At 69.9% G+C, this 41,639-nt stretch carries 38 protein-coding genes and 1 pseudogene; 27 read left to right on the forward strand and 12 right to left on the reverse strand.

Annotated elements, in window-relative coordinates:
* Positions 1-40: 40 nt before the first annotated feature.
* The 3 genes from ACFWM7_RS08790 to ACFWM7_RS08800 are packed head-to-tail and all read right to left on the reverse strand — an operon-like array spanning position 41 to position 1,349.
* Positions 41-259 (reverse strand): DUF397 domain-containing protein, encoded by a 219-nt coding sequence (locus ACFWM7_RS08790; protein WP_383256863.1) that lies wholly within the window; start codon positions 257-259, stop codon positions 41-43.
* 47 nt (positions 260-306) lie between these two features.
* A complete protein-coding gene (locus ACFWM7_RS08795; protein ID WP_383256866.1) occupies positions 307-513 on the reverse strand; it encodes a DUF397 domain-containing protein in 207 nt (68 codons plus the stop codon).
* Positions 510-1,349 (reverse strand): DUF5753 domain-containing protein, encoded by an 840-nt coding sequence (locus ACFWM7_RS08800; protein ID WP_383256869.1) that lies wholly within the window; start codon positions 1,347-1,349, stop codon positions 510-512. The genes ACFWM7_RS08795 and ACFWM7_RS08800 overlap by 4 nt, the downstream gene beginning before the upstream one ends.
* A gap of 93 nt (positions 1,350-1,442) precedes the next feature.
* Between ACFWM7_RS08800 and ACFWM7_RS08805 the strand changes: the two genes are divergently transcribed.
* From ACFWM7_RS08805 to ACFWM7_RS08845, 9 genes are all read left to right on the forward strand, one after another.
* The gene (locus tag ACFWM7_RS08805) at positions 1,443-1,703 is read left to right on the forward strand and encodes a hypothetical protein (RefSeq protein WP_319599824.1); all 261 of its coding nucleotides are present in this window, start codon (positions 1,443-1,445) and stop codon (positions 1,701-1,703) included.
* 40 nt (positions 1,704-1,743) lie between these two features.
* Positions 1,744-2,172 carry a hypothetical protein gene (locus tag ACFWM7_RS08810; protein ID WP_383256873.1) on the forward strand — a complete coding sequence of 143 codons (429 nt, stop codon included), beginning with the start codon at positions 1,744-1,746 and terminating at the stop codon, positions 2,170-2,172.
* Positions 2,173-2,176: 4 nt separating this feature from the next.
* Positions 2,177-2,671 carry a hypothetical protein gene (locus ACFWM7_RS08815; protein WP_383256875.1) on the forward strand — a complete coding sequence of 165 codons (495 nt, stop codon included), beginning with the start codon at positions 2,177-2,179 and terminating at the stop codon, positions 2,669-2,671.
* 24 nt (positions 2,672-2,695) lie between these two features.
* Positions 2,696-3,073, forward strand: coding sequence for a hypothetical protein (locus tag ACFWM7_RS08820; RefSeq protein ID WP_383256877.1), 378 nt, complete (start codon positions 2,696-2,698; stop codon positions 3,071-3,073).
* A gap of 180 nt (positions 3,074-3,253) precedes the next feature.
* On the forward strand, positions 3,254-3,535 hold the full coding sequence (locus tag ACFWM7_RS08825) for a hypothetical protein (RefSeq protein WP_383256879.1): 282 nt from the start codon (positions 3,254-3,256) through the stop codon (positions 3,533-3,535).
* Positions 3,492-4,034: a DUF6879 family protein gene (locus ACFWM7_RS08830; protein WP_383256882.1), complete on the forward strand. Its 543-nt coding sequence runs from the start codon at positions 3,492-3,494 to the stop codon at positions 4,032-4,034. The genes ACFWM7_RS08825 and ACFWM7_RS08830 overlap by 44 nt, the downstream gene beginning before the upstream one ends.
* 12 nt (positions 4,035-4,046) lie before the next feature.
* Positions 4,047-4,895 carry a helix-turn-helix domain-containing protein gene (locus ACFWM7_RS08835; RefSeq protein ID WP_383256884.1) on the forward strand — a complete coding sequence of 283 codons (849 nt, stop codon included), beginning with the start codon at positions 4,047-4,049 and terminating at the stop codon, positions 4,893-4,895.
* Between the two features lie 237 nt (positions 4,896-5,132).
* A complete protein-coding gene (locus tag ACFWM7_RS08840) occupies positions 5,133-6,326 on the forward strand; it encodes a methyltransferase domain-containing protein (protein WP_383256887.1) in 1,194 nt (397 codons plus the stop codon).
* 229 nt (positions 6,327-6,555) lie between these two features.
* On the forward strand, positions 6,556-7,773 hold the full coding sequence (locus tag ACFWM7_RS08845; protein WP_383256890.1) for a low temperature requirement protein A: 1,218 nt from the start codon (positions 6,556-6,558) through the stop codon (positions 7,771-7,773).
* Between the two features lie 7 nt (positions 7,774-7,780).
* On the opposite strand, the gene ACFWM7_RS08850 is transcribed toward ACFWM7_RS08845, so the two are convergent.
* From ACFWM7_RS08850 to ACFWM7_RS08875, 6 genes are all read right to left on the reverse strand, one after another.
* Positions 7,781-8,116: a hypothetical protein gene (locus ACFWM7_RS08850; protein WP_383256892.1), complete on the reverse strand. Its 336-nt coding sequence runs from the start codon at positions 8,114-8,116 to the stop codon at positions 7,781-7,783.
* Positions 8,117-8,172: 56 nt separating this feature from the next.
* On the reverse strand, positions 8,173-9,633 hold the full coding sequence (locus ACFWM7_RS08855; RefSeq protein ID WP_383256894.1) for a glucoamylase family protein: 1,461 nt from the start codon (positions 9,631-9,633) through the stop codon (positions 8,173-8,175).
* A gap of 230 nt (positions 9,634-9,863) precedes the next feature.
* On the reverse strand, positions 9,864-11,099 hold the full coding sequence (locus ACFWM7_RS08860; RefSeq protein WP_383256896.1) for a glycoside hydrolase family 1 protein: 1,236 nt from the start codon (positions 11,097-11,099) through the stop codon (positions 9,864-9,866).
* A 99-nt stretch (positions 11,100-11,198) separates the two neighbouring features.
* Entirely contained in the window at positions 11,199-12,077 is an 879-nt protein-coding gene (locus ACFWM7_RS08865; RefSeq protein WP_383256899.1) for a carbohydrate ABC transporter permease, read from the reverse strand.
* Positions 12,074-13,054 carry a carbohydrate ABC transporter permease gene (locus tag ACFWM7_RS08870; protein WP_383256903.1) on the reverse strand — a complete coding sequence of 327 codons (981 nt, stop codon included), beginning with the start codon at positions 13,052-13,054 and terminating at the stop codon, positions 12,074-12,076. Before ACFWM7_RS08870 ends, ACFWM7_RS08865 begins: the two co-directional genes overlap by 4 nt.
* 2 nt (positions 13,055-13,056) lie before the next feature.
* Entirely contained in the window at positions 13,057-14,301 is a 1,245-nt protein-coding gene (locus ACFWM7_RS08875) for a sugar ABC transporter substrate-binding protein (RefSeq protein WP_383256906.1), read from the reverse strand.
* A 319-nt stretch (positions 14,302-14,620) separates the two neighbouring features.
* On the opposite strand from ACFWM7_RS08875, the gene ACFWM7_RS08880 reads away from it, so the two are divergent.
* Complete coding sequence (locus ACFWM7_RS08880) at positions 14,621-15,634, forward strand: acetylxylan esterase (protein ID WP_383256909.1); 1,014 nt, start codon at positions 14,621-14,623, stop codon at positions 15,632-15,634.
* A gap of 29 nt (positions 15,635-15,663) precedes the next feature.
* Here ACFWM7_RS08880 and ACFWM7_RS08885 read toward each other — a convergent pair whose 3' ends face one another.
* Both ACFWM7_RS08885 and ACFWM7_RS08890 read right to left on the reverse strand, forming a co-directional pair.
* A complete protein-coding gene (locus ACFWM7_RS08885) occupies positions 15,664-16,857 on the reverse strand; it encodes a PP2C family protein-serine/threonine phosphatase (protein WP_383256912.1) in 1,194 nt (397 codons plus the stop codon).
* 105 nt (positions 16,858-16,962) lie between these two features.
* Entirely contained in the window at positions 16,963-18,033 is a 1,071-nt protein-coding gene (locus tag ACFWM7_RS08890; protein ID WP_383256915.1) for a LacI family DNA-binding transcriptional regulator, read from the reverse strand.
* A gap of 381 nt (positions 18,034-18,414) precedes the next feature.
* On the opposite strand from ACFWM7_RS08890, the gene ACFWM7_RS08895 reads away from it, so the two are divergent.
* From ACFWM7_RS08895 to ACFWM7_RS08955, 13 genes are all read left to right on the forward strand, one after another.
* On the forward strand, positions 18,415-20,868 hold the full coding sequence (locus ACFWM7_RS08895) for an ABC transporter substrate-binding protein (RefSeq protein ID WP_383256918.1): 2,454 nt from the start codon (positions 18,415-18,417) through the stop codon (positions 20,866-20,868).
* Positions 20,869-21,263: 395 nt separating this feature from the next.
* A complete protein-coding gene (typA, locus tag ACFWM7_RS08900; protein WP_383256921.1) occupies positions 21,264-23,138 on the forward strand; it encodes a translational GTPase TypA in 1,875 nt (624 codons plus the stop codon).
* 565 nt (positions 23,139-23,703) lie between these two features.
* Positions 23,704-25,320 (forward strand): ABC transporter substrate-binding protein, encoded by a 1,617-nt coding sequence (locus ACFWM7_RS08905; RefSeq protein ID WP_383256925.1) that lies wholly within the window; start codon positions 23,704-23,706, stop codon positions 25,318-25,320.
* Positions 25,321-25,448: 128 nt separating this feature from the next.
* Complete coding sequence (locus tag ACFWM7_RS08910) at positions 25,449-26,378, forward strand: ABC transporter permease (RefSeq protein WP_383256927.1); 930 nt, start codon at positions 25,449-25,451, stop codon at positions 26,376-26,378.
* Positions 26,371-27,327: an ABC transporter permease gene (locus tag ACFWM7_RS08915; RefSeq protein ID WP_383256930.1), complete on the forward strand. Its 957-nt coding sequence runs from the start codon at positions 26,371-26,373 to the stop codon at positions 27,325-27,327. The genes ACFWM7_RS08910 and ACFWM7_RS08915 overlap by 8 nt, the downstream gene beginning before the upstream one ends.
* A gap of 11 nt (positions 27,328-27,338) precedes the next feature.
* Positions 27,339-28,397: an ABC transporter ATP-binding protein gene (locus ACFWM7_RS08920; protein WP_383256932.1), complete on the forward strand. Its 1,059-nt coding sequence runs from the start codon at positions 27,339-27,341 to the stop codon at positions 28,395-28,397.
* Positions 28,390-29,532, forward strand: a complete 1,143-nt coding sequence (locus tag ACFWM7_RS08925; RefSeq protein WP_383256935.1) for an ABC transporter ATP-binding protein — start codon at positions 28,390-28,392, stop codon at positions 29,530-29,532. The genes ACFWM7_RS08920 and ACFWM7_RS08925 overlap by 8 nt, the downstream gene beginning before the upstream one ends.
* Positions 29,533-29,697: 165 nt before the next feature.
* Positions 29,698-31,332 carry an ABC transporter substrate-binding protein gene (locus ACFWM7_RS08930; protein WP_383256937.1) on the forward strand — a complete coding sequence of 545 codons (1,635 nt, stop codon included), beginning with the start codon at positions 29,698-29,700 and terminating at the stop codon, positions 31,330-31,332.
* A gap of 117 nt (positions 31,333-31,449) precedes the next feature.
* Positions 31,450-32,373 (forward strand): ABC transporter permease, encoded by a 924-nt coding sequence (locus tag ACFWM7_RS08935; RefSeq protein WP_047178619.1) that lies wholly within the window; start codon positions 31,450-31,452, stop codon positions 32,371-32,373.
* Positions 32,366-33,361, forward strand: a complete 996-nt coding sequence (locus ACFWM7_RS08940; protein ID WP_383256939.1) for an ABC transporter permease — start codon at positions 32,366-32,368, stop codon at positions 33,359-33,361. The genes ACFWM7_RS08935 and ACFWM7_RS08940 overlap by 8 nt, the downstream gene beginning before the upstream one ends.
* Positions 33,362-33,374: 13 nt before the next feature.
* Positions 33,375-34,352, forward strand: coding sequence for an ABC transporter ATP-binding protein (locus ACFWM7_RS08945; RefSeq protein WP_383256942.1), 978 nt, complete (start codon positions 33,375-33,377; stop codon positions 34,350-34,352).
* The gene (locus tag ACFWM7_RS08950) at positions 34,342-35,559 is read left to right on the forward strand and encodes an ABC transporter ATP-binding protein (protein ID WP_383256945.1); all 1,218 of its coding nucleotides are present in this window, start codon (positions 34,342-34,344) and stop codon (positions 35,557-35,559) included. The genes ACFWM7_RS08945 and ACFWM7_RS08950 overlap by 11 nt, the downstream gene beginning before the upstream one ends.
* Positions 35,560-35,762: 203 nt before the next feature.
* Positions 35,763-36,848, forward strand: a complete 1,086-nt coding sequence (locus ACFWM7_RS08955) for a hypothetical protein (protein ID WP_383256948.1) — start codon at positions 35,763-35,765, stop codon at positions 36,846-36,848.
* A gap of 30 nt (positions 36,849-36,878) precedes the next feature.
* Here the strand turns inward: ACFWM7_RS08955 and ACFWM7_RS08960 are convergent, their stop codons facing one another.
* Positions 36,879-39,005 carry a prolyl oligopeptidase family serine peptidase gene (locus tag ACFWM7_RS08960; protein WP_383256950.1) on the reverse strand — a complete coding sequence of 709 codons (2,127 nt, stop codon included), beginning with the start codon at positions 39,003-39,005 and terminating at the stop codon, positions 36,879-36,881.
* A gap of 182 nt (positions 39,006-39,187) precedes the next feature.
* On the opposite strand from ACFWM7_RS08960, the gene ACFWM7_RS08965 reads away from it, so the two are divergent.
* The 4 genes and pseudogenes from ACFWM7_RS08965 to ACFWM7_RS08980 all read left to right on the forward strand — a co-directional run.
* Complete coding sequence (locus tag ACFWM7_RS08965; RefSeq protein WP_010063247.1) at positions 39,188-39,382, forward strand: hypothetical protein; 195 nt, start codon at positions 39,188-39,190, stop codon at positions 39,380-39,382.
* A 93-nt stretch (positions 39,383-39,475) separates the two neighbouring features.
* Entirely contained in the window at positions 39,476-40,378 is a 903-nt protein-coding gene (gene mshB / locus ACFWM7_RS08970) for an N-acetyl-1-D-myo-inositol-2-amino-2-deoxy-alpha-D-glucopyranoside deacetylase (RefSeq protein ID WP_383256954.1), read from the forward strand.
* On the forward strand, positions 40,375-40,932 hold the full coding sequence (locus tag ACFWM7_RS08975) for a DUF6113 family protein (RefSeq protein WP_383256957.1): 558 nt from the start codon (positions 40,375-40,377) through the stop codon (positions 40,930-40,932). The genes mshB and ACFWM7_RS08975 overlap by 4 nt, the downstream gene beginning before the upstream one ends.
* Before the next feature lie 175 nt (positions 40,933-41,107).
* Positions 41,108-41,639 (forward strand): annotated as a pseudogene (locus ACFWM7_RS08980) (hypothetical protein); the annotation flags it as partial.

Consider the following 41,639-nt stretch of genomic DNA (forward strand, 5'->3'; position numbering starts at 1 on the left):
CGGTGGGGCGTAACCGGAGCGGTGGCGGCAGCGGTGCAGGTCAGGCGGTCGCGCCGAAGCCCCCGGCCTTGACGCCCGCCACGAAGGAGGTGAATGCGGCGGCGCGGACGGTGAGGGCCGGGCCGCCGGGGTTCTTGGAGTCGCGTACGGGGACGATGCCGGTGGTGGACGCGGTGCGCGGGGCCCACTCGACGCAGGTGCCGCCGTTGTCGCTGTAGGAGGACTTGACCCACTGCTGGGTCGTGGAACAGGTCGTCATCGATGGGCCGCCCCTTCGTCGCTGTTCGGTCGTGGCTGCGGTCGGTGCTACAGCTCGCCTGAGGTGATACCCGCGACGAACGTCCTGAATACGGTGGCGCGGACGGTGAGGACCGGGCCGCCGGGGTTCTTCGAGTCACGTACGGGGACGATGCCGGTGGTGGACGCGGTGCGCGGGGCCCACTCGACGCACGAACCGCCGTTGTCGCTGTAGGAGGACTTGACCCACTGCTGGGTCGTGGTTTCGGTCGTCACGGGGTGCCCTTTCGATGCTGGTGGATCATGTCCACGGTATCTGTCTGGGACAGAGACACGGCCTGCAACTGATGGTAGGCCCTCACCATCGGGATGACAGAGCTGAGTTCACGGTCCAGATGCCCTTGGGTCTCGGACTCGACGTAGGAGACCGCGGACCGGTCCTGGAGCGTCAGCAGGTTCACCAGCCGATTGAAGGGCCGCTGCTCACCGACGCTGAACGGGGCGATCTGCAGCATGGTGTGGGACTGCGTGGCGAAGTCGACCAGATACTGCAACTGCGCGTCCATCACGGCAGGGCTGCCGATCGGTCGGCGGATGCAGCTCTCGTCCAGCTCCGCGATCAGCATCGGCGGCACGGTGCGTAACAGCGCGCCCTGCCGTTCCATGAGTAACGAGACGCGTTGATCGGCCTGTTCGGTGGTGATGACGCCCCGGTCGACCGCCCCGCGCGCCAGCGCCTCCGCGTACTCCCGGGTCTGCAACAGCCCTGGGATGACACCCACCTCGAACAGCCGGATCTCCGCCGCCCGGCCCTCCAGCGCCACGTACTCCGGGAAGCCCTGCAACAGCACCCCGTGCTTGATCTTGCGCCACTCGCGCTCGAACGAATCAGCGGTTCCCGTAAAGCTCATCGCCACGTCAACGGCGATCGAGAACTTGCGAGTTGGGGACTTGTGGCACAATTCCACGCCGGAAACGTGCCGCCCCGTGTAGCCGATGCGCGCGCCGAGGTCGTCCTGTTTCCAGCCCCGTGCTTCGCGCTCCCTACGCAGACGTGCTCCGTAGGCAGCCTCCGGGCCCCCGTCAGGGTTCACTTCTTTGCGGTTGACCAACGTATCCCCCAGGTCCGAAACGTTGAAGACATCTCCACGCTAGGCCACGCTGAGTCGCCCCGGTAGTCGTTCGGCTACAGAGAGGAGCGAACGGTGTACGGCGAGAACGCCAGCCCGAATACGGAGTCGCCCCCGCATGTCCCGGACCCCGGGGCCCTCCTCGCGGACACCAGTCGCGGTGACCGTGTGGGGGAGTTCCAGGGCGTCGCCGGTCCGTACTGGTCCCTCCGGCCCGTCGGCGGCGGGCGCGAGTGGGAGGTCGAACCCCGTTACGTACGGCCCGCGTTGCTCATGGAGCAGCTTCGGGCCCGTACCGCACGGCTCAACGCCCGCAGCCGGGGAGAAGTGCTGTGAGGGCGGCCGCGCCGGTCGACGGCGGGCAGGGGTGCGCCGCGTGAGGAATCAGGATTACGTCGCGGCCGTCACGGCCAAGGCCGGTGGCCGGGCCCTCCGGCTCGGCGGGGTCGCTTTGCTGAACCGCCGGCTCGTTCTCCGCTGGCTCCGGCGGCAGGCGCTGCGGCTGGCGGACGGGCACGGGCGGTATCTGCCCCCGGCCGCCCCGTGGCTCGGGGCGCGGGACGTCCGGCCGGTCGCCTTCCACGGTTCCGACGCCCCCGAAGCGCTCCGGGCGTGGGCGGGCGACCACGGCAGCCAGGACCACGCCATGAGCGCGCTGGAATCCGGCCGGCCCGCCCTGCTCACCGTCGTCGACCCCTTCGTGGGGCTGCGCGTCACCCTCGGCGCGTGGCCCGTGGACCTGTGCGGGTGGGCGGCGGAAGCCTCGGCGAACCATGCGGTCCCGCCCCGTACGGAAGGGGAATGACCGGATGCTGCAATGCACCGCCGTCACCCAAGTCCCGTATCCGGAAACGCTGCTGGCGCTCGCCACCATGGAGGGCGGGCCCGCGCACCCGGCCGACATCGTGGAGCCGGAGGACTTCGTCCTGTGCGAGCTGGGCGACCACGACGAGTCGGCCGAGCACGCCGCGCACCTGTGGACGGCGGACACCCCGGGCGACCGGGACCTGTGGTTCCTCTGGTCGGGGACCGGAGCCCACCGCGTCCACCGACTCGACACGCTGCCCCTGTGCCCCGCGGTGCTCCGCGTGCTGGCGACCCGAGCGGTCACCACGTGTGCGTACTTCGACCACCACCCCGGGCCGCACTCCTTCTCCGTGACCGACCCGCTCGGCGACCTGATCGCCGAGCACGTGCACAGCGAGGTCCGGCGACTGGTCTCCGAGGACGAGGCTCCTGGCGGCACGCCCGACGCCCCTGACATGCCCGACGTACCTGACGTACCCGACACCGACGCGCCCTGACGGCGACCGGAGGATTCCCACCCCATGGACCAGTGCACCGCCGTAACCCTCCTGCCGCCCCCGGAGTTCGTGATCCGGCTCGCCGCCCCCGGTGAGCGTCGCCCGGAGGCCGGACACCTCCTCTGCGAGCTGGCCACCGAGCACGACGGCGACCACGCGATGGCGTTATGGGACAACGACGCGAACCGCACCGCCGTCTGGGCCCGTTGGAGAGGTGAGCGGGCGACCCTGGCGGAGCTGAGCTGGTGCGCCGCGATCGACCCCCGGGGCGAGGACGCGTGTGGGCTGTACGTCGACCACCCCTCCGCCCACGACTGGGACATCGTCGATCCGACGCTCGCGGCGGTGGACGCGGTACTCGCGCGGGAGCACCCGCATCTCGCACCGCGTGACGGTGCGTGACAGTGCTGACGGGAGCGCCAGGGGCGACGATCTCATGGGCGGCCGGACGACGGTCTCGGCCCGCGCGCCCCCGAGCCGACCGCTTTCCCTCCCTGCGCCCCCTCGGAGCCCTTGACGGCCGCCGCGCCTCGGAGGAACGCTCGTGCAAAGTGATGCAACCCTCAACAGCGGGAGCAGGCCATGGCTTTACGGTTCCTCGGCATCGACCCCGAATCTCCCACCGACGAGTCGCCGACGATCTGGCTTCACGAGGAAACGGGAGATCTCCTGATCCAGTCGTACCGAGCGACTGAGGCCGAAGTGAATGACTGCAAGGAAGTCGGCTCCCTTCCCGGCCACTCCACCGACGTCCCGGACAACGAGACGATCATCCGGCTCCCGGCGGCTATGCTGGACTACCTTCCCGCTCGTCGGGGAGATGACGGCGGTGGAGAGGCGGGACGTGCAGCCCCCGGCGCGTAATGCTCTGGCGCGATCTCAACGATCGGCAGTCCACCTTGAGTTGCGTGACTCGTACATGCTCGACGACCCCGGGTACATCGCATGGCAGCGAGGCGAGCGGCTGGACCGTGCCGAGCGGACGGCCTGGTGGGGCGGCTGGCACGATGCGGTGCACGAGGCCGTCGGCCGTGGCGTGGCGGTCCGGCGTGCCCGAGTGGTCTCCGAGCCGATCAGCGACTATGTGCGGTACGAGTACGACAGCACGTTCACGAACATCGCGGCCGGTGAAGTCGTCCGTTGGCTGCCCAGGCGGCGGGCGACCGGTCTCGCCCTGCCCAGCACGGACTTCTGGGTGTTCGACGGTGGGCAGGTTCTTTTCCACCACTTCACCGGCAACGGGCAGTTGGACGAGGACGGACGGGAGTACACGGACGATCCGGTGCTGGTGAAGCTGTGCGCGGACGCCTTCGACGCCGTATGGGAACGTGCTGCGCCGCATGAGCAATTCCGGCCCCGCTGATCCCGTCCCACCATGGCTGAATCTCCTTCCTCAAGTGCTCAGCAGGCCCGGCGGATTCTCGCGGATCGGCTTGCCGGCCTCTGCCGGGACGCCGGGCTGACCGGGCGCGAGATCGCCGTCCGCTGCGGCTGGCACCCATCGAAGTCGTCGCGGATCATGAATGCCCGCACGCCCCCGTCCGCCGCTGACATCCGGGCCTGGAGCCGGGCGTGCGGGGCGGAGGACCAGACCGCCGACCTCCTCGCGTCGCTCCGGAACGCCGAAGGAATGTGGATCGGCTGGAAGCGGATGGAGCAGGCCGGGCTCAAACAGGCGCAGCAAGCGCGGCTACCGCTGTTCGAGCGCAGCCGTCGCTTCCGGTCCTACTCGTCATGGTTCGTGCCGGGGCTGATCCAGACACGCGGGTACACGGAGGCGGTCCTGCGAGCCGTGCAGCGACGACGCGTCGAGGTCGACGACGTGGCCGAGGCGGTGGCCGCACGAGTGGAGCGGCAGCGCGTGCTGTACGAGGGCGGTCGCCGATTCGCGTTCCTCATCGAGGAATCGGTGCTGCGGAACGGCATCGGCGGAACAGACGTCCTCGTCGGGCAGCTCGGTCATCTGCTCACCGTGGGTTCTCTGCCCAACGTCAGTCTGGGTGTGGTCCCGCTGGGTGCGGACCGTTCCAGGATGCCCGTGGAGGGGTTCTGGATCTTCGATGCCGTACAGGTCAATGTCGAGCTGGTCTCCGGGTATCTCACGATCACACAGCCCAGCGAGGTCGCGATGTATGCCGAAACCTTCGTTGAACTGGCGGAGATGGCTGTTCACGGCGCGAACGCGCGTGCATTGATCACGGCTGCTCTGGACTCTCTCCGGTGAATCGGTGCAACCGCGTGCAACAACGTAGCTCCCCTGCCCGTCCCTTCCTTACGGTCACGTCATCGAGACGGCCGACGGAGAGGAACGGACAGCCATGGGCTGGGGAACAGGCAAAGGCGGCGGCGGTGGCGACGGAAAGCACGCGGGCGGTAAGGATCCGGGCACCGCGAAGCCGTCATCGGACACCGCCAAGCCCGCGCCGGAGCCGAAGCACAAGGGGAAGTAGGCGCAGCGCAGATGGAGCTGAACGCAGTGGACGAGCGGGCCGGCGTCGTGTCCGCCATGAGCGCCGGGCTGCTGAGCTCGGTGAACGAGAGCCTCGGTGCTCCCATGGCTCCGGTCTGGGAAGCCGCCTTCCGGGGCGTACCCCGGCACGCGTTCCTGCCCGGGACCGTGTGGGTGGGGGACGGCCTGGTGCGGTGCGACCGGGAGACGGCCCCGGCGGAGTGGCTGCTCCACGCCTACGCCGACACCGCCGTCGTCACCCAGGTCAATGACGGGGAGACCGCCGCACCGGGGGAGCGCTGGGCCTCGTGCTCGGCCTCCGCCCCGTCCATCGTCTTCCGGATGCTCGACCTGCTGGACGTACGGCCGGGCCACCGCGTCCTGGAGATCGGCACCGGTACCGGGTGGAACGCGGCGCTCCTCGCGCACCGCCTCGGGCCGGGCCGGGTGACCACCATCGAGGTGGACCCGGAGCTGGCGGCGACCGCGGCGGGCCGGCTTGAGGACGCGGGACTGGATGTACGGGCGGTCCAGGGCGACGGGGCCCGGGGACGGGAGGCCGGCGAACCCTACGACCGGGTGATCGCGACCTGTTCCGTACGGGCCGTTCCTCCGGCGTGGATCGCGCAGACCCGGCCGGGCGGCGTGGTCCTGGTGCCGTGGGAGTCGCCCTGGTTCTGCTACGGGCTGCTCAGACTCACCGTGGACGGCTACGGCGGTGCCTCGGGCTTCTTCTCGCCGCACGCGGCCTTCATGCTGATGCGCGGGCAGCGGACGGACCTGCGGATCTTTCGCGATGTGGTGCGTGACAGCCACGTACCGCGGGAGTCTTCGACCCGGCTGCCGCCCGGGGCCATCACCGGTGAGGACTGGGCCGCCCAGTTCGCGATCGGCCTCCGGCTCCGTGACGTATGGCGGACCTGGCACGAGAACCCCGATGTGGAGGGTGTCGACTTCCGACTCTGGCTGGCCACCACCGACGCGACCTCCTGGGCGGCCGTGGACGTGGACGGGCGGATCGCCGACCGCTTCACCGTGTGGGAGCACGGGCCTCGCCGGCTGTGGGAGGCGGTCGAGGCGGCGTACGGCTGGTGGTGCGATGCCGGGCGCCCGGGGCCGGAGCGGTTCGGGCTGACCGTCGCTCCTGACGGCACACATGTGCCGTGGCTGGACACTCCGGACAGCCCGGTGCCGGTCCTCCTCTGACGGGCGCCCCGTCCACGACTGGAACGTCACCGATCCGACTCTCGCGGCGGTGGACGCCGTACTCGCGGGGGAGTACCCGCATCTCGCCCCGGTGACGGCGTGTGATTCCCCCTCGCGGCGGCTCCGCGTCGGAATGATGGCGCACATGTCAGAACACCCCGAAAGCGGTATCAGCGACAAGAGCCATAAACCGGATGGATCCGGCCGGTCGCGGCGCCGGCTCATCCCGATGACCGGTCGTGACCCCGAGGAGAACGGCCGGTTCTCCTCACCGCTGGAGCTGCTGTTCGACCTGACCTTCGTCGTCGCGGTCGGTACGGCGTCGTCCCAGTTCGCGGAGCTCCTCGCCGAGGGGCACATGGGGCACGCGGTCATCGCGTTCGTCATGGCGATGTTCGCGATCAGCGTCGCCTGGATCAGCTTCAGCTGGTTCGCCTCGGCCTTCGCCACCGACGACTGGCTCTACCGGATCCTGACGATGGTCCAGATGATCGGGGTCGTCGTCTTCTCGCTCGGCCTCCCGGCGATGTTCCACTCCGTCGACGAGGGCGGCCACCTGGAACTGCGGGCGATGGTCGCGGGGTACGTCGTGATGCGGATCGCGATGGTGTTCCAGTGGGCGCGTGCCGCACGGGAGGCGCCCGAGTACCGGGGCGTGTGTCTGGCCAACATCCGCTGGACGGTGATCGCCCAGGCCGGGTGGGTCGTCCTGGCCTTCGTCGGACTACCGGTCTACGCCGTGTTCGCGGCGTTCGTCGTCCTCGGCGCACTGGAACTGGCCCTGCCGGTCTTCGCCCAGGGCGCCGCGGGCGGCACGCCGTGGCACCCGCACCACATGGCCGAGCGGTACAGCCTCTTCGCGATCATCGTGCTCGGGGAGAGCGTGGTCGGCACGGTCGCCTCATCGGGCGAACTGCTCGGCGGGGCCGACGGCACGGCCTGGACCGGGAACGCGATCGCCGTCGTGGTCGCGGGGGTCGGCCTGACCTTCGGTATGTGGTGGGTCTACTTCACGACCCCGTTCGGCGAGGTCCTGGAGCGCCGCCGCAACCGTGGCTACCTCTTCGGCTACGGCCACATCCCGCTGTTCATCGGCATGGCCGGAGCCGGGGCCGGACTGCACGTGGCGGGCCTCTACCTGGAACACCACACGGAGATCCCCGAAACGACGGTCGTCCTCGCCCTGGCCCTCCCGGTGGCCCTCTACCTCCTGGTGGTCTACCTGCTGCACACCCTGCTGCTCTCGGCGGCCGACCGCTTCCACCTGCTCCTGATCGCACTGACCCTGGCGGTCCTGCTGGCCGGCTGCCTGCTGGCCGTGACGGGAGCGCCGTTGGCGGTATGCCTGATCGTCGTGATGCTCGCGCCCTTCGTGACCGTGATCGGTTACGAGACCCTCGGGCGCGAGCATCAGCGGCGCATGCTGGAGGGGATCGGGGTGGGGTAGAGCCCGCTCAGGCGTCCGACGGCCCGCCGGCCGGGTCGCTCAGCAGCAGGGTGATGCCACACAGGCCGCCCAACAGCCAGGCGACCAGCATCCACGTCCCCGAGCCGAGGGCGAGCAGCGCGGTGAAGGCGACGGTCGACGCCGTGACACCGGCGACCGCCGCACGCCGCGGACCGCTGCCGGCGTCCCACTGGCGGCGCAGGAAGCCGGACCGTCGCCAGGTGCTCCAGAGGGCGACACCGACGATCACGGTTTCCACCGCGACGAACCCGGCGGGAACCGGCGGCAGGCTGACCGCTTCCGCCTCGCCGCGCCACAGGGCCAGGAGTCCGGCCCGCCGCATGCCGCAGGTCGCATGCCGTACCGGGAGGGGCCGCCCCCTGGTGGCAGTCGCTGTCCTCAGATCGAGAACCGCTCCTTCGCCAGCAGTGGGCGCACCCGGGTCCGGAAGCCGCCGGTGCGGAAGGGGCGCTGGAGCAGGCCCGGGCGCAGTTCCTGGGCGAGGGCGGCGGCGATCATGCCCTGGTCCAGGGCGAGCATGAAGTCGCTGACCCGGCCCGTCGACACGTTCACCGAGTCCCGGAAGCCGAGCCCGTCCTCGTACGCGCCGAAGTCCCGTTCCAGGGAACGGAGGTTGGCCACCGCCTCCCGGCCGGCGTACGGCAGGGCCAGGAACGAGGCGTGCGGGGTGACCACGCCGTTGGTGAACGCCGAGGGGGGCGGGAGCGGTTCGCCGTCCTCGGTGTGCGTGCGGTCCGTGTTGGAGGCGTAGCCGTCGACGGCCATGCCGAGCGCGTCCACCCCGTACTCCTGGTAGCCGTCCTCGGGGACGTTGGCGGGGGAGAAGCCCCAGTAGCCGTACTCCGCCTCCCGCAGGCCGTGGTCGATCTGGCCGCGTACGTAACGCTGGTGGGTCACGCCCCACGCGCGCGGCGACCACTCCGGCTCCGGCACGAACAGCGGCACCATCAGCGCCTCGAACATCGAGCCGCCCCAGGTGGGGAGCACCTTCCGGCCGCGGTGCGTGTAGTGGCCGTTCCATACGCGTACGCCGTCGACCGTGACGTAACCGCCGCCCGGCTGCTGCTCCTGCTCGTGCTCCGGCAGCATCGTGCGCAGCAGATGCCAGTAGTGGCCGCCGGGGAGCGAGCCGTCGGCAATCCCCAGGTAACTCGCCATGCGCGGCTCGGTGTTGAGCGCGCCGTAGTGGTGCGGGGTCGGCTCCTCCGTGTCCGTCCAGACGCCGCCGCGCAGTTGGCCGGGGCCCGCCACCGGGTCCGCCGGGTCGAACGGCGTGTAGAAGTACGACCAGTCGGCCGTGGCCAGGATGCGGTTGATGCGGGGGCGTAGCGTCGGTGCCGCGTCGGCGGCGATCCGCAGGCCCGTCACCAGCCACGCGTTGTCCACCGAGGAGAGGAACGGGCGGACCGGGTCGCCGGTCCCGGGCCACTCGGTCAGAACCGAACCGTCGTGCGCGTCGTACCAGTTGAGCCAGAAGCCGTGGTGGCGATCCAGCTTCTCGACCGCCGTGACCGTACGGGTCAGGGCCCGGAGCATCGCCCCCTCGCCGATCACGCCCAGCCCTGCCGCCGCCACCGTCGACCACAGGCCGCAGCCGATGTTGGTCGGGGAGGTCTGGGGCGACTGGGCGGGGGCTCCGGGGGCGCTGAGGTCGATCTTGTCGGTGACCAGGCCGAAGTCGGTCGTCATCGCCTCGATCGAGCGGTACGTGTCGGCGAACCAGTGCTTGAGAAGGCGGGGGTCGGCCGGGGCCGCCGCGGTCGTGGGGGCGGTTACGGCTCCGAGCGACAGGGCCGCGGCCCCGGTCCCTGCGGCGGTGAGAAACGTGCGACGGTCCATCGGTCCGGCTCCTGGTGGCAGAAGGGGCAGAGGGGAACGGTGCTCGTGCGGGCGGCTCGGGGGCCGGCGGTCGTCAGGTTCCGCCGGCTCCCGGGCCGGAGGGAGCCGTCAGGTGGCTCCCCGTGCGAGGGGCGTCCCCCGGGTGCCGGTAGACGCCGGAATGACAACGCCCCCGGGGTTCGGTAGACGCCGGAACCACGGCGTCCCCCAAGGTTCGGGAGACACCGGAATTACGCTGCCGTGCGCGGGAGTTCGCGCGTGCGGCCCAGCGAGCCCAGCCACTTCGCCGAGTCGCGCGGGGTGCGCTCGAAGGTCTCCCAGTCGATCGCGATCAGGCCGAACGTGGCCTTGTACGTGCCCCACTCGTAGTTGTCGAGCGCGCTCCACGCCAGGTAGCCCCGGATGTCGAGGCCGTCCTCCAGCGCCGAGGCGACCTCGCTCAGAGCGCCCGTGTAGTAGTCGATCCGGCGGCTGTCGTCGGCGGTCGCGATGCCGTTCTCCGTGACGATCAGCGGGACGTCCCCGACGACCTCGGCCGTGTGGCGCAGCGCCTCACCGACCGCGCCCGGGTAGTACTCCCACGTCGTCAGCGTCCGCTCGACGTCGTCGGCCGCCGGGATCGGGCCGTCCGGGCCGATCCGCGTACGGGTGTAGGACTGCACGCCGATCCAGTCGTCGCCGCGCGCCGCCTCGATGAAGACGTCCTCGCGGGGGTGGCGGTAGGCGGCGGTGACGTCCTCCGCGCCGGGGAGGGCCTGGTAGACCTGGTTGGCGATGGTCCAGCCGACCTGGATGCCCGCGTCCAGGGCCCGGACCTCCTTCACCGCCGCGTGGTGGGCGGCGATGACGGCCTCGGTCGTCTCGTCGTCGGGGGTGGGCAGGCCGGCGGGCGGGAAGCTGTTGTCGCCGCGCTTGGCCTGGCCCGCCATCACGGCGATCATGTTCGGCTCGTTGATCGTGCAGACGTGGGAGACCCCCTCGGAGATCACCGGGGCGCAGGCCGCCACGTACCGGGCGAACAGCTCCACCGCACCCTCGGCCGTCCAGCCGCCGCGCGCCTCGAACCACTGCGGGACCGTGAAGTGGTGCAGGGTCACCATCGGGCGCAGGCCGCGCTCGATCGCGCCCTCCACCATCCGCCGGTAGTGGGCCAGTTGGGCGCGGGAGAAGCGGCCCTCGACCGGCTCGATGCGGGCCCACTCGACGGAGAACCGGTAGTCGGTGAAGCCGAGGGAGGCCAGCAGGTCCATGTCCTCGGGCCAGCGGTGGTAGCTGTCGCAGGCGTCCAGGCTCGGCTCCGCGATGTGGGTGCCGGCGGCGTGCTCCTTGACCCACCAGTCGCAGTCGGTGTTGTTGCCCTCGATCTGGTGGGCGGCCGTGGACGCGCCCCAGAGGAAGCCCTCGGGGAACGGGACGGACGTCGTCGACGGGGCCGGGTTCGGGTTCGGGGCAGGGGTGTTCGTCATCGCGACATGTCTTTCTGGTGGTGGTGTGGGGTGTGGCCGCGCCGCGTCGTTACGGGGTGGGGCGCGGTCTCTGTTACGTGAAGTGCCTCGGCGTAAGCGCTACTTCATGCCCGCCGTGGCGATGCCCTGCGTGAAGTGCCGTTGCAGCGCGATGAAGACGACCAGCACCGGCAGCACGATCAGGAAGGCCCCGGCCATCAGCATCCCGTTGGAGCCGCCCGCCTTGTTGGGGTCGGTGGCGAAAGTCGCCAGGGCGACCGGGAGCGTGTACTTCTCGGGGTCGTTGGTCGCGATCAGCGGCCAGACGAAGTTGTTCCAGGAGCCCAGGAACGTGAAGATCGACAGCGTCGCGAGCGCGGGCTTCACCAGCGGCATCACGATCCGCCAGAAGATGTACCACTCGCTCGCGCCGTCCATCCGGGCCGCCTCCAGCAGCTCGTCCGGGATCGACTGCATGAACTGCCGCATCAGGAAGACCCCGAAGGCCCCGGCGGCGAACGGCAGCACCAGACCGGCGTAACTGTCGATCAGCTGGAGCTTGCTCATCAGCACGAACAGCGGCAGCAGCATCAGGTTGCCGGGCACCATCAACGCACCGAGCACCAGGCCGAAGACCTTGTTGCGGCCGACGAAGTTCAGCTTCGCGAGGGCGTACCCGAGCATCGAGCAGAAGACCAGGTTCGAGACGGTCACCAGGACCGCCACGATCACCGAGTTCATGAAGTACAGCGGCAGGTCCAGCTTGTCGAGCAGCTGCCGGAAGTTGGTCAGCGTCCACTCGGTGGGGATCCACACCGGCGGGCTCGCCGACAGCTCGCTCTGCGTCTTGAAGGCGGAGATCCCCATCCAGAGGAAGGGCGCCGACATGACCAGCAGGCCGAGCGAGAGCAGGACGTAGGTCAAGGGGCGGGCGATGCTCCGCTTTCCGCGAGGCCCCTTGTCCAGGTGCTTGGCAGGGGCGCTGCTGGTGGCGCTCATTTCGTGTTGTCCTTCAGCAGTCGGAGCTGGAGCACCGTGATGCCCATGATCACCACGAAGAGGACGTACGCCATGGCGCTCGCGTAGCCCATGTGGAAGAAGTTGAACCCTTCGCGGTACATGTTCAGCGAGACCGTCAGGGTCGAGTCGGACGGGCCGCCCTGGGTCATCACGAACGGCTCCTCGAACACGTTGAGGTAGCCGATCGTCGTGATCACCGTGGCGTACAGGACCGTCGGGCGCAGCAGCGGAATCGTGATGGAGCGGAACTCGTGCCAGACGCTCGCACCGTCCAGCTTCGCCGCCTCCCGCACCTCGGTGGGGATCGCCTGGAGGCCCGCGATGAACAGCACCATCACCGTGCCGACGTTCCGCCAGACCGCCATGACGATCAGCGACGGCATCGCCAGCGTCTCGGAGCCGAGGAAGTCCGGTGCGGTCCAGCCCACTTCGGAGAAGAGGCCGGCGATCAGCCCGTCGCTCGGGTCGAGCACGAACCGCCAGACGACCGCCACCGCGACGATGGTCGTGACCACCGGGGCGTAGAAACCGACCCGGAAGAAGGTCCGCGCCCGGTCGATGCCGTTGTTCAGCAGAACGGCGACGACCAGCCCGATCCCGATCGTCAGCGGTACGCCGACGACCACGAAGTACCCCGTGTTGAAGAGGGACGTGAGGAACTTCTCGTCGCCGAAGAGCTCGACGTAGTTCTCGAATCCGATGAACTCCGCCTCCCACGGGCGCGTCACATTGCGCAGCCCGAAGTCGGTGAAGCTCATCGCCAGCGTGGCGAGGATCGGGAACGCCATGAAGACGGCGAACAGGACGAGGAACGGGGTGGAGAACAGCCAGCCCGCCGCGTTCTGCATGCCCAGCGTCCGCTTGCCGCGGCTGCCGCCTGCGGGGGCGGGGGACGGTTGGCCCCCTGCCTTCGCGGGCCGCGCGGCCTTCTCGGTCGTGGTGGTCGAGGTGCTCATGGCTACTGCTTCACGAGGTCTTCGATCTCGGACTGCGCGGTCTTCAGCGCGTCCTCGGCGGAAGCCTTGCCCTGCGTCACCTTGGCGATGGCCTGGTCCACCTTGTCGGTGATCTCGGTCCAGTTGGCCAGGGAGGGCGAGGACTTGGCGGTGTCCATCTGCTTCTTGAAGGTCTGAAGGTCGGCGTCGTCGGCGAGCGCGCCGGACTCCCACGCGGAGGTGTTGGCGGGCAGGTCCTTCGTCCGCTCGTACCAGTCGGCCTGACCCTTCGTGTCGGTCAGGTACTGGATGAACTCGCCGGCCGCCGCCTTGTGTTCGCTGTCCTTGGAGACGACGAGCGAGGATCCGCCGGCCATGGAGGTGGAGGAGGCGTCCGCCGGAACGGGCGCGATGGCCCACTTGCCCTTGATCTGCGGCTGGCCCTCGTTGAGCAGCGTCACGTGCCAGGGGCCGCCGAAGAACATCGGTACCCGGCCGTTGCCGAAGTCCTTCACCACGTCGTAGCCGGGCTGCACGGACTTGTTGGCGAGGCCCTTGTCGAAGTAACTGCCGTACTCCTTGAGCGCCTTGACGGCCTCGGGGCTGTCGATGACCGCCTCGCCGTCGGCGTTCACGATCTCGCCGCCCGCCGAGTACAGGAAGGAGGAGAAGTTCTGCACGGTGTCCAGGCCGCTGGGCTGGATGGACAGGCCCCACTTCGTCCCGGCCTTCTTCTGGTACGCCCCCGCCAGGTCCTGGAGCTCCTTCCAGTTCGCCGGAGCCTTGCTCACGCCCGCCTTCTCGGCGAGGTCCGTGCGGTAGTAGAGGACACGGGTGTCGACGTACCACGGCACGCCGTACGCGGTGCCGTCCACCTCGCCCTGCTCCCAGCCCGCCGGGAAGAAGTCCTTCTTGTCGAAGACCTTGGTGTCCACCGGCTCCAGCACGCCGAGTTCGGCGAACTCGCCCATATAGCTCCCGCCCATCTGCGCCACGTCGGGCAGGGCGCCCGCCGCCGCGGCCGAGACGAGCTTCTGGTGGGCGACGTCCCAGCCGATCGGGGTCACCTTCACCGTGATGTTCGGATTGGCCTTCTCGTAGACCTCGGCCACGTCCGCGAGCTTCTCGCCCTCGGCCCCCATGGCCCACACGGTGAGAGTCTGCTTCTCGTCCGCCGCGACGTCGCCGCCGGAGGAGCCGCAGGCGGAGAGGGTCACGGCGAGCGCGAGCGCTATGCCGGCGGGAGCGGTTCTGGCGATGCGGGACATGGGAGGGCTCCTCCTTGAGCAATCCGGATGCTGCGCTATGCGCTATGTATGCGCTGCCTGTAAGCGCATACATCACTCTGCGCCAGACGTTCGGGAATCCGCAAGAGGGTGGCGGGTCACACTCGTGCAACGCGCTCGGCATCTCGGCGTCTTGCCACCCGACTTCTCGGCGGCCTGTCCTTGTGCCGATGCCTGTTCTTGATGCCGATGCTTGTCGTTGAACCGTAAACGCGCTGTTTGTGGAACAACAGGCGATGTGACCGATTCGTCGTCCCGGGGGTCGGCGTCCCGCCGACGAGTCGGCGTCTACCCTCGCCGCATGGCCTCATCCGTCGCGCTCTCCCACGGCTTCCCGTTCGACCCGGCCTACGGGTACGACGCGCCGGACGCCCTCCTCGCCATCCCCGCACCGCCCGCCCCCGACGACTTCGACGCGTTCTGGCGGGGGCGGTACGCGCGAGCCCGCGCGGTCGACACCCGCCCGGTCCTCGGGCCGGCCGAGGAGGAGCGGGGCGGCGTACGGATCCACGGGGTCGCCTTCACCTCCGTGGGCGGGGTCAGGCTCGGCGGCTGGGTCGCCCTGCCCGCCTCGGGCCCTGTGCGGTACGGATTCGTCGTCGGGCACGGGTACGGCGGCCGTCAGCGGCCCGGCCGGGACCTCCCGGCCCCGCTTCCCGGGGCCGCCGCGATCCTGCCCTGCGTACGGGGCATGGGGGAGCGGAGCCGGGTGCCGGGCATCCCGGACGTGGCCGACGCGCACGTCCTGCACGGCATCGGCTCCCGCGAGACGTACGTCATCGGCGACTGCGCGGCCGACCTGTGGTGCGCCGCCTCCGCCCTGACGGAACTGGTGCCCGAGCTGGCCCGGGCCGGCCTCCCGGGCGGGCCCCGCCTCGGCTACCTCGGCGAGAGCTTCGGCGGCGGGCTCGGGGCCCTCGCGCTACCCTGGGACGACCGCTTCGGCGCGGCCCAGCTCACGGTCCCCACGTTCGGCAACCACCCGCTGCGGCTGACCCTGCCCTGCGCGGGCAGCGGTGAGGCGGTCCGGGCGCACCACCGCGAGGACCCCGAGGTCACCGGCGTACTCCGCTACTTCGACGCGGCGACGGCGGCTACCCGGCTGACGCTGCCCACGCTGGTCGCGGCCGCGCTGTTCGACCCGTCCGTGCCGCCGCCGGGGCAGTTCGCCGTGCACAACGCGCTGGCCGGTGAGCGCGAGCTCCAGGTGCTGACGGCGGGGCACTTCGCGTACCGGGGGATGGTGGCCCAGGCGGCGGAACTCGACGCCAACCGGACGCGGTTCTTCGGGGAGCGGCTGGGGCCGGCGGTCTGACGGGCCCGGCGGCGTCCCGGGCCCGGGGTTCAGGCGTCGGGTCGGCGGGCCCCGCCGCGGGCTCCGTACCAGTCCAGGCAGAGGACGGTGGCGTCGTCCTTGGGCGGGTGGCCGCCGTAGGCGTCGGCGACCGCGGTGACCATGGTGCGGACGACCTCGCGCGGGTGCTCGGCGGAGGTCCGCAGCAGGAGCCCGGGCAGGTCGACCACTGCCGCTTCGCGTTCCTGCACGCCGTCGGTGAACAGCACGATGCGGTCGCCGGGGCGCAGGTCGAGGTCCTGTACATGGTAGGAACCCTGCGGCGGGAAGCCGAAGGGCATGTCGATCCGCAGGGCGATCTCCTCGACCGAGCCGTCGCGCAGCCGGAGCGGCCCGGGGTGGCCGGCGTTGACGAGCTGGGCGCGGCTGCCGTCCAGAGCGATGCGGAGCAACTGGCCGGTGGCGAAGGTGTTGTTCCCGTGGTCGAGGAGGGCCTGATGCATCTGGCGGGCCTGTTCGGCGAGATCCGCTCCCGCACGGCGGGCGCCGCGCGAGGCGTTCACGACGAGGGTGGCGATGAGAGAGGCGTTGACGTCGTGGCCCATGGCGTCGGTGACGGACAGGTGGAGGGCGTTGCTGTCGATGCTGTAGTCGTAGGTGTCCCCGGCGATGTCCGAGGCCGGCACCAGAGCTCCGGCGAGGGCGAACTCGACCGCGTCGCAGGACGGGGCGGAAGGAAGGAGCTGGCGCTGGATCTCCGCCGCCAGGCTGACCGGCGTGGTGCGGTTGCCCCAGTGGTAGAGGTCGGTGAAGCGGCGGTCGGCGACGATGAGGTACGCCAGCGCGTGCGCGGCCTCCTCGACCTGTGCCAGCACGTCCTCGGTGACGGCGTCGAGGAACAGCTCCAGCACGCCGATGGCGTCACCGCGGTTGGTCACGGGGGCGAGGACGCGCTGCCCCTGCCCGTCCTGCTCCACCTGCACTGGCTTCTGGGAACGCAGCACCTTGTCGTAGATGCCGCTGACGGCGAGGGGAACCCGCTCGGCCCGGGCCTCGTCGGAGGCGCCGGTCATGTCGTTGACCCGCAGCAGGCGGCTGCCGACCACGTCCACGAAAAGGAAAGACACGTACCGCGCGCCGAACCGGGTGCGCAGATCGCGCGCCACGACATCGAGCGAATTCACCGGCGCCGCATCCCTGGCGGCCGCCAGCACCGCGGCCAGTCCCGTCCTGTCGCTCACCACAGCCTCCTCGGGTAGGAAGTGCTTGTGCCCTCCCAGCCCCGAATCAGCACCCCGTGTGAGGAACGCGGCTTATGTGTGCGTACAAAAGCACGCAAAATACCCGAATCAGCAGCAGCCGCAGCTCGCTCGCCGCGTCACCGAGACCGGCAGCTCCAGCGAGACCGGGGCGCGGCCCGGGTCCGCCAGGCGTTGCACCAGCAGCTCCACCGCCTCCTCGCCCAGCCGCCGGATCGGCTGCCGGACGGTCGTCAGGGGCGGGCGGACCAGGCGGCTCAGCGGGATCCCGTCGAACCCGGTCACCGCGATGTCCTCGGGCACCCGCACCCCGCGCCGCTCCAGCGCCTGGAGCGCCCCGACCGCCATCTGGTCGTTGGCGAACAGCATCGCCTCCGGCCGCGCCACCCCCGTACCCTCCGACCGGTCCAGCAGGGCGTCCGCCGCCAGCGCGCCCTCGGCCTGCGTCATCATCCCGGCGCGCACCTCCGGCCGGGAGGGCACCGGAAGGCCCGCGTCCCGGCACGCCTCCTGGAAACCCCGGAACCGGGCCTGGGAGTCCGGTGAGTCCTCCTCGCCGCCGATGAACGCCAGCCGGCGCAGCCCGTGGTCCTCGATCAGATGGCGGGTCAGCTCGCGCTCGCCCTCGGCGTTGGCCACCACGATGTGGTCCAGGTGGTCGATCTCGCGCGGTCCGGCGAGCATCACCACGGGCAGCCGGCGCGATATCACCTCCAGGTCCGCGGTCGGCACGGTCCGCGCCAGTACGGCGAACCCGTCGACCCGTCCCGCGACCTTCGCCACCAGGCTCTCCGGCCCGCCGTCCAGCGAGGCGGCGATCAGCAGGGCGTAGCCGTGCCGCCGGGCCGCCCGTTCCATGCCCCGGATGATCTGGTCGGAGTAGAGCATCACGGCCTGGTCGTCGTCCGCGTCGCTCGCCGCCGCCGCGGACTCGGCGTCCGGGTCCGCGTAATCCGGGAAGCACAGCCCGAGCACCCCCGTGGTCCGGCTGGCCAGGCCCCGGGCGCTGCCGCTCGGCACGTACCCCAGCTCGCGGGCCGCCTCCATGACCTTCTCGCGGGTCTGGGCGCGTACGGAATCGGGGTTCCGGTAGACCCGGGAGACCGTGGCAATGGAGACGCCCGACCGCTCGGCGACGTCGTACACCGTGGGGGCGCTCACTCGACCCACCGTCCGTCCGCTTCTTCTTCCGCAGCTCCGCGTCCGGCGGCGCGGGTGCTGGTACCGGGCCGGCGGTCTGCGCGCCGGGCGAGGCGATCACGAGGCTCGTGAAAGCGCATTCACCCTAGATCCTGGGCCGTACGAGGAGCAAGGTCGCCCGGGGTCGCCCGGGTCGGCGCCGAGCCGCCGGTGTTGAGCGAAACGTTCCTCCGGGCGGGTGAGCTTGCGGCTCCCGCCCGCCGTGTCGGCGCCTCCTCGCGCGAGGAGGAGTTTTCAGTGGGCGGAAGGAATCAGTGTGATCAACTGCAAATGCCACCACATACGCACTATCCGGTCCATTCCGGTACGGGGTGGTCCGGCCCGGCCCCGGAGGTATCAGCCATGTCCCACGTCGGCGTCCCGCGCGGGACGGTTCGAAAGCGCCGATCGCTCGCGCTCCTCACGACGGGGGTGCTCACGATCCCGGTGCTGGCCGGGTGCAGCTCCGGCAGCGAGGAGACCTCGCGGGGCGTGCCCCAGGACATCGCGCCCGCCGCCCGCGAGGCGGTCGCCGACGGTTCGACGGTGACCTGGGCGGTCGACGCGCTGCCCGCCACCTTCAACGCCTTCCAGGCGGACGCGGACAGCGCCACCACCCGGATCACCGGAGCCCTGCTCCCGACGCTCTTCCCGATGGACAAGTCCGGGCAGCCGAAGCTCAACCCGGACTACCTGGAGTCCGCGAAGGTCATCGAGCGCGAGCCCAAGCAGGTGGTGCTCTACAAGCTCAACCAGCAGGCGGTGTGGAGCGACGGGCGGGAGATCGGGGCCCCCGACTTCGTCGCCCAGTGGCGGGCGCTGCGGGGCAAGGACTCCGCGTTCTGGACCGCCCGCAACTCCGGTTACGAGCGGATCGAGAAGATCGAACGCGGCGCTGACGACCTCCAGGTGCGGGTCACGTTCGCCAAGCCGTACGCCGACTGGCGCTCGCTGTTCTCGCCGCTCTACCCGAAGGAGATCACCGGCTCGCCGGACGCCTTCAACGACGGCGCCCGCACCGCCCTGAAGACCACCGCCGGGCCCTTCGTCCTGAAGAGCACGAGCAAGTCCAAGGGCACCGTCACGCTGGCCCGCAACCCGCGCTGGTGGGGCGACAAGGCCAAGCTGGACACCCTCGTCTTCCGGGCGGTCGCCGCGAAGGACCGTACCCAGGCCCTCGCCGACGGCACGGTGGACGTCGCCGACATCGACGCGGGCACCGCCGACCGCATCACGCTCGCCCGCCGCGACCGGGGCGGCAACGGCCAGCCCCTCGCCCACGGCCCGGGTTCCGAGATCACGCCCGCCCAGGCCCTGCGCTCCTGGGCCCAGGCGCACGGCTCCGACGAGGACGCGGCGGAGATCGCCCAGGCCGCCCGGGAGAAGAACCGCAAGGCCGTCGTCGCGTACGCCACGGAACAGAAGGCCCTGCGCGACTTCGCCGTCCGCAAGTCCCTGGAGCCCGCCTACACCCAGCTCGCGCTCAACGGCGAGTCCGGCCCGCTCGCCGACGACCGGGTCCGCCGGGCGGTGGCCCGCGCCCTGGACCGCCAGGAGCTGGCCCAGACCGTGCTCGGGCCGCTGGGCCTTCCGGCGAAGCCGCTCGGCAGCCACCTCGCCCTCGCCGGACAGCCCGGCTACAAGGACGGCAGCGGGGCGCTCGGCGAGCAGAACACCAAGGAGGCCCAGGCCCTGCTGGCCGACGCCGGCTGGACCCGCGGTGGCGCGGCCCAGCCGCCGAAGGACACCAAGGCGGGCAGCGAGGCGGAGAAGAAGGGCGACAAGGACGACGCCGACGCGGAGAAGAAGACCGCAGGGGACACGAAGGAGGACCAGGAGGCCGAGGACAAGGACGCGACGAGCGAGAAGGCCGAGGAGAAGGACGAGGAGGCGGAGGGCGAGGACGAGAAGGCCGAGGACTCCGCCGCCGAGCGCAAGAAGGCCGACCAGGCCTCCGCCGACCGTGACTCCGAGGACAGCGCCGCCTCCCGCGAGGAGGGCCTCTACATCGTCGGCGAGGACAACAAGCCCGGCGCCCCCGCTCCCGCCACCGTGGGCAGCGCCTCCGCCGTCCACGTCCTGGCCCCCGCCCGGACCGCCTCCGCCCAGGGCACCGCCCTGCTCCGCCAGGCCGGAGCCCTCGGTGAGGACGGCGCCGTGGCCGCCACGGACAAGCAGCCCGGGGGGGCCGCCGGAGCGTACGCCCCCGTCGGCACCGCCGCCCCGGCGCCCGCCGCGGCCAAGGGGCAGCTCGGCAAGGACGGCAAGACACTGACCCTGCGCTTCGTGCTCCCCTCCGGACCCGGCTCCCAGTCGCTGCGCAGCGTCGGCGACAAGATCGCCGTGATGCTGGAGAAGATCGGCATCGGCACGGAGATCACCAAGGTCCCGGACGAGAGCTACTTCAAGGACCACGTCGCCTCCGGCGCGTACGACCTGGCGCTCTACTCCTGGCCCGCCACCGCCTACCCGGCCACCGACGGTCGCCCGATCTACGCCAAGCCGGAGCCCGCCACCGACGGATCGCTCCTCGTCGAGCAGAACTACACCCGGGTCGGCACCGACCACATCGACCAGCTCTTCGACAAGGCCGCCGCCGAGCTGGACGAGAAGGCCGCCCGCGAGCTGATGAAGCAGGCGGACGCCCGGATCTGGGCCGCCGCCGGATCGATTCCGCTCTTCCAGCGCCCGCAGCTCGTCGCGGTCGACAAGAAGCTCGCGAACGTCGGGGCGTTCGGGTTCGCGTCCCCCCGGTATCAGGACATCGGGTTCAAGAACCGGCAAGCGGCAGGTTCCCCCGCAGACCGCAAGAAGTAGCGGGCAAATACCACACCCTCCCGCCGCCAAGCTCAGATGCACCTCAAAACCCTTGCCCGCCGGTTCGCCCGGCGGGCAGTGTGGTTTCTGCCCTGACCCGGGCCGTTCGTCGCTTCACCTCTCCTCACCCCCCACAGCTCCACCGGCTCCACCGCGGTCCCACCGCAGCTTTGCCCGCATTCCGGCCACTCGATGGCCCGGCAGCTCCTTGACACCGGCTGAATATCGCCTGAATCACACGGGAAGACCGCCTCTGCGGATCGGCCCGGGAAGCCCGGCGGGCCCAGGGCCCGTACGATGGGACGAGCCGTGGCGTGCCGCCCGGCGGGCGTACGAGGACTCGAAGACCGACTGAGACGCCTGATCCCACGATCCGAGAGAAGCGCAAGCCACCCATGCCCACGCGCCACGACATCCGTAACGTAGCCATCGTCGCCCACGTCGACCACGGCAAGACCACGCTGGTCGACGCCATGCTCAAGCAGGCCGGCTCCTTCGCCGCGCACGCTGCCGAGTCGCTCGACGACCGCATGATGGACTCGAACGACCTGGAGCGTGAGAAGGGCATCACGATCCTCGCCAAGAACACGGCGGTGAAGTATCACCCCAAGGACGGCGGGGATCCGATCACGATCAACATCATCGACACCCCCGGTCACGCCGACTTCGGTGGCGAGGTCGAGCGTGGTCTGTCGATGGTGGACGCCGTCGTGCTGCTCGTCGACGCCTCCGAGGGCCCGCTGCCCCAGACCCGCTTCGTGCTGCGCAAGGCGCTGGCCGCGCGGATGCCGGTCATCCTCTGCATCAACAAGACGGACCGCCCCGACTCCCGGATCGCCGAGGTCGTCGACGAGACGTACGACCTGTTCCTGGACCTGGACGCGGACGAGGACCAGATCGAGTTCCCGATCGTCTACGCCTGCGCCCGTGACGGCGTCGCCTCGCTGACGAAGCCCGAGGACGGCACCGTCCCGCAGGACAGCGAGAACCTGGAGCCGTTCTTCAACACGATCCTGTCGCACGTCCCGGCCCCCGAGTTCGACGCGGACGCGCCGCTCCAGGCCCACGTCACCAACCTGGACGCCGACAACTTCCTCGGCCGTATCGCGCTCTGCCGCGTCGAGCAGGGCGAGCTGCGCAAGGGCCAGACCGTCACCTGGATCAAGCGTGACGGCACCATGTCCAACGTCCGCATCACCGAGCTGATGATGACCGAGGCGCTCACCCGCAAGCCGGCCGAGGTGGCGGGCCCGGGCGACATCTGCGCCGTCGCCGGATTCCCGGACATCATGATCGGCGAGACCCTGGCCGACCCCGAGAACCCGATCGCGCTCCCGCTGATCACGGTCGACGAGCCGGCGATCTCGATGACCATCGGCACCAACACCTCGCCGCTCGTCGGCAAGGGCGGCAAGGGCCACAAGGTCACCGCCCGTCAGGTGAAGGACCGCCTCGACCGCGAGCTGATCGGTAACGTCTCGCTCCGCGTCCTGGACACCGAGCGCCCCGACGCCTGGGAGGTCCAGGGCCGTGGTGAGCTGGCGCTCGCCATCCTGGTCGAGCAGATGCGCCGCGAGGGCTTCGAGCTGACCGTCGGCAAGCCCGAGGTCGTCACCAAGCAGATCGACGGCAAGACCCACGAGCCGATCGAGCGCATGACGATCGACTCGCCCGAGGAGCACCTCGGCGCCATCACGCAGCTCATGGCGACCCGCAAGGGCCGTATGGAGACCATGACGAACCACGGCTCCGGCTGGGTGCGCATGGAGTGGATCGTGCCGTCCCGCGGCCTCATCGGCTTCCGTACGGAGTTCCTGACGCAGACCCGCGGCACCGGCATCGCGCACTCCATCTTCGAGGGCCACGAGCCGTGGTTCGGCGAGCTGCGCACCCGTCACAACGGCTCGCTGGTGGCCGACCGTTCGGGCTCCGTCACGCCGTTCGCGATGGTCAACCTCCAGGAGCGCGGTGTCATCTTCACCGAGGCCGGCACCGAGGTCTACGAGGGCATGATCGTCGGCGAGAACTCCCGCGCCGACGACATGGACGTGAACATCACCAAGGAGAAGAAGCTCACCAACATGCGTGCGGCCTCCGCGGACACCACGGAGAACGTGGTCCCGGCCCGCAAGCTGTCGCTGGAGCAGTCCCTGGAGTTCTGCCGCGAGGACGAGTGCATCGAGGTGACCCCGGAGACCGTGCGTATCCGCAAGGTCGTCCTGGACGCCAAGCAGCGCGGCCGCACGGCCTCGCGCGCCAAGCACGGCTGATAGCGCCCCCACCAGGCCCAGGCCCAGGCCCAGGCCCTGAAGGACCGCCCGGACGCCCCTGTGGGCTTCCGGGCGGTCCCGCGTACGGCTCCAGGAAACCCGGAGCCGTACGCTCCGTATGCGGAGACCTCCACGCACCCCCCGGACCGCGTCGGACGGACCGTCAGCACAGGCATTGACAGAAGGCCCGGCCCACCACGGACACTGTGGTGGGCCGGGCCTTCGTCAATCCCTTTTCCTGACCGGGGTGTCCGGATATCGGGGGTCGCTCTCCGGAACATGTGTTAACAGTCCGTTTCGGGCGTGTCTGTCTGGGATCACTTTGTCCGGATTTCGGGCACACGGGCAGGTCTGATGTTGTCAAACCGAGACCCTTTAAGTGTGGTTTACAGCTCGGCCGTACTCAATAGTTGGCTCCATTGAGCTCGGGTCAATGGGTCACGCACTGTGGGGAGTGCCGACTCACGAGCACACTCGGGGCACTGAACGATCACCGTCAGGGGTGTCGGTGAATCTCTCCAGTGCCCTTCTTGTAGTCAAAAGTGGACTCATGAGGAGGAAACCCATGCGCGGTGCCAAGAGCGCCAAGTGGGTCGCGGGAGCGGCAATCATCGCCCTGGCCGCGACTGCCTGTGGCGGCGACAGCGGTGACGAAGGCAAGAAGAACACGTCGGGTCAGCCCGCCGGGTACGTCTCGATCGACGTCGGTGAGCCCCAGAAGCCTCTGATGCCGGCCGACACGAACGAGAGCAACGGCTCCTACGTCATCCAGTCGCTGTTCACCCAGCTGCTGGACTTCGACGACAAGGGCGAGATCGTTCTCACGAACGCCGAGTCCGTCGAGACCGAGGACTCCCAGACGTGGACCGTCAAGCTCAAGTCCGGCTGGAAGTTCCACAACGGTGAGGCCGTGACCGCGCAGTCGTACATCGACGCGTGGAACTGGTACGCCAACGTCGACAACAAGCAGCAGAACGCGTTCTGGTTCTCCGACATCAAGGGCTACGAGGACGTCCACCCCGAGAAGGGTGCGCCCAAGGCCAAGGAGATGTCCGGCCTGAAGGCCGTGGACGACACCACGTTCACGATCGAGCTGAGCAACAAGGTCCCGTACTTCAACTACAAGCTCGGCTACGCGACGTTCGCGCCGCTGCCCAAGGTCTTCTACGACGACCCGAAGGCGTTCGGCCAGAAGCCGATCGGCAACGGCCCGTACACGTTCGAGAAGTGGACCCACAAGAAGCTCATCCAGGTCAAGGCCTGGGACGAGTACCAGGGCCCGAACAAGGCTGCCAACAAGGGCATCCAGTTCAAGAACTACTCGACCGTCGAGGCCGCGTACTCCGACGTCATCTCCGGCAACCTGGACATGATCCGCCAGGTCGGCCCGCGTGACCTCCCGAAGTACAAGACGGACCTCGGTGACGGCGCGATCGACCAGCCGTACGCGGCGATCCAGTCGCTGAACCCGGCGTTCTACTCGAAGACGTTCAAGGACATCGACCCCAAGGTCCTCCAGGGTCTGTCCATGGCGATCGACCGTGACACCATCACGAAGACCGTCCTGAACGGCACGCGCATCCCGGCGACGAGCTTCACGCCTCCGCAGGTCAAGGGCAACCAGACCCTCGACTCGGACATCCTGAAGTTCAACCCGGCCAAGGCCAAGGAGCTCATCAAGGCCGGCGGCGGTGTCCCGGAGAACAAGATCGCCATCCAGTACAACGCCGACGGTGGGCACAAGGAGTGGGTGACCGCTGTCTGCGAGTCCATCCGCAACGCCACCGGGGTCGACTGCGTGGGCGACGCCAAGCCGGACTTCCCGACCGACCTCGAAGCGCGTGACAACAACGAGGTCAAGAGCTTCTACCGCGGTGGCTGGGTGGCCGACTACCCCGTCAACGTGAACTTCCTCAAGGAGCTCTACCACTCCAAGGCGGAGTCGAACAACGGTCGGTTCGCCGACAAGGAGATCGACGAGCTGATGGCGAAGGGCGACAAGGCCGACTCCCTGGAGGAGTCCGTCGCCGCCTACCAGGAGGTCGAGAAGGCCCTGGTGGACAAGATGCCCGCCATCCCGCTCTGGTACTACGCCATCAACGGCGGCCACGGCAAGAACGTCGACAACGTCAAGGTCGACTTCCACGGTGACCTCGAACTGACCGGCGTCACCACCAAGTAACGCCTGCGGGTCATTCCCCAACTGGCCGTCATCCGCCCGCGCCGGCCATCGGCGCGGCCGGAGGCACGGGGGTCGTCTCTGCCAAGAGGCGGCCCCCGCGCCGCAGTTATCCCCACACGGAGGCACCCATGGGGCGCTATGTCGCACGACGACTGCTCCAGATGATCCCGGTCTTCATCGGGTCGACCCTGCTGGTCTTCCTGATGATGTACGCACTGCCCGGCGACCCCGTCAGAGCTCTTGCCGGTGAACAGCACGTAGACGCTACCCAGATCGCCGCCCTGAAGGCGGATCTGGGCTTGGACCAGCCGATCTGGCAGCAGTATTTGAACTACCTGGGCAATCTGTTCCAGGGCGACCTCGGCAACCAGATCGGAACGCAGCGCCCGGTCGCCGAAGTCATCGCCGACGCTTACCCGATCACCGTCAGACTGGCGATCTTCGCCTTCGTCTTCACGGTCGTCGCCGGGATCTCGCTCGGCATCGTCGCCGGCCTGAAGGCCGAGTCCATCCGGGACCGCAGCCTGCTCGGCCTGACGCTGGTGCTGATCTCCATGCCGTCCTTCGTGCTGGGCTTCCTCGTCCAGTACTTCTTCGCGTTCCAGCTCGGCATCGCCAAGCCCAACGTGAGTCTCGAACCGACGAACACCGAGTTGATCATGCCGGCCATCGTGCTGGCGTCGCTCTCACTCGCGTACGTGGCCCGGCTCACCCGTACCTCGGTCGCCGAGAACATCCGCGCCGACTACATGCGTACGGCTGTCGCCAAGGGGCTGCCCCGCCGCCGTGTCATCGGCGTGCACCTGATGCGCAACTCGCTCATCCCGGTCGTCACCTTCCTCGGCACCGACATCGGCGCCCTGATGGGCGGCGCGATCGTGACCGAGGGCATCTTCAACATCAAGGGCGTCGGATCGCTCGTCTTCGAGGCCCTGTCCAAGCGTGAAGGCGCGACCGTCGTCGGCGTCGTGACGCTGCTCGTCATCGTCTATCTCGTCTGCAGCCTGCTCGTCGACCTGCTCTACGCGGTCCTGGACCCGAGGATCCGGTATGCCTGACACCACCGCACTCACCAAGAGCACCGACGTTCCGGCCGCCGTCGACCAGACGCCCGCCGCGACGGACGCCGGCCCCGCGCCCGGCAAGCCGCGCAGCCTCTGGTCGGACGCCTGGCACGACCTGCGCCGCAACCCGCTCTTCCTCATCTCGATGGTGCTGATCCTGCTGCTCGCCATCATGGCGATCTTCCCGGGGCTGTTCACCAGCGCCTCGCCGCGGGACGCCAACCTGGCCGAGCACTACCTCCAGCACCCGAACTGGGGCCACTTCTTCGCCCCCGACTGGCTCGGATACGACGTCCAGGGACGCTCGATCTACGCGCGTGTCGTCTACGGGGCCCGCGCCTCGATCACCGTCGGCGTGGTCGTGACCATCGCGGTCACCATCACCGGCCTGGTCATCGGCATGATCGCCGGTTACTTCGGCGGCTGGATCGACACGATCCTGTCCCGCATCACCGACGTCTTCTTCGGCGTCCCCTTCATCGTCGGCGCCATGGTCATCCTGACCACCTTCGAGGAGCGCTCCGTCTGGGTCGTCATCCTGTCGATGGCCTTCCTCGGCTGGACGTCGATCGCGCGTGTCGCCCGTGGCTCGGTCATCACGATCAAGCAGGCCGACTACGTGGTCGCCGCCAAGGCGCTCGGCGCCTCCACCACCCGGATCCTGACGCGGCACATCCTGCCGAACGCCATCGCTCCGGTGATCGTGGTCGCCACCATCGCGCTCGGCGGTTACATCGCCGCCGAGGCCACCCTGTCGTTCCTCGGCATCGGCCTCGCCGAGCCGACGGTCTCGTGGGGCATCGATGTGTCCGCTGCGAAGGACCAGCTCCGCAACGCGCCGTACGTCCTGGTCATCCCCTCGGTGATGGTCTCGATCACGGTGCTGTCCTTCCTGATGTTCGGCGATGCGGTCCGCAACGCCCTCGACCCCAAGATGCGCTGAGGGAGGCGTTCGTGACCACCATCGACAAGACGGCTCACGTCCCCGCACCGCGGGAGTCCGTGAGTGGCGACGGTCCACTGCTCGACGTCCGTGACCTGCACGTGGAGTTCCACACCCGCGACGGCGTGGCCAAGGCGGTCAACGGTGTGAACTACACCGTCAGCGCCGGCGAGACCCTCGCGGTGCTCGGCGAGTCCGGCTCCGGCAAGTCCGTGACCGCGCAGACCATCATGGGCATTCTCGACATGCCGCCCGGGAAGATCACGCAGGGCGAGATCCTCTTCCGCGGCCAGGACATGCTGAAAATGTCCGCCGAGGAGCGCCGGAAGATCCGCGGCCGCAAGATCGCGATGATCTTCCAGGACGCGCTGTCCTCGCTGAACCCGGTCCTCTCCGTGGGTTATCAGCTCGGCGAGATGTTCCGCGTGCACCAGGGCCTGTCCAAGAAGGAGGCCAAGGCCAAGGCCATCGAGCTGATGGACCAGGTCAAGATCCCGGCGGCGGCGGCCCGTATCTCGGACTACCCGCACCAGTTCTCCGGCGGTATGCGCCAGCGCATCATGATCGCCATGGCGCTGGCCCTGGAGCCCGACCTGATCATCGCGGACGAGCCGACCACCGCGCTCGACGTGACGGTGCAGGCCCAGGTCATGGACCTGCTGGCCGAGCTCCAGCGCGAGTACAACATGGGTCTGATCCTGATCACCCACGACCTCGGCGTCGTCGCCGACGTCGCGGACAAGATCGCCGTGATGTACGCGGGCCGGATCGTGGAGACGGCCCCGGTCGGTGAGCTGTACAGCCGCCCGGCGCACCCGTACACCAAGGGTCTGCTGGACTCGATCCCGCGCCTGGACCAGAAGGGCCAGGAGCTCTACGCGATCAAGGGTCTGCCGCCCAACCTCACGCGCATCCCCTCCGGGTGTGCCTTCAATCCGCGCTGTCCCAAGGCGCAGGACATCTGCCGTACGGACACCCCGCCCCTGTACCCGGTGACCGAGCAGGACGGCCTCGAGCTGGTCGGCCGCGGCAGCGCGTGCCACTTCTGGAAGGAGACGATCCATGGCTGAGCTCAAGAAGGAGCCCGTGGACGCCACGCCGAACGTCTCCGACGTGGAGACCGTGGACGCCGCGACCGAGGCGGAGGCCGTAGCCGCCCTCGACGCGCGCGCCGTCCAGGGCGAGCCGATCCTCCAGGTGCGGAACCTCGTCAAGCACTTCCCGCTGACGCAGGGCATCCTCTTCAAGAAGCAGATCGGCGCGGTCAAGGCCGTCGACGGGATCTCCTTCGACCTGTACGCCGGTGAGACCCTGGGCATCGTGGGCGAGTCCGGCTGTGGCAAGTCCACGGTCGCCAAGCTCCTGATGACCCTGGAGCGGGCGACGGCCGGCGAGGTCTTCTACAAGGGCCAGGACATCACCAAGCTGTCCGGGCGCGCGCTGAAGGCGGTCCGCCGCAACATCCAGATGGTGTTCCAGGACCCGTACACCTCGCTGAACCCGCGTATGACGGTCGGCGACATCATCGGGGAGACCTTCGAGATCCACCCCGAGGTGGCCCCGAAGGGCGACCGGCGCCGCCGGGTCCAGGAGCTCCTGGACGTCGTGGGTCTGAACCCGGAGTACATCAACCGGTACCCGCACCAGTTCTCCGGCGGCCAGCGCCAGCGCATCGGGATCGCCCGCGGCCTCGCGCTCAACCCGGAGATCATCATCTGCGACGAGCCGGTCTCCGCGCTCGACGTGTCGGTGCAGGCGCAGGTCATCAACCTGATGGAGAAGCTCCAGGACGAGTTCAACCTGTCCTACCTCTTCATCGCGCACGACCTGTCCATCGTCCGGCACATCTCCGACCGGGTCGGCGTGATGTACCTCGGCAAGATGGCCGAGATCGGCACGGACACGCAGATCTACGACCACCCGACGCACCCCTACACCCAGGCGCTGCTGTCGGCAGTCCCGGTTCCGGACCCGTCGGCCCGCGAGGGACGCGACCGGATCATCCTGACCGGAGACGTCCCGTCACCGGCGAACCCGCCCTCGGGCTGCCGCTTCCGCACCCGCTGCTGGAAGGCGGAGGAGCGCTGCGCGACGGAGGAGCCCCTGCTGGCGATCCCCGAGCGCTTCGTCTCGGCGGCCACCCCGGCCGCGCACGAGTCGGCGTGCCACTTCGCCGAGGAGAAGGACGTCGTGCACGCGGCGTAACCGCTCCCGCAGGTTGAACGACCCAGGCCCGGCCCCTTCCGAGGGGGCCGGGTCTTCGTCGTGTCCGCCGCCCTCCTGCCCGTACGGGGCAACCCCGCATGCGCTACGTCACGTAATGCGGTGATATGAGGAATTGAGCTACTCGATGACTCTAGGAGGCACTTCATGCGCGGAGCCACACAGGTCAGGTGGGCCGCATGTGCGGTGGCCGTCGCCCTGGCAGCGACGGCCTGCGGCGGCGGTGGTGACGGCGGCAGCGGTGGCGGCGGCGCCGACGGCATCGTCAGCTCCTCCTGGGGAGACCCGCAGAACCCGCTGGAGCCCGCCAACACCAACGAGGTCCAGGGCGGCAAGGTCCTCGACATGGTCTTCCGCGGGCTGATCCGCTACGACCCGAAGACCGGCGAGGCCCAGAACATGGTCGCCGAGTCCATCGACTCGACGGACTCCCAGAACTTCACGGTAAAGCTCAAGGACGGCTGGACGTTCTCCAACGGCGAGAAGGTCACCGCCAACTCCTTCGTCGACGCCTGGAACTACGGCGCGGCCCTGAAGAACAACCAGAAGAACGCCTACTTCTTCCAGTACATCGAGGGCTACGACAAGGTCCACCCCGAGTCCGGCTCCGCCTCCGCCGAGACCCTGTCAGGGCTGAAGGTCGTCGACGACCTGACCTTCACCGCCAAGCTCACCCAGAAGTTCTCCCTGTGGCCCGACACCCTCGGCTACTCCGCCTTCGTCCCGCTGCCCAAGGCGTTCTACGACGACCACGACGCCTGGCTCTCCAAGCCCGTCGGGAACGGCCCGTACACCATCGAGTCGTACGCCAAGGGCTCCTCGATGAACCTGCGCAGGTGGGACGACTACCCGGGCGACGACAAGGCGAAGAACGGCGGCGTCGACCTCAAGGTCTTCACCGACAACAACACCGCCTACACCGACCTGACGGCGGGCAACCTCGACCTCGTCGACGACGTGCCGGCCTCCCAGCTCCGCAACGTCGAGGCGGACCTCGGCGACCGGTACATCAACACCCCCGCCGGCATCATCCAAACCATCTCCTTCCCGTTCTACGAGGCGGAATGGGACACCGACGACGCGCGCAAGGTCCGCCAGGGCCTGTCGATGGCGATCAACCGGCCGCAGATCACCGACCAGATCTTCCAGAAGACCCGCACGCCCGCCTCCGACTGGACCTCCCCGGTCCTCGGCGCGGACGGCGGCTTCAAGGAAGGGCTCTGCGGCAAGGAGTGCACGTACAACAAGGCCGAGGCCAAGAAGCTGATCGACGAGGGCGGCGGCATCCCCGGCGGCCAGCTGAAGATCTCGTACAACGCGGACACCGGCTCCCACAAGGAGTGGGTCGACGCCGTCTGCAACAGCATCAACAACGTCATGGGCAACAACAAGGCGTGCGTCGGCGGGCCCGTCGGCACCTTCGCCGACTTCCGCGCCCAGGTCTCCACCCAGAAGCTGACCAGTGCCTGGCGCGCGGGCTGGCAGATGGACTACCCGCTCATCCAGAACTTCCTCCAGCCGCTCTACTACACCAACGCCCCGTCCAACGACGGCAAGTGGAGCAACGAGGAGTTCGACGACCTGGTCGACAAGGCCAACGCCGAGAGCGACAAGGCGAAGGCCGTCACCACCTTCCAGGACGCGGAGAAGATCCTCGTCACGGAGATGCCGGTCATCCCCCTCTGGTACCAGAACGGCAGCGCGGGCTACTCGGACCGGGTCGACAACGTCGCGCTGAACCCGTTCAGCGTCCCGGTCTACGAAGAGATCACCGTCAAGTGACGCGCTGAGCGACGCGCACGGCCGGGACGCCCGACACGCGCCCCGGCCGTCCGTGCTCCCCGCTCCGTCCGCGCACCCACCGTCCGGCACCGCTCGCCCCGACCCCCGGAGCCCCTCATGGGACGTTATGTGATCCGGCGGCTGCTGCAGATGATCCCCGTCTTCTTCGGCACCACGCTGTTGATCTTCCTCATGGTGAACGTGATGGGCGACCCCATCGCGGGCCTCTGCGGCGACCGCCAGTGCGACCCGGCCACCGCCGCCCAGCTGCGCTCCGAGTTCGGCCTCGACAAGCCGGTCTGGCAGCAATACCTCACCTACATGGGCAACGTGTTCACCGGCGACTTCGGCACCGCGTTCAACGGGCAGAAGGTCACCGAGCTGATGGCCACCGCCTTCCCCATCACGATCCGGCTCACCATCGTCGCGGTCGTCTTCGAGGTCGTCATCGGCATCAGCCTCGGCGTCGTCACCGGCCTGCGGCGCGGCCGCCCCGTCGACACCACCGTCCTCATCCTGACGCTGGTCGTCATCGCCATCCCGACCTTCGTCACCGGCCTGCTGCTCCAGCTCCTCCTGGGCGTCAAGTGGGGCATCATCAAGCCCTCGGTCTCCGCCGACCCCACCTTCGACGAACTCCTCGTCCCCGGGCTGGTCCTCGCCTCGGTCTCGCTCGCCTACGTCACCCGGCTCACCCGGACCTCGATCGCCGAGAACGCCCGCGCCGACTACGTACGCACCGCCGTCGCCAAGGGCCTGCCCCGCCGCCGGGTCGTCGTACGGCACCTGCTGCGCAACTCGCTCATCCCCGTCGTCACCTTCATCGGCACCGACGTGGGCGCGCTGATGGGCGGGGCCATCGTCACCGAGCGGATCTTCAACATCCACGGCGTCGGCTACCAGCTCTACCAGGGCATCCTGCGGCAGAACTCCCAGACCGTCGTCGGCTTCGTCACGATCCTCGTCCTCGTCTTCCTGGCCGCCAACCTGATCGTCGACCTCCTGTACGCCGTACTCGACCCGAGGATCCGCTATGCCTGAGCCGCAGTCATCGGAGCCGTCGCAGTCACCGGACGAAGCGATCTCCCCGGCGGGCGCCGGCGGCGCGACGGACCTCGCCCTGGAAGAGGGCGCCAGCCTGGAGAAGAACCCGGACGGTGCCGACGGCGCCGGGCCGGCCGGAAAGCCGCGCAGCCTCTGGTCGGATGCCTGGCGCGACCTGCGGCGCAACCCCGTCTTCATCATCTCCTCGCTGGTCATCCTCTTCCTGGTGATCATCTCGATCTGGCCCTCGCTCATCGCGAGCGGCGACCCCCTCCAGGCCAACCTGGACGACGCCCAGAAGGGCTCCGAGCCCGGCCATCCCTTCGGCTTCGACCCGCAGGGCCGCGACGTCTACACCCGCGTCGTCTACGGCACCCGGACCTCGGTGACCGTGGGCGTCTGCGCCACGCTCGGCGTCGCGATCCTCGGCAGTCTCTTCGGCGGACTCGCGGGCTTCTTCGGCGGCTGGTGGGACTCGATCCTCTCCCGCCTCACCGACGTCTTCTTCGGCATCCCCGTCGTCCTCGGCGGCCTGGTCTTCCTCTCCGTCGTCACCAGCTCCACCGTCTGGCCCGTCGTCGGCTTCATCGTCCTGCTCGGCTGGCCCCAGATCGCCCGCATCGCCCGCGGCTCGGTCATCACCGCCAAACAGAACGACTACGTCCAGGCGGCCCGCGCGCTCGGCGCCTCCAACTCCCGCATGATGCTGCGCCACATCACCCCGAACGCCATCGCGCCCGTCATCGTCGTGGCGACCATCGCGCTCGGCACGTACATCTCGCTGGAGGCGACCCTCTCGTTCCTCGGCGTCGGCCTGAAGGACCCGGCCGTCTCCTGGGGCATCGACATCTCCGCCGCCGCCAACTACATCCGCAACGCCCCGCACATGCTGCTCTGGCCCGCCGGAGCGCTGGCGGTCACCGTGCTCGCGTTCATCATGCTCGGCGACGCGGTGCGCGACGCCCTCGACCCCAAGCTGCGCTGAGGAGCCGGTTGTCATGTTGCTCGAAGTGCGCGATCTGTACGTGGAGTTCCACACCCGCGAAGGCGTCGCCAAGGCCGTCAACGGGGTCAACTACTCGGTGGCCGAGGGCGAGACGCTCGCCGTCCTCGGCGAGTCCGGCTCCGGCAAGTCCGTCACCGCCCAGGCGATCATGGGCATCCTCGACATGCCGCCCGGGAAGATCGCCGGCGGGGAGATCCTCTTCAAGGACCAGGACCTGCTGAAGCTCAAGCCGGACGAGCGGCGCAAGATCCGCGGCCAGGAGATGGCCATGATCTTCCAGGACGCCCTCTCCTCGCTGAACCCGGTCCTCACCGTCGGCCAGCAGCTCGGCGAGATGTTCGTCGTGCACCGCGGCATGTCCCGCAAGGACGCCAAGGCCAGGGCGGTCGAGCTGATGGACCGGGTCCGCATCCCCGCCGCCAAGGACCGGGTCAACAGCTATCCGCACCAGTTCTCCGGCGGGATGCGCCAGCGCATCATGATCGCCATGGCGATGGCCCTGGAACCGTCCCTGATCATCGCCGACGAGCCGACCACCGCCCTCGACGTCACCGTCCAGGCCCAGGTCATGGACCTCCTCGCCGAACTCCAGCGCGAGCTGAACATGGGCCTCATCCTGATCACCCACGACCTCGGCGTCGTCGCCGACGTCGCCGACAAGATCGCCGTGATGTACGCGGGCCGCATCGTCGAGACCGCCCCCGTCCACGAGATCTACAAGGCACCCGCCCACCCGTACACCAAGGGCCTCCTGAAATCGATCCCGCGCCTGGACCAGAAGGGCCAGGAGCTGTACGCGATCAAGGGCCTGCCGCCCAACCTCACCCGCATCCCGCCCGGCTGCGCCTTCAACCCCCGCTGCCCGCAGGCCCGGGACATGTGCCGCAGCGATGTGCCGCCGCTCTACGAGGTCGACGAACAGCGCCGGAGCGCCTGCCACTTCTGGAAGGAGACGCTCGATGCACGCTGACCGCGACGGGAGTGCGGGGACCGGTGCGGGCGCGGCCGGCTCCACCCTCCTCTCCGAGGCGAGCGAGGACGCCACCGCCCCGTACGTCGAGGGCGACCCGATCCTCCAGGTGCGCGGCCTCGCCAAGCACTACCCGCTCACCCAGGGCATCCTCTTCAAGCGGCAGATCGGCGCGGTCCGGGCCGTCGACGGCGTCGACTTCGACCTGTACGCGGGCGAGACGCTGGGCATCGTGGGGGAGTCGGGCTGCGGCAAGTCGACCGTCGCCAAGATGCTCGTCCACCTGGAACGCCCCACCGCCGGGGCGATCCGCTACAAGGGCGAGGACATCTCCAAGCTGTCGGGGCGGGCGCTGAAGGCGGTCCGCCGCAACATCCAGATGGTGTTCCAGGACCCGTACACCTCGCTGAACCCGCGGATGACGGTCGGCGACATCATCGGGGAGCCGTACGAGATCCACCCCGAGGTCGCCCCGAAGGGCAGCCGGCGGCAGAAGGTCCAGGACCTGCTGGACGTGGTCGGGCTCAACCCGGAGTACATCAACCGCTATCCGCACCAGTTCTCCGGCGGCCAGCGCCAGCGCATCGGCATCGCCCGCGGCCTCGCACTCAACCCGGAGATCATCGTCGCCGACGAGCCGGTCTCCGCGCTCGACGTCTCCGTACAGGCCCAGGTGGTCAACCTGCTGGACCGGCTCCAGGCGGAGTTCAGCCTCAGCTTCGTCTTCATCGCGCACGACCTCTCGATCGTCCGGCACATCTCCGACCGGGTCGGCGTGATGTACCTCGGCCGGATCGTGGAGATCGGCTCCGACGCGGAGATCTACGACCACCCCACCCACCCGTACACCCAGGCGCTGCTGTCCGCCGTCCCCGTACCGGACCCGACCGCCCGCGAGCACCGGGAACGGATCATCCTGCACGGCGACGTCCCCTCGCCCGCCAACATCCCCTCCGGCTGCCGCTTCCGCACCCGCTGCTGGAAGGCGCAGGAGCGGTGCGCGCTGGAGGTCCCGCTGCTGGCGGTCCCCGCGGAGTTCCGGCTCGTGGACACCCCGGCCCGGCACGACTCGGCGTGCCACTTCGCGGAGGAGAAGCGCGTGGTGCCGCCGGAGGGCGAGCTGGAGGTCCCGGGGCCGGCGGATGACCCGGGGGCGGCGGAGCCGAAGGAACAGCCGGGGCGGCCCGGGGAGGACGAAACATCATGAACCGGCGTCAGCATCGTTAACAAGTAAGCAACTCTGCCGTCGCCGCTCCGATATACGAACGCCCCATGCTGAACAGCGTACGGCCGTGCGGGTGCCGTGGTCCGGCCGGAGCGTCGTCCTGGCGCTCCGGCCGGTCGCCCGCCGAAGCCGCCCCGCCCCCTGAACGCCTTGTTCATCCGTTCGGGGCCATGGAGTATCAGCGGGTGACACTTACACGGGGAGCAGGAATCACCGGCGCCGTTCTGTGCGCGGTGCAGGCATTGATGGCCATCGCCTGGCTGGTGCGGGACTTCAAGGTGGTCGACGGACCGGAGATGCTCTGGGACATCTGGGCGGGAGCCGCGAACCCCTGGGGCATGCCGTCGCTCACCACGACCGCCACCACCCTCATCCTGCTGGTCGTCCATGCCGCCGCCGCTGTTACGGTGCTCCGGTCCGCCCAGGCGTCGCCGGTGCTGATCACCACCGGAATCGTCACGTTCGCCGTGCGGCTGCCCGGCGTCTGGACCATCGCCGACTCCCCGTTCCCGGAGGAACTGCGCGACCGGGCGCTGCTCACCACGTACGCGGCCCTGCTGGCCGGACTCGCCATGGTCGTCGTCGGGGTGGCGGGCCGCCGGCCGGTGGCGGACGGCGAGGAGCGGCCCGCGGGACCGGCCCGGGGAGCCGGGGTGGCCGCGTTCCTGCTCCTCGGGTTCCAGGCGGTGGTCTTCGCGGGCTGGGAGATCCGGCAGGGTTTCATCTACCCGGATTACCTGTATCCCGCGTGGTTCACGGGCGGGAGGCCCATGGTCGTCCCGCTGACCGAGGCGCCGCCCGGTTGGATCAACGTGGTGCTCATCCTGATGTTCCTGGTGGCAGCCGTCGGCGCGGTCGCAGGAGCGGCCTACGCGCGCCCGCTCGGCCTGATCGCGGGCGGGTTCATGCTCTCGTCCGGTGTGCTGGGCGTGGTGCGGGGCATCCGCTTCGAGTTGTACGAGCGGTTCACCTCCCAGGACATCGAGACGCAGCTGAACACGCTGAGCTCCGTCATCTCGCTCATCGCCGGGGTCGCCGTGCTCGTCCTCCTCGCCCGCAAGGGCGTCGAGCGGATCCCCGTAGGCGGCCCCCCGGGCCCGTGGGGCGGGGCCGGCCCCTGGGGCGTCCAGCCCCCGGGCTACCCGCCGGCCGGGATCCCCGGTCAGCCGGCCGGGGCTCCCGGGCAGTCGTCCGCCCCGGCCCCCGGCTTCGGGCCCCCGCCGGGCGGCTTCGGGCCCCCGCCCTCCTCCTCCCCGCCGCCCCGCTGGTGAGCCGGGGGCGGACGGGGAGGGCCGGGCCGCTCAGGCTCCGGGCAGCCCCAGCGACCGCTTGAGGAAGTCCACCTGGAGCAGGAGCAGGTTCTCCGCGACCTGCTCCTGCGGCGTCATGTGCGTCACCCCGCTCAGCGGCAGCACCTCGTGCGGGCGGCCTGCCGCCAGCAGCGCCGAGGAGAGCCGCAGGGCGTGGGCGACCACCACGTTGTCGTCGGCCAGACCGTGCACGATCATCATCGGCCGCACCTCGGAGGCGGGCTCGGACAGCCCGTCGTCGGTGAGCAGCGAGTTGTACGCGTACACCTCGGGCTGCTGCGCCGGGTCGCCGAGATAGCGCTCGGTGTAGTGGGTGTCGTACAGCCGCTGGTCCGTCACCGGCGCGCCCACGACCGCCGCGTGGAAGACGTCGGGCCGCCGCAGCACCGCGAGCCCCGCCAGATACCCGCCGAAGGACCAGCCGCGGATCGCCACCCGGGACAGATCGAGCGGGAAGCGGTCCGCGAGCCCGTGCAACGCCTCGACCTGGTCCTCCATGGTCAGCACGAGGTTGTCCCGTACCGCCTTCTCCCAGCCCGGCGAGCGGCCCGGCGCGCCCCGCCCGTCCGCCACGACCACCGCGAAGCCCTGGTCCGCGAACCACTGCGAGGTCAGGTGCGCGTTGTGGGCGGCGACCACCCGGCGGCCGTGCGGACCGCCGTACGGATCCATCAGGACCGGAAGCGGACCGTCCGCCTCCTGGTAGTCCGAGGGGAGCAGTACGGCGCACGGAATCCGCCGTGCGCCCCCCTCGGTGAGGGTCACGCGGGCGGAGAGCACCGGCTCTTGGGCGGAACTCGCGACCCGGGCCAGCCGCTTGCCGTCCCGCACCACCCACGCGGCGGCTCCGGGCTCCTCGGGGACGGCCGAGACCACGACCGAGAGGCCGCCCGAGCGGACCGCGGAGTGCACACCCACCCCTTCGGAAATCCGCTCGATTCCCAGCTCGTTGACCCGGTACACATGGATCTGCCCGATCTCCGGCTCGACCGCGTCCTCACCGGCCACCGCGGAGATCAGGAGGTCCGAATCCCCGATGTCCAGCACCGACTGGACGTGCAGCTGCGACCCGGTGAGCAGCCGGTCCCCGACCGCCAGCACCCGCGCCCCGCCCTCGTCGGCGATCCGCACCAGCCGCCCGTCGGGCGCCCACGCGGGCACCCCGGGGAAGAGATCCAGCCACACCGGGTCCTCGTCGACATGGACGATCCGGGTCGCGCCGGTCTCCGGATCCACCGCCAGATACCGCTGACTGCGCTGGTCGCGGGCCTGCACCAGCAGCAGCGGAGCACCCGCGGAGGACCAGTGCACCTGGGCCAGGTACGGGAACGCGGCCCGGTCCCAGACCACTTCCGTACGGGCCCCCGCCAGGTCCATGACGAAGAGCCGCACCTCGGCGTTGGGCGTCCCCGCCGCCGGGTAGGCGACCTCGGCCGGCTTGCGCTCGGGGTGCGCCGGATCGGCGATGTACCACCGCTGTACGGGGCTGTCGTCGGCCCGCGCGACCAGCAGCCGGTCCGACTCGGGCGACCACCAGAAGCCCCGGTAGCGGTGCATCTCCTCGGCCGCGATGAACTCGGCCAGACCATAGGTGACCTGGGGGTCCTCCGGCTCGGCCAGCGCCCGGTCGCCCTCGCCGTCCGCGCCCACGACCCGCAGCGCGCCCTTGGCCACGTACGCGATGTGCCGGCCGTCGGGGGACGGGCGGGGGTCGATCACCGGGCCCGGCACCGGCAGCGCCCGCGCGGTCCCGGCCCGCAGCTCCGCCACGTACACCTTTCCGGACAGGGCGAACGCGGCCAACTCCGCCGCCGCGTCCACCGCGTAGGAGACGATCCCGGACGAGCCCTCCCGGGTCCGCTCCCGCCGGGCCCGCTCCTGCGCCGACAGCTTCTCCGCCGAACCGCCCAGCAGCACTTCGGGGTCGGCGGCGACGCGCTCCTCGCCGGTCGCCGGGTCGAGCACCCAGAGCCGGTTGGTCCGGTCCGTTCCGGACGCGGACCGCAGGAAGATCACCCGCGTCTCGTCCGGTGAGACGGTGAAGGCGCGAGGTGCGCCGAGAGTGAAGCGCTGGGTCCGTGCTTGCTGGCGGGGAAAGGACAGCTTCTGCGAGGTCATGGCGACGAACCTAGTGCCGAACTCGGCCCCGCGGCACGGTTCGTGCGCCCCTCGTGCTGCTGTGCCCCGATCAATGCGTTGGCACGGATAGTTATGATCCGTAGCGCTCGGTGGGTAGGAACCTGCTGACTCCGCGTACCCCCATTCCGACCGTCCGAACGTACCGATGGAGGTGAACCGCCGTGGCGCTCTCGATTTCGGCGGTAGTGCTGCTGGCGATCATCGTCTTCCTGCTGATCCGGAAATCCGGACTGAAGGGGGGACACGCGGTGGTCTGCATGCTGCTCGGGTTCTACATCGCGAGCTCGTCCATCGCACCGACCATCTCCGATCTGACGACCAACGTGGCGGGGATGATCAGCAGCATCAAGTTCTGACCGGACGTCCCGTAGCTGTGGGGCCGCGGGCCGGGGGGCCGCGGGTGCGGGGTCGGGGGCGCGGGGGGCCTCCGGGCTCGTAGGGTGGTCCCCATGAAGGACCTCCCCGCCCGCCGTCTGCTGCTCGTGCACGCGCACCCCGACGACGAGGCGATCAACAACGGCGCCACTATGGCCAGGTACGCGGCCGAGGGCGCCCACGTCACCCTGGTGACGTGCACGCTCGGCGAGGAGGGCGAGGTCATCCCGCCCGCGCTCGCCCGCCTCACCGCCGACCGGGACGACGCGCTGGGCCCCCACCGCGTCGGCGAGCTGGCCGCGGCGATGCAGGAGCTCGGCGTCGACGACCACCGCTTCCTCGGCGGGGCCGGCCGCTACCGGGACTCGGGGATGATGGGCGCCGAGCAGAACGGCCGCCCCGGCTCCTTCTGGTCGACCCCGGTGGACGAGGCGGCGGCCCACCTCGTCGAGGTGATCCGCGAGGTCCGCCCCCAGGTCCTGATCACCTACGACCCGGACGGCGGCTACGGCCACCCCGACCACATCCAGGCCCACCGCGTCGCGATGCGCGCCGCCGACCTGGCCGCCGACCCGGCGTACGGCTCCGACGCACCGCACACCGTCGCGAAGATCTACTGGAACCGGGTGGAGCTGGAGGCCCTGGAGGCCGCCTTCGACCGGCTGCGCACCACCGCGCCCGACGCCTTTCCCGGCATCGCCGCCGTCGACGACGTCCCGGGCGTGACCGGCGGGGAGCAGATCACCGCGGAGATCGACGGATCGGCGTACGCCGGGGCGAAGTCGGCGGCGATGCGCGCCCACGCCACCCAGATCGCGGTCGACGGCCCCTTCTTCGCCCTCTCCAACGACCTCGGCCAGCCCCTGCTGACGACCGAGTGCTACCAACTGGTGCGCGGCGTTCGCGGCGTGGCGGGACCGGAGCGCGAGAGCGACCTGTTCGCGGGCGTCCCGGGCACCGAGGGAGGCGCGGCATGAGCGAGAGCCCCGGAAAGGCCCGTGGAAACCCGAGCCAGAACCGCGGAAACCCGAGCAAGGACCGCGGGAACCTGAGCAAGGCCCGCGGGAACCCAGGTAAGGCCCGCGACCGCGCCGGTTCCTCCCACGCGCCGCGACGGAACGCGCCGCCCAGGGAGCCCGAGCCGATCGGCTTCGCCGCCCGGCCGAACCCGGCCCGGATCGCCGCCTACTTGGGCCTCGCGGTCCTCGGCGCGCTCGTCGCCCTCGCCGGAACCCTCGTCCAAGCGGCCTGGTTCCCGGGCGGGTTGATCATCGCCCTGGCGGGATCGGCGGGTCTCTTCTACGGCGGGCGGATCCTGACCCGCACCCAGATCGGCGCGCTCGCCCCGGCGGCCGGCTGGTTCATCACGGTGTTCCTTCTGCTGAGCGGCCGGCCGGAGGGCGACTACGTCTTCGGCGACGAACTCGGCCTGGTGCTCTTCATGCTCGGCGGGACGGCCGTCGCTGTGATGTGCGCCACCACCTCGAAAGTGCCGCAATCAGCCATCCACAGCGGCCGGTCCGGTACGTGAAGTGCCAAGTCCGGGTCCGGAGAGACCCCCACAGGTGTGATGCACGGGTGGAGGTTTCACCCGGTCGCGGAGTGTCCGACGGCGGCGGCCAGTATGGTGGTGCGCGCGCCGAGCCGTCCCCTGGCCTGCGGCATGGGGGAAGTACGGGCGGCGGAGCCAATCGGGAGAACCTGCTTTGAGTCGTGAAACTGACAGTTCGTCCTCCGGGCCCCAGGGCCGCGGCGGAGCCGCGTACCCCTCGGGTACGCCGCCGTACGGATCCCGCCAGTATCCGTCGCTCCACCCGTCGCAGGACGGCTCTGACGAGAACCCGGAATCCGTGGATCCGCCCCGGCCCGAGGAACCGAAGACCGAGACGACGCTGACGACGCGCATCCGGATCAACATCCCCGGCTCGCGTCCCATCCCGCCGGTCGTGATGCGTACGCCGATGGCGGCGAGCGACATCGCCGGCGACGGCCGTTCCGACGCGGAGCGCACCGGCGCGACCCCGCGCCCCGGCACGCCGCCGCCCGCACCCGGAGCGGCTTCCGGCGCCGGACCCTCGGACCGCTCCGGCGGCCCGAGCGCCGGCTCGAACGGCGGCGCGCCCGCGGACCGGTCCCGCGACGGCGGCCCGGCCGCCGACCCGACGCCCACGGAGAAGCCGGCCCGGGAGAAGAGCGGCAGCGACTGGTTCGCCCCGCGCAAGGCCCCGGCCCCCGGGC

The organism is Streptomyces sp. NPDC058375, assembly GCF_042723425.1.
GTDB lineage: Bacteria > Actinomycetota > Actinomycetes > Streptomycetales > Streptomycetaceae > Streptomyces > Streptomyces durocortorensis.

Bases quoted from the DNA above. Each gene is read 5' to 3' on its own strand.
- ACFWM7_RS08870 (WP_383256903.1), bottom strand. From the start codon at position 13,054: ATGAGCACCTCGACCACCACGACCGAGAAGGCCGCGCGGCCCGCGAAG.
- ACFWM7_RS08840 (WP_383256887.1), top strand. From the start codon at position 5,133: ATGGAGCTGAACGCAGTGGACGAGCGGGCCGGCGTCGTGTCCGCCATG.
- typA (WP_383256921.1), top strand. From the start codon at position 21,264: ATGCCCACGCGCCACGACATCCGTAACGTAGCCATCGTCGCCCACGTC.
- ACFWM7_RS08915 (WP_383256930.1), top strand. From the start codon at position 26,371: ATGCCTGACACCACCGCACTCACCAAGAGCACCGACGTTCCGGCCGCC.
- ACFWM7_RS08880 (WP_383256909.1), top strand. From the start codon at position 14,621: ATGGCCTCATCCGTCGCGCTCTCCCACGGCTTCCCGTTCGACCCGGCC.
- ACFWM7_RS08875 (WP_383256906.1), bottom strand. From the start codon at position 14,301: ATGTCCCGCATCGCCAGAACCGCTCCCGCCGGCATAGCGCTCGCGCTC.
- ACFWM7_RS08865 (WP_383256899.1), bottom strand. From the start codon at position 12,077: ATGAGCGCCACCAGCAGCGCCCCTGCCAAGCACCTGGACAAGGGGCCT.
- ACFWM7_RS08945 (WP_383256942.1), top strand. From the start codon at position 33,375: ATGTTGCTCGAAGTGCGCGATCTGTACGTGGAGTTCCACACCCGCGAA.
- ACFWM7_RS08950 (WP_383256945.1), top strand. From the start codon at position 34,342: ATGCACGCTGACCGCGACGGGAGTGCGGGGACCGGTGCGGGCGCGGCC.
- ACFWM7_RS08850 (WP_383256892.1), bottom strand. From the start codon at position 8,116: ATGCGGCGGGCCGGACTCCTGGCCCTGTGGCGCGGCGAGGCGGAAGCG.
- ACFWM7_RS08930 (WP_383256937.1), top strand. From the start codon at position 29,698: ATGCGCGGAGCCACACAGGTCAGGTGGGCCGCATGTGCGGTGGCCGTC.
- ACFWM7_RS08860 (WP_383256896.1), bottom strand. From the start codon at position 11,099: ATGACGAACACCCCTGCCCCGAACCCGAACCCGGCCCCGTCGACGACG.
- ACFWM7_RS08910 (WP_383256927.1), top strand. From the start codon at position 25,449: ATGGGGCGCTATGTCGCACGACGACTGCTCCAGATGATCCCGGTCTTC.
- ACFWM7_RS08905 (WP_383256925.1), top strand. From the start codon at position 23,704: ATGCGCGGTGCCAAGAGCGCCAAGTGGGTCGCGGGAGCGGCAATCATC.
- ACFWM7_RS08935 (WP_047178619.1), top strand. From the start codon at position 31,450: ATGGGACGTTATGTGATCCGGCGGCTGCTGCAGATGATCCCCGTCTTC.
- ACFWM7_RS08820 (WP_383256877.1), top strand. From the start codon at position 2,696: ATGGACCAGTGCACCGCCGTAACCCTCCTGCCGCCCCCGGAGTTCGTG.
- ACFWM7_RS08845 (WP_383256890.1), top strand. From the start codon at position 6,556: ATGACCGGTCGTGACCCCGAGGAGAACGGCCGGTTCTCCTCACCGCTG.
- ACFWM7_RS08825 (WP_383256879.1), top strand. From the start codon at position 3,254: ATGGCTTTACGGTTCCTCGGCATCGACCCCGAATCTCCCACCGACGAG.
- ACFWM7_RS08790 (WP_383256863.1), bottom strand. From the start codon at position 259: ATGACGACCTGTTCCACGACCCAGCAGTGGGTCAAGTCCTCCTACAGC.
- ACFWM7_RS08975 (WP_383256957.1), top strand. From the start codon at position 40,375: ATGAGCGAGAGCCCCGGAAAGGCCCGTGGAAACCCGAGCCAGAACCGC.
- ACFWM7_RS08940 (WP_383256939.1), top strand. From the start codon at position 32,366: ATGCCTGAGCCGCAGTCATCGGAGCCGTCGCAGTCACCGGACGAAGCG.
- ACFWM7_RS08835 (WP_383256884.1), top strand. From the start codon at position 4,047: ATGGCTGAATCTCCTTCCTCAAGTGCTCAGCAGGCCCGGCGGATTCTC.
- ACFWM7_RS08855 (WP_383256894.1), bottom strand. From the start codon at position 9,633: ATGGACCGTCGCACGTTTCTCACCGCCGCAGGGACCGGGGCCGCGGCC.
- mshB (WP_383256954.1), top strand. From the start codon at position 39,476: ATGAAGGACCTCCCCGCCCGCCGTCTGCTGCTCGTGCACGCGCACCCC.
- ACFWM7_RS08830 (WP_383256882.1), top strand. From the start codon at position 3,492: ATGACGGCGGTGGAGAGGCGGGACGTGCAGCCCCCGGCGCGTAATGCT.
- ACFWM7_RS08925 (WP_383256935.1), top strand. From the start codon at position 28,390: ATGGCTGAGCTCAAGAAGGAGCCCGTGGACGCCACGCCGAACGTCTCC.
- ACFWM7_RS08895 (WP_383256918.1), top strand. From the start codon at position 18,415: ATGTCCCACGTCGGCGTCCCGCGCGGGACGGTTCGAAAGCGCCGATCG.
- ACFWM7_RS08960 (WP_383256950.1), bottom strand. From the start codon at position 39,005: ATGACCTCGCAGAAGCTGTCCTTTCCCCGCCAGCAAGCACGGACCCAG.
- ACFWM7_RS08815 (WP_383256875.1), top strand. From the start codon at position 2,177: ATGCTGCAATGCACCGCCGTCACCCAAGTCCCGTATCCGGAAACGCTG.